This window comes from Alkalithermobacter thermoalcaliphilus JW-YL-7 = DSM 7308, assembly GCA_001584565.1.
Lineage (GTDB): Bacteria > Bacillota > Clostridia > Peptostreptococcales > Peptostreptococcaceae > Alkalithermobacter > Alkalithermobacter thermoalcaliphilus.
The window spans coordinates 1-57,671 of record LSFY01000003.1 but is presented as its reverse complement, the minus strand read 5'-3'; the positions used below and the strand labels follow the sequence as shown (position 1 = coordinate 57,671).

Sequence of the window (57,671 nt, the reverse complement as noted above, 5' to 3'; positions counted from 1 at the left end):
GCATAAGGGGCATGATGATTTGACGTCATCCCCACCTTCCTCCGAGTTATCCTCGGCAGTCCCTTTAGAGTGCCCAACTTAATGCTGGCAACTAAAAGTAAGGGTTGCGCTCGTTGCGGGACTTAACCCAACATCTCACGACACGAGCTGACGACAACCATGCACCACCTGTCACCTCAGTCCCCGAAGGGAAGGCTCCGATTAAGGAGCTGCCTAAGGGATGTCAAGCCTAGGTAAGGTTCTTCGCGTTGCTTCGAATTAAACCACATGCTCCGCTGCTTGTGCGGGTCCCCGTCAATTCCTTTGAGTTTCACTCTTGCGAGCGTACTCCCCAGGCGGAGTGCTTAATGCGTTAACTACGGCACCGAGAGGGGTAACTCCCGACACCTAGCACTCATCGTTTACAGCGTGGACTACCAGGGTATCTAATCCTGTTTGCTCCCCACGCTTTCGTGCCTCAGCGTCAGTTGCAGTCCAGAGAGCCGCCTTCGCAACTGGTGTTCCTCCCAATATCTACGCATTTCACCGCTACACTGGGAATTCCACTCTCCTCTCCTGCACTCAAGCCCAACAGTTTCAAAGGCTTACTACGGTTGAGCCGTAGCCTTTCACCTCTGACTTGAAGGGCCGCCTACGCACCCTTTACGCCCAGTAATTCCGGATAACGCTAGCCCCCTACGTATTACCGCGGCTGCTGGCACGTAGTTAGCCGGGGCTTCCTCCTTGAGTACCGTCAGAATTCTTCCTCAAGGACAGAACTTTACGACCCGAAGGCCTTCATCGTTCACGCGGCGTTGCTGCATCAGGCTTTCGCCCATTGTGCAATATTCCCCACTGCTGCCTCCCGTAGGAGTCTGGACCGTGTCTCAGTTCCAGTGTGGCCGATCACCCTCTCAGGTCGGCTACCCATCGTCGCCTTGGTAGGCCGTTACCCCACCAACTAGCTAATGGGACGCGGGCCCATCCTGTACCGCAAAAGCTTTGATCAAAAGAAGATGCCTTCCTTTGATATCATCTTGTATTAGCACACCTTTCGGTGTGTTATCCAAGTGTACAGGGCAGGTTACCCACGCGTTACTCACCCGTCCGCCGCTGAGGCAATACTTAACATTCAATACTCATCATGTGTTATGCTTTATTTTGCGTAAAGCTCGCTATCGCGTGCTTGACGCGGCTAGCTGATAATCTTTTCAGATAAATACTCAATGTTAAGCATTGCCTCCGCTCGACTTGCATGTGTTAGGCACGCCGCCAGCGTTCATCCTGAGCCAGGATCAAACTCTCAAATATAACTTTTATATTTAGTAACTGGCTTAATTACCTGCTGTTTAATTTTCAAAGTTCATTTAAGACTATGTTGTCTATTGTATATCATTTATCTGTTTCTGTCAACAAGTTTTTTCTCATCTCATCGACAAGTAATAATATATCATGTTAATCAATCTATGTCAACAACTTTTTTAAAAAAATTATTTTGCAATTTTTTGGTATGTATATTGCTCTTGATAGCTTGGTCTTGTAACTTTTTTCTTAACTTTAGTTTTATTCATATCTGCGATTGCGCTCATGTATAGGTACATCATAACTTGTCCTATAAGAGCAAGTATAGAAATAAAACATATCCAATTTAATATCATTCCAATTATCCCCCTATGTGCCTTAATGTAGCTACAAACTTAATTATAGATTTATTTGACAAAAAGTCAACTATCTTTAGTCTATATTAATCTAATTCTTTTTTGTATTCTACTTTGTACCTATTTTTCCTCTTTTTTGTATCAAAAAAGACCTAGAGATATCTCTAGGTCTTTTTGTTATTCTTCAACTATAGGTTTCATAGTAGGGAAAAGTATTACATCTCTTATAGATGGTGAGTCTGTTAAAAGCATCATAACTCTATCAACACCTATTCCAAGTCCACCCGTAGGAGGAAGACCTACTTCTAGTGCATTTAGGAAATCTTCATCAAGCATTTGAGCTTCTTCATCTCCTAGCTCTCTTTGTCTTAATTGCTCCATAAATCTTTCTCTTTGATCTATTGGATCGTTAAGCTCTGAGAAAGCATTAGCTATTTCCCAAGTATTTACAAACGCTTCAAATCTATTAGTTATAGTAGGGTCATCTGGGTTACGCTTAGCTAAAGGTGATACTTCTACTGGATGATGTGTTATAAATGTTGGTTGAACAAGGTGCTTTTCAGCATATTCTTCAAATAAAGCATTTATAACATGTCCTCTTTTCATACCTGGAGTTATTTCTATATTTTTTTGTTTTGCTACTTCTAGTGCTTCTTCATCAGTTTTTATGGTATCAAAATCTACTCCTGCATATTTTTTAACTGCTTCTTGCATGCTCATTCTATTCCAAGGTGGAGTAAGATCTATTTCTTTTCCTTGATAATTTATTTTCGTTGTTCCTAAAGCTTTTTGTGCCATATAAGCTACTATATTTTCTGTAATTTTCATCATCTCTTCGTAATCTGCATAAGCTTGATAAAGTTCTATAGCTGTATACTCTGGATTATGCTTTATAGACATACCTTCGTTTCTAAACATTCTTCCCATTTCATAAACTTTATCAAAACCACCTACTATTAGTCTTTTAAGGTATAGTTCATTAGCTATTCTTAGATACATATCTATATCTAAAGTATTATGATGAGTTATAAATGGTCTTGCAGAAGCACCACCTGCTATTGTATTTAATATAGGAGTATCTACTTCTATAAAACCTCTTTCATCTAAGTATTCTCTAATCGCTTTTATTGCTTTATTTCTTATTAAAAATGTATTTTTAACTTGAGGATTTACTATAAGATCAACATATCTTTGTCTGTATCTTAAATCTGGATCTTTTAAACCATGCCATTTTTCTGGTAGGATTTGAAGAGATTTACAAAGTAAAGTAACTTGATTTGCCTTTACTGATATTTCTCCTTTTTGAGTTTTAAATACCTCTCCTTTTATTCCTACTATATCTCCTATGTCATATGTAACAAATAATTCATATTCTTGTTCATCTAATCTATCTTTTCTTACATATGACTGGATTCTTCCTTCTTGGTCTTGAATATCTATAAATCCAGCCTTACCTTGAATTCTTTTACTCATTATACGACCAGCTATAGAAACTTGTTGTCCTTGTAGCTGATCAAAATTTTCTTTTATATCTGTGCTATAATGAGATACATCGTATTTTTCTATTTTGAACGGGTCTTTTCCCATCTGTTGTAACTTAGATAATTTCTCTCTTCTTATCTTTAGCATTTCATTTAAATTTTGTTCTTCTTTTATCATTTTCTCCCTCCAGTTTGTCTTTTTATATCTAGTATTTCAAATTTTATAGTTCCATCTGGAACTTGCACTTCAACTATTTCACCTACTTTTCTATTAAGAAGAGCTTTTCCTACAGGTGATTCATTTGAAATTTTGAATTCATAAGGATCTGCCTCTGCAGCACCAACCATTGTATATTCTACCTCTTCATCATAATCTAAATCTTTAACTTTTACTGTTGATCCTATAGTAACTACACTTGAGTCTATGTTTTCTTCATCTATTATTACAGCATTTCTAAGCATATTCTCAAGTTTTAATATTCTTTCTTCAAGCTGTGCTTGTTCATTTTTAGCTTCATCGTACTCAGAGTTTTCTGATATATCTCCAAAAGATATAGCAACCTTTATTCTTTCTGCAACTTCTTTTCTTCTAACACTCTTTAAAAATTCAAGTTCATTTTCTATTTTTTTATATCCTTCTTCAGTCAATAATACCTGCTTTTTATTTTCCATTCCCATCACTCCTCAATATAAAAAACTTTTTATAATTTTATTCGCTATATTATAAGTTACTATTTATCATCTGTCAAGGATTGGTTTAGATATGAGTAAAGTTTTTCTAACACTTTATCGTATTCTGTTATCCTATTTATTTCATCTCTAAGCTTAGCTGATCCTTTAAGTCCTTTTAAGTACCAACCTATATGTTTTCTCATTTCTCTTATTCCTACATATTCTCCTTTTTCTTTTATATCCATTTGAAGATGCTTTATAGCTGTTTGAATCACTTCTTCTGCTGAAGGCTTTTTCAGTAGCTCATTAGTTTTTAAATAGTGTGAAACTCTTTTAAATATCCACGGATTACCTTGTGCTCCTCTTCCTATCATAACTGCATCACAATTTGTTTGATTTATCATATCTAGTGCATCTTCTGCTTCAAATATATCTCCATTTCCTATAACAGGTATACTAACTGATTGTTTTACCTTTCTTATTATATCCCAGTCAGCTTTTCCTGAATAAAACTGCTCTCTAGTTCTACCATGTACAGCTATAGCACTTACTCCACAACTTTCTGCTATCTTTGCAATTTCAACAGCATTTACACTGTTTTCATCCCAACCTTTTCTTATTTTTACAGTTACAGGTTTTTGTGAGTTTTTAACAACTTCTTTTAATATTTTTTCTACTAAATCAGGTCTTTTCATAAGTGCTGATCCGTCTCCATTTTTAACTACTTTAGGAGCTGGACAACCCATATTTATATCTAATATTTCATTGTCATATTCATTTAATATATACGCAGCCTTTGCCATAAATTCCACTTCTGATCCAAATATTTGTATAGCTATAGGATGCTCTCTTTTGTCTATTTTAATCATAGATTTTGTTTTTTCATCTCCATAACAAAGAGCCTTTGCATTTATCATTTCTGTATATAAAAGTCCACATCCCATTTCTTTACACAAAAGTCTAAATGAAAGATCTGTAACTCCCGCCATAGGGGCTAAAAACACATTATTTTCTATTAAAACATTTCCTATTTTCATATTTTCACCTTCTTTCAAGAAAAAAGCCAGGCATCTGCCTTGGCTTTATTCTCTGTTCATTTCATATATAAGTCTTAATCCTTCTAATGTCAAGTACTTGTCTACATGATCTATTGTTTTGCTTTCTGTATATATAAGGCTAGCAAGTCCTCCTGTTGCTATAACTTTGACATTACTGCTTTTTAGCTCTTTTTTCATAAGTTCAACTATATTATCTACAAGACCTGCATACCCATATATTATTCCAGCTTGCATAGCTGAAACTGTGTTTTTGCATATTACCATATCTGGTTTTACAAGTTCTACTCTAGGAAGCTTAGATGCTTTCTGAAACAGTGCTTCACTTGAAATTTTTATACCCGGAGCTATTGTTCCTCCAAGGTATTCTCCTTTTTTAGATATTGCGCAAAATGTTGTGGCAGTTCCAAAATCTACAACTATTATAGGGCCTTTATATTTATCATATGCAGCAACAGCATTTACTATTCTATCTGCTCCTACTTGTTTTGGATTATCATATTTTATATTTATACCTGTCTTTATTCCAGGGCCTACTACAATAGGTTCTTTTTTGCAGTATTTTAATGAAAAGTTTTCTAAAGAATGCATTACATTAGGAACTACTGAAGATATTATTACATCTTCCACTAGATTTAAGTCTAATCCTTCATATATAAATAACTGTTTTATAAGCATCCCATATTCATCAGATGTTTTATCTTTGTCTGTACTTATTCTCCAGTCTTTTATAAGTTTTTTGTCTTTATACACACCTACTACAATATTTGTATTTCCAACATCAAATACTAATAACATTCTTTAACCTTCTTTCTTATCTTTTGGTCAATTTAAGTCCTTTCACTACACCTGTAACAATTAATGCTGAAACTATCATCTCAGGTATTCCGTTGGTTACTCCTATTCCAAATATAACTTTTCCAGCACTTGATGGGTCTAATCCTAGCTTTTCCACAAATTTTGTTCCATATAGTATATATATCATTGAAAGTACTCCAACCGTATTAGTAAGAGTACCTAATATTGCCGATATAGCAACAGATAATGTTTCATTTTTTATGATTTTTTTTGCTGTAGTATAAACATAATAAGCTACAAGTCCTATAAGTATTCTTGGAACTATAGAAACTAAAGGATTCCAAAATACAAACGATACAGGAGTAGGTGTTGTTATACTTCTTATTAAACTAAATATTCCAAATATTAAACCTACCAACATTCCTGCTATAGGACCTTCTAATATACCCCCTATTATTACCGGTATGTGCATTATAGTTGCATTAACAGTCCCAACCGGTATAAATCCTAGTGGAGTCATTCCTAATACTACAGATATTGCTCCCAACATTCCTATGATTGTAATTTTTCTTACTTGTAAATTTTCCTTAAACATAAATACACCTCCGCTCCAGCTCCTTGTCAGGATGCCGGTCCTTTGTTTTTATATTTTTTAAGAATTTGTCAGGCTCATTTTGATGCCTGCCACAACGATTTTATTTTAACAGTAATATTAGTAACTTTCAACTAAATTTTATCGAGTTATACATTTTTGAATATATCCTTATAGGAAGGTATTCCTTTTACACTTTCACTATTTTTAACAGCATTTATTATACTCTTTTGAACAGCTTCTGCTGCCATTGTTCCTAACAAACTAATATCACACTCTATTTTTCCAGTAGCTATTGTAAATATTGTATCTCCATCATACATTGTGTGTATAGGAAGTATAGCTTTTGCATATCCATTATGTGCCATTTGTGATACTTTTGTAGCCTCAGCTTTGTTTATTTTTGCATTAGTTGCAACAATTCCTATTGTTGTATTGTTTATGCTAAACCCATTTAGTTTTTCTTTTTTCTTCATCTGTTCATAGGTATTTATAAAATTTTTTTTATCAAAATCTAAAGCTCCTGCTATTATTTTTCCATCTTCATATATATCTCCAAATGGATTTGCTGCAACTAAGGCTGCTACTACAAGACCATTTTCTAACTTTATAGAATAGCTTCCTATTCCTGTTTTAGTAGCGTATTCAGTTCCATTTATTTTCCCACAAGTAGCTCCACAACCTGCTCCATAATTACCTTGATTTAAAATTTGATCAGATGCTTGTTTGCACGCTTTATATCCCATATCAAAATCTGGTCTTATTTTATAATTTCCTACATGAAGGTCAAACAAAACAGCACTTGCTACAATAGGAACTTTAGTTACTCCAACATCAAATCCTATATTGTTTTCTTCTAAATATTTCATAACACCACTAGATGCATCAAGTCCAAATGCAGATCCTCCTGATAAAACTACTGCATGAACTTTATCTACTAGATTTATAGGATTTAAAAGATCTGTCTCTCTAGTACCAGGAGCAGACCCCCTTATATCAACACCACAAACAGCTCCTTTTTCACAAATTACTACTGTACATCCTGTTAATGCCTCTTTATCTTCAACTTGTCCTACTTTTATACCTTCTACATCTAAAATATTTCCTTTATACATATTCACTTTCTCCCCTTATAGAAACTTCTCCTGATATTAATTCTTTAATAGATCCATCTTCATACTGAACTATTAAATTGCCCTCTTTGTTTATATCTATACATTTTGCTCTTTTTCTGTCATTGAATTGAATAACATATATATCTTTTCCAATAAGTGCTGAATACTCTTTGCACATATTTGCTATAATCTGTTTATTTTTTGTATTTATATAATCTAAATAAAGATTTTCAAACTCATCAAGTACAAGAGTTATTATATCTAGTCTATTTAAATTGTATCCTTCCTTTAGTATAGATGTTGCAATATTTTTTATATCTTCACTAAAATCTAAAGTTTTAACATTTATTCCTATTCCTAATACTATATAGTCTATTCTATCTATTTCTATACTCATCTCAGTTAATATACCACAAACCTTTTTATTATTTATGAGTATATCGTTAGGCCATTTTATTTTTGCATCTACATTAAGCTTATTTAGCGCCTTTACAACACTAAGTCCCGCTATTTGAGTTATTATAGGAGCATCATTTGGAAGAATATCAGGCTTTAATATTATGCTCATATATATTCCATCTTTCTTAGATGAGTGCCAAAACCTACCCATCCTTCCTTTTCCTTTTGTTTGTTCTTCTGATATAACAATTGTACCCTCACTACTTTTTTTGGCTATCTTTTTTGCGTAGTCATTTGTTGAGTCTATAGTTTCAAAATATATAATTTCTTTTCCTATGATATTAGTTTTGAGTTTACTTTTTATTATTTCACTTTCCATCACATCTGGGTAGTCTATTAGTTTATATCCTTTTTTAGTTACTGATTCTATAGCATACCCTTCATCTTTTATTGCCTTAATATGTTTCCAAACTGCACTTCTTGATATATTTAGTTTTTCAGATATATATTCTCCTGATATGAATTCTCCTTTATTTTCTAAAAGGATTTTAAGCGTTTTTTCTTTCATCAAGACACCTCTTTTCAAGATTGTAAAACTACAAAAAAGACGGCACAGCCGTCTTTTTTATCCAAACAGAGCTAATAATACCCCTGCAGCTACTGCTGAACCTATTACTCCTGCTACGTTAGGTCCCATGGCATGCATTAGTAAGAAATTTGAAGGATTAGCTTCTTGTCCTACTTTATTTACAACTCTAGCTGCCATAGGTACTGCAGAAACTCCCGCAGCTCCCATTAAAGGATTCATAGGTTCTTTTAAGAATTTGTTTAGTATTTTTGCAATTATTACTCCCGATCCTGTTCCCACTCCAAATGCAACCATACCAAGTACTATTATCTGAAGAGTTTCTGGTACTAAGAAATATTCTGCTTTAGCAGTTGCTCCAACCGATACCCCTAAGAATATAGTTACTATGTTTATAAGCTCATTTGTAGCTGTCTTAGATAATCTATCTGTTACCCCGCATTCTTTAAATAAGTTTCCAAGCATTAGCATTCCTACAAGCGTTGCTGCTGAAGGTAAAAGTAATGATACAAGAATTGTAACCAATATAGGAAATACTATCTTTTCCTTTTTAGAAACTGTTCTAAGTTGTCTCATTACTATTTGTCTTTCTTTTTCTGTTGTAAGAGCTTTCATTATAGGAGGCTGAATTATAGGAACAAGTGCCATATAAGAATATGCTGCTACAGCTATAGGCCCAAGAAGCTCTGGCTTTAATTTAGTTGTTAAGAATATAGCTGTAGGTCCATCAGCTCCACCTATTATTCCTATAGATGATGCAGCTTGAGCATCAAATCCTAAAAGTATAGCTCCTAGGAATGTGAAAAATATACCAAATTGTGCAGCTGCACCAAGTAATAAGCTCTTTGGATTTGCTATAAGTGGACCAAAGTCAGTCATAGCTCCTACCCCTAAGAATATAAGAGGCGGGAATATTCCTAGCTTATTTCCTTGATATAAATAGTGTATAAGCCCTCCTGGAATATTTGTTATATGTCTTACATTAAATAGACCTTCTTGTGCATTAATGGCTGCTTCTTGTGTTTGTATAGCTTGAAATTGAATAGCAGTTTCTGGATATTCCATAACTCCTGACAAAGGTAAATTTGTAAGGAGCATCCCAAATGCTATAGGAACTAAAAGTAACGGTTCAAATCCTTTACCTATTGCTAAATAAAGAAGTATACACGAAACTATTATCATAACTATTTGCTGCCAAGTTATAACAGCAAATCCTGTTCCTTGTAAAAATTCAACTACAATTTGTCCCATGGGTGCATCACCTTTCCTTTATTTTGTTTAGTTTAAAGATACTAATACGTCCCCTGCATTTACAGATGCACCTTTTGTAACATTTACAGAAGCTACTACTCCATCTTGAGGAGCCATTATTTCATTTTCCATTTTCATTGCTTCAAGTATTACTAAAACTTGCCCTTTAGTAACTTTATCTCCTTGTTTTACCCTAACATCATTTATAGTTCCTGGCATTGGAGCTGTTACTGTAGCTGCTCCTTGAGGTACTGCTTTAGGTGCTTGCTCAACTTTTTTAGGAGCTGAAGGTGCTTTAGTTAAAGTTGGCTCTTTATATTCAGCCTTTTGAGTAGATACTGATCCGTCCTTTATTTCTTCAACCTCAACATTATAAGTAACTCCATTTACTGTAACATTAAACTTTCTAATCATACTTATATCCTCCCAAATCAATATATTTTTTTCATTTGCTCTACTCTTCCAGCTTTTGACCACGCTGGATCTATTGAATTAGTTCTTATTATATTTCTAACTACTATATTGCTTGTAGATGTATTTAGTGATGCTGCAATTGCACTAGTTATTACAGCTATTAACTCTTCTTCGTTTGTATCTTCTTCTTCATAAACTTCTTCTTTTAAAGACACACTTTCAACTTCTTGCTTTGACTTTTGTCTTTCAATTAATACTCTGTTCATAAGGCTAACACAAAACATTATAAGTATTAATACTACAAATACTATAACCATCGCAAGGAAAGTTGCTGTTAATCCTCCTACTAATCTTTCCACTGCAGTCAAAGAAGATATATCTGTACTCATTTTGTCTATCAAAATCGATAAATCCATTTATTTTCACCGCCTTAAGCTTATAAAGGTATATTCCCATGTTTTCTGGCTGGTTTACTATCTCTCTTAGATTGAAGCATATCAATTGCATCACAAAGTCTCATTCTTGTATGAGCAGGCTCTATAACATCATCAACAAATCCTCTTTCTGCAGCCTTATAAGGAGTTGCAAATTCTTTTTTGTATTCTTCTATTTTCTTATCTCTCATCTCTTGAGGATTTTCTGCTTCTTTTATTTCATTTCTAAATATTATGTTAGCAGCTCCTTCTGGACCCATTACTGCAATCTCCGCAGTAGGCCATGCATATACCATATCTGCTCCTAAATCTTTAGAACACATAGCTAGATAAGCTCCACCATAAGCTTTTCTAGTTATTACAGTTATCTTAGGAACTGTAGCCTCGCTGTAAGCATAAAGCATTTTAGCTCCATGTCTTATTATTCCGCCGTATTCTTGAGAAGTTCCTGGTAAGAATCCTGGAACGTCTACAAAGTTTACTATTGGTATATTAAATGCATCACAAGTTCTTATAAATCTAGAAGCCTTATCAGATGCATTTATATCTAAACATCCAGCCATAAACATAGGTTGGTTAGCTATTATTCCTACAGATTGTCCATTTATTCTAGCAAAACCAGTTATAATATTTTTAGCAAAGTGAGGATGAACTTCAAAGAAATCTGAATCATCTACTACATATTCTATTACTTTTTTCATATCGTAAGGTTTATTTGATCCTTCAGGAATTATTTCATTTAGGTCATCTATTATCTTATTTATATCTTGACTTTCATACATAGGAGGTTTTTCCATATTGTTAGATGGTAAAAAGCTTAAAAGTCTTCTTATATCTTTTATACATTCTTCATCATTAGCTGATATAAATTGAGCAACTCCTGATACGCTGTTATGAGTCATTGCTCCACCAAGCTCTTCAGCTGAAACTTCTTCTCCTGTTACAGTCTTTATAACTTGTGGTCCAGTTATAAACATTTGGCTAGTTTTATCTACCATAAATATAAAGTCTGTAAGTGCTGGAGAATAAACTGCTCCACCTGCACAAGGACCCATTATAGCTGAAATTTGAGGTATAACTCCTGATGCTAAAGTGTTTTTATAAAATATTCTTCCATATCCTGATAAAGCATCTACAGCTTCTTGAATTCTTGCTCCTCCAGAATCATTAAGTCCAACTATTGGAGCACCCATTGTTAAAGCTAAATCCATAACTTTTTCTATTTTTTTAGCGTGCATTTCTCCTAAAGATCCACCTACAACAGTAAAATCTTGAGCAAACGCATAAACTAATCTTCCGTCTACTTTACCATATCCAGTAACTACACCTTCAGCTGGAGCTTCTACTTTTTCCATTCCAAAATTTGTACATCTGTGCTTTACGAATGCATCTATTTCAACAAAAGTGTTTTCATCAAATAAAAGGTTTAGTCTTTCTCTTGCTGTAAGTTTTCCAGCACTATGCTGCTTTTCTATTCTTTTTTGACCTCCACCAAGCTCTATAGTTTTTCTTTTTTCTCTTAGCTGTTCTAATTTTTCTAAAGACATTTTGCTACCTCCTATTTTCTTTCGCTCAGTTCTAGAAGAATACCATTTGTGCTCTTTGGATGACAAAATGCTATTTTTGCATTTCCAGCTCCGTATCTTGGTTGTTCATCTATCATTTTTATTCCTTTTTCTTTCATTTCTTCTATAGCTTCTTGTATGTTATCAACTCTTAAAGCTATATGTTGTATTCCTTCTCCTTTTTTTTCTATGAATTTTGCTATTGGCCCATCTTCTGATGTAGATTCTAAAAGTTCTATTTCAGTATCTCCAACTGGTAAAAATGCTACCTTTACCTTTTGCTCTTCGACTACTTCTATCCCTTCACATTTTATTCCTAGAACCTTTTCATAAAATTTTAAGGCTTCATCTAAATTTTTAACAGCAATTCCGATATGATCTACTTTTTTTATATTCATTTTCTACATCTCCTTTACAATTTTTTGTATTATTTGTTCACTTATAGTATATGGGTCAATTTCTTTTGTCATAGTCTTTTTGATAAGATCTTCTATATGATCAGTTTCCTGTATATATCTAATTTTTCTTTGTATTTGTCTATAAACAATTTCATTTATTTCTATTTTGTTTCTTTCAAGCCTTTTGTTGTATAAATTTTTACTTTCTTCAAGATATTTTCTGTGTTTTTTTATGTTTTCTAAAAGCTCATCTATACCTTTATTTTCAGAAGCTACAGCCATACTAACAGGTGGCCTAAAATCCCAATCCTTTTTAAAATCTAAAGCCATTTGTATTTCAAGATAAGTTTTCTTTGCTCCATCTTTATCCGATTTATTAATAACAAATACGTCTGCAATTTCCATAACTCCAGCCTTTATTGCTTGTATATCATCTCCAAGGCCTGGAACCATAGTCATTACTGTTGTATCAGCACTTTTTACTATATCTACTTCTGACTGACCAACCCCAACAGTTTCAACTATTATATAGTCACAACCAAAAGCATCAAGTACTTTAATTGCACCTTGAGTAGCTTTTGATAGTCCACCTAAGTGTCCTCTTGTTCCCATAGATCTTATAAATACATTTTTATCAAGCATTATATCAGACATTCTTATTCTGTCCCCAAGTATTGCTCCTTTTGTAAAAGGACTAGTTGGATCTATTGCTATTATTCCAACTTTTTTATCTTCTTTCCTTAGTGCTTTAACAAGCTGGTTTGTAAGTGTTGATTTTCCTGCTCCAGGTGGTCCTGTTATTCCTATAATGTAAGCGTTTTGTGTATATTTATAAATATCTTTTAGTAAACTTAAGTATCCTTCTTCTTCGTTTTCTATTAAAGATATGGCTCTTGCACAGGCTCTTTTGTTTCCTTCAAGTAAGCTTTTTATAATTTCCATGCTTATCCCGCCTTAAATTCCCTTGCCCAAAAGGGCAAGGTATTATTTTCTTTTTACATTAGCCTTTATAAACTCTATAGTAGTTGATGTTGGAGTTCCTGGTGTAAATATTTCCGCTATACCTTTTTCTTTTAAGAAAGGTATATCATCATCTGGAATAACCCCTCCACCTATTACTAACATATCGTCTAAAACTCCTTCTTCTCTTAAAAGGTCAACAACCTTTGGAAGTAAAGTATTATGTGCTCCTGATAGTATACTCATTGCTACAACATCTACATCTTCTTGTACTGCTGCTGCTACTATTTGCTCTGGAGTTTGTCTAAGTCCTGTATAAATTACCTCCATTCCAGCATCTCTTAATGCTCTTGCAATTACTTTAGCTCCTCTATCATGCCCATCAAGTCCTGGCTTTGCAACTAATACTCTTATAGGTCTATCCATTTTATTTCCTCCTCAAATTAGATAGGTTTTTTATAATTGAACTGATTGTTTATACTCTCCGAATACTTCTCTCATAACTCCACAAATTTCTCCAAGTGTAGCGTATGATTTTACAGCGTCTAATATATATGGCATTAAGTTCTCATCTGAAGAACATGCTTTTTTCAGTCTTTCAAGATTTTGTTTTACAAGATCGTTATCTCTTTCTTGTCTTAACTTAGCAAGTTTTTGTTTTTGAAGCTCTCCAACTGCTGGGTCAACTTTTAATAATCCTTTTGGAGGTTGCTCTTCTATTTGGAATTTATTTACTCCAACTATTATTCTCTTATTTTCTTCTATCTCTTTTTGATATTTATAAGCTGAATCCATTATTTCTTGTTGAATATATCCCATATCTATAGCTTTTGCAGCTCCGCCCATTTCATCAATTTTTCTTATATATTCCATAGCTTTTTCTTCTATTTCTTTAGTCTTAGCTTCTATATAGTACGATCCTGCTAGTGGATCTACAGTATCTGCTACTCCACTTTCGTAAGCTACTATTTGCTGTGTTCTAAGAGCTATTCTAACTGATTCTTCTGTAGGAAGAGCTAATGCTTCGTCTTTTGAGTTAGTATGAAGTGATTGAGTTCCTCCAAGTACAGCTGCAAGTGTTTGTATAGCAACACGAACTATATTGTTGTCAGGTTGTTGAGCTGTTAGTGTAGATCCTCCAGTTTGAGTATGGAATTTAAGTGCCATAGATTTAGGATCTTTAGCATTAAATCTTTCTTTCATTATTCTAGCCCAAAGTCTTCTTGCAGCTCTAAATTTAGCTACTTCTTCTAAAAGATCATTGTGTGCATTAAAGAAGAATGATAATCTAGGAGCAAATACATCAACATCTAATCCTGCTTTTATAGCAGCTTCAACATAAGCTATACCATCAGCTAATGTAAATCCTACTTCTTGAGCTGCTGTTGATCCTGCCTCTCTTATGTGATATCCTGAAATACTTATAGTGTTCCATTGAGGAACTTTTTTTGAACAATATTCAAATATATCTGTTATAAGTCTCATTGAAGGCTCTGTTGGGAATATGTAAGTTCCACGAGCTATATACTCTTTTAATATGTCATTTTGTATAGTACCTCTTAATTTATCTGGAGTTACTCCTTGCTTTTCAGCAACTGCTATATACATAGCTAAAAGTACTGCTGCTGGAGCATTTATAGTCATAGATGTTGAAACTTTGTCTAAAGGAATTCCATCAAATAAAATTTCCATATCGGCAAGAGAGTCTATAGCAACTCCAACTTTTCCTACTTCTCCTTCTGATAGCGGATGATCTGAGTCATATCCTATTTGAGTTGGAAGGTCAAAAGCAACTGAAAGTCCCATAGAACCTTGCTCTATTAGATATTTATAACGTTTATTAGATTCTTCAGCTGTTGCAAATCCAGCATACATTCTCATAGTCCAAAGTCTTCCCCTATACATATTTGGTTGAACACCTCTTGTATAAGGGTAACTTCCTGGCATTCCTAGATCAGTCATATAGTCAAAGTCTTCAATGTCTACTGGTGTATAAACAGTCTTTACAACTTCACCAGAACCACTTTCAAATACTTCTTTTCTTTCTGGTCTTTTCTCTAATGTCTTTTGAAGTTTCTCGCTGTACTTGTCTAAACTTTCTTTGACTTGGCTTAGCTTTTCCTTTTCAAACATGAAAATTTTCCTCCTAACAAAGTATTATGTTAATTTTGTTTTATGAAATTTTAATTTCAAAAGCAATGTTTGTTGAAATTTAAGTTGCATATAATTTTTCTACATTCATAGCCTAAATCCTTCTTTTTTAAAGCTTATAATTTTATATATGTATTAATGTATTGCAACTTACGACATTATTATATCATTTATTCCAGATTTTTTCTAGAAAACGTTTTTCTTTTATCAAAAAGAAAAAAAGGCTGAAAAATTTCAGCCTTTTAATTGTTGTCTTCACTTGAATTATTCTCTTCATCTAAAGGCAACTGTCCATTAAATGCCTTTTCAAATTGATCTGTATCTAAAGTTTCATATTTTAAAAGCGCTTTTGCTACTAGGTGAAGTTTATCTATATTTTCTTTTAAAAGTTTCGTAGCCATTTCATAAGCTTCATCTACTATTCTTCTTATTTCTTTATCTATTTCTGAAGCTACTTCTTCTGAGTAGTTTCTCTTTGTTGTTAAATCTCTTCCTAAGAAAACTTCATCAGATGAATCTCCAAAAGTCATAGGTCCAAGTTTTTCACTCATACCATACTTTGTAACCATAGCTCTTGCTATTTGAGATACTCTTTCAAGGTCATTTTGAGCTCCTGTAGATATATCTTCAAGCACAAGTTCTTCTGCTATTCTTCCTCCTAAAAGAATTATTAAATTTTCTTTCATTTGAGTTTTTGTAGCATAGTACTTATCTTCCTTAGGAAGTTGCATAGTAAATCCGCCAGCTCTTCCTCTTGGAATTATTGTTACTTGGTGAACAGGATCTGCAGTAGGTAATAGCTTAGCTGCTACTGCATGGCCCGCCTCATGGTATGCAGTTAATTTTCTTTCTTTTTCACTTATAACTCTAGACTTTTTAGCAGGTCCTGCTATAACTTTAGTTATAGCTTCTTCAATAGTTTCCATTTGAATTTTTGTTTGTCTTTTTCTTGCTGTAAGTATAGCTGCTTCGTTCATAAGGTTTTCTATATCTGCAGGTGTAAATCCTGGCGTTCTTCTTGCTAATACTTTTAAATCTACATCATCTGCTAAAGGCTTAGTTTTTGAATGAACTCTAAGAATTTGCTCTCTTCCCTTTACATCTGGAGGTCCTACTGTAATTTCTCTATCAAATCTTCCCGGACGTAAAAGAGCTGGGTCTAATATATCTGGTCTGTTAGTTGCAGCCATTATTATAATCCCTTCATTTATTCCAAATCCATCCATTTCTACAAGTAATTGGTTTAAGGTTTGTTCTCTTTCGTCATGTCCTCCACCAAGTCCTGCTCCTCTTTTTCTACCAACAGCATCTATTTCGTCTATGAATATTATACAAGGCGCATTCTTTTTTGCCTGTTCAAATAAATCTCTTACCCTAGATGCTCCAACTCCTACAAACATTTCAACAAAGTCTGAACCACTTATGCTAAAAAACGGAACTCCTGCCTCTCCAGCTACAGCTTTTGAAAGATATGTCTTTCCTGTTCCTGGAGGTCCTACCATAAGTATTCCCTTTGGTATCCTAGCTCCAAGTTCTATATATTTCTTAGGATTTTTAAGAAAATCTACAACTTCTTGAAGTTCCTCTTTTTCTTCATTTAATCCTGCAACATCATCAAATGTAACTTTATGCTTTTCATCTGGTTTATGCATTTTTGCTCTAGACTTACCAAAATTCATAACTCTACTTCCTCCACCCTGTGACTGTTGCATAAACACAAACCAAAATACTATAAATATAAGTATCATAAATATAGATGGAAGAATTTCAAAGAACCAAGGTGTTTTTGGTTCTGGCTGTCCACTTAAAACTAATTTTCCTTGAGAAACTTGCTGTAGTAAAATATCTGAAAGATTATCTTTACTTACAGGGTAAGGAAGATAAGATCTAAACCTTTGACCTGTACTTTTAATTTTTCCTTCTATTATCTCATTAGTAAAGCTAATCTCACTTACATCTTCTTTTTCTATTTTTTGATAAACTTGCGAAAAGTCCAGCTGTATAACCTCTTGAGCAGGCTTCCCATAAAATTGAACTATAGATACTATTATTATAAATATAAGTAAGTAAAAACTTGCTCCCCTAAAAAATTTCTTCAAAAAGAGTCCTCCTCTCCTAGCTGAATATATTTTCTTATTGTAACATAATTGTTGTTAAAGTACAACACAGATAAGTTACACATTTTCAATACTTACCCTTAGTACTTTCTTTGTCGTTTTATCGATCTTATAATCCTCACTCATCCTATATCCAACAAGCCAAATGATCCCTTTTTCATCACATAAAATAGGAATTTTTCCTCTTTCATCTTTTGGAATTTTTAAGTCAATGAATAAATCTTTTAGCTTCTTACTCCCCCCTAACCCAAGTAATTTTATTTTGTCTCCATCTTTTCTATTTCTAATTTCAAGTTGCCCTGAAATCTTGTCAAAATCAAAATACTTTGTGTATTTATCTTCTTTGTTTAATTCAACTTCATGTTTGTCTAGCATTTTAGTTTCAACTATCATATTTAACTCTTTTATTTTTATAAACCCACTTTTAGGTACTTTATATGAATAGTTTATCTGTTCATGTTTTATTTCTTTATCTGTAAATATAATTTCTTCATCTTTTTTATAGACTATAAGTCCTTTTGGTAGGTTTATCTTTAAGTCCGTTTTTTGGTTTTGAATAAGCTCTAGTACATCTTCTATATGTTTTTGCTCTATTCCTTTTATATTTCCTATTACAAAATTTATGCACTTTCTTATAATTCTATTTTTAATAGCTTTATGAACACCGTTAAAAGTGTTTACATTAATTTTTATTGTTTGACTATCTTCCTTTTTGCATATATCATTAAATACTTTTTCAGATTCTTTATCTAAAAAGTCGCTGTCATCTTTTAATAGGGTTACCATTCTTGATATTGATTCATTTAAGTTTGGATTAAAGTTTTCCTCTATATAAGGAATTAATCTTAATCTAATTTTATTTCTTGTGTATACATCTTCTAAATTTGACTGATCTATCCTAGGATTTAAATTGTTTTCGCTGCAGTATTTTTCTATTTCATCTCTTTTTATATCAAGTAAGGGTCTTATTATAACATCATCTCTTTTGTGCTGTATACCCTTTAGTCCATCTAATCCTGTTCCCCTTATAACTCTCATTAGTATAGTTTCTATTTGATCATTTAAGTTGTGTGCTACTGCTATTTTATTTGCACCAACCTTTTGTTTTATTTCAAAGAACATATTATATCTTAAAATTCTTGCACCTTCTTCTATCGAATAACCATTCTCTTTGCAATATTTTGGAACATCTATCGCTCTTATAAAGCAATGTATGTTCATATCATCACATAATTTTGCACAATAAATTGCATCTTTTTGAGCTTCTATACCTCTTATTTTATGATTTAAATGAGCTGCATATATCTTTAGATCGTATTCTCTTTTTAACTCATTTAATATATGTAAAAGACAAACAGAATCAGGACCTCCTGAAAGTCCTACTACTACGCTGTCTTTATAATCTAATAGATTATATCTTTCTATAGTTTTTCTTATTTTATCTATTATCATACTAGTTCCCTCTTGTAACTTAAATTTTAATTCTATTTAAAATTCGATTTAACAACCTTCTTTCCTTCTAAAATATAAAAATATATTTAATGTGCTATATTTATAATACCATTTTTTAATATAAAATAACAAAGGCTTTCTTTAAAAGATTTAAAAAGAAGCCTTTGTTGAAACACATTACGGAAATTATAACTTTCTCACAATTTATTAAAGTATATAATTTCCTATGTGTTATAACAAAGTCTTTCTTTGAAAGATTTAAAAAGGTAGTGAAATTCACTACCTAAAAAAATTGAGCTATTTTACTTCCAACTAAAACTCCTAATACTCCTACAACTCCAGGAAAAACAGGAGGTGCTGGAAGTGGTAATTTTAATTTTTGAAATATAGCGCCTAGTATAGCACCTGCTATAGTAGCTTTTATTGCTAATAAAATATCCATAATATCACCTTCTTTTATTTGCTTAATCTATCGACAATTGCTGCTCCAGCCCACACTCCAAATATACCCATAAAAGCTTCTATTGTTGGAGGTGCTGGAATTGGAAATTTAAGCATTGTAAATATTATTCCAACTATAATTCCTGTTATCATAGACATAATAACTGTTTTCATACTTTCACTTCCTAACTTACACTTATAGTCATTATATTTTTCCCCTCAAATAATCCAGATATGTTTATATCATAAATTATATCAATATTTATATTATCAAGATTTTCATCTTTTTTAACATCAACTACTTGAGTTAATGTTTCCATTTTTAAGCTTCCGTAAGAAGTTTTGTAGCTTGTTTTAAACCTTTTTCCTTTCTCGAAGATCATCTGAGAATTATTATTCCCAAATCTTTTCATTACAACAGAGTTATCTCCTATTTTAAGAGTAGTAGTAGTTCCCTCCATACCTGAAAGTTTTGTTTCTTCATACATTATATAAATAAAATTGTTTTTAAAATATACTTTTCCATTTGTTATAAGCTCTATTTCTTCTTTTTCTCCTTTTGAATCTATCTGAGTAGTCTTTATTTTTATAATTCTTTCATCTTTCATAAATTCACCCCATCTAATCAACGGTTAAAAAAATTAGATCACCAATTGGCAATCTAATTTTACGCTTGATTATTCTATCACTAATACCTGTGGATTTCAACAAGATTTATATTGTCTATAGTTTTTTTCAAGAAATTTTCGCCTATTTGTTTGAACTTATCTGGTCCATCCGAAACATAATACTCATATTTAGGAGTTTTATTTTCTTCTCTTAACAAGCCTTCCTTCATTAAAACATTTTTTAAATCCTTAGCTGTCTCTCTAGCAGGATTAACAAGTGTTACGCTATTACCCATAACTTTAGCTACTGTATTAGTTAAAAGAGGATAGTGAGTACAGCCTAAAACTAAAGCATCTATATTTTCATTTTTTAAATCCTGTAAATACCTAGTTGCAGCCATATATGCTATATCTGTATCTGCCCAGCCTTCTTCTACTATCGGTACAAATAAAGGGCATGACTTTCCTATTATACTTATTTTAGGATCTATTTTCTCTATTTCAACTTCATATGCTCTTGAGTTTATAGTACCTTCTGTTCCTATTACACCTATTTTTTTATTCTTCGTAATAGAAGCTGCAGTTTTAGCTCCAGCTTCTACAACTCCTATTATAGGGATGTCATATTTTTCCTTTGCCTTATCTAAGCTTCTTGCCGTAGCAGTATTACATGCTATAACTATAGCCTTTATATTTTTAGTAAGTAAAAAATTTATACACTGAAAAGTATATTTAGTTACAGTTTCTTTTGATCTAGGACCATAAGGAACTCTAGCTGTATCTCCAAAATAAACTATATCTTCATTAGGAAGAACATCCATAATTTCTTTTAATACAGTAAGTCCTCCTATACCTGAGTCAAATACTCCTATTGGATTATTCTTCACACTCTACACCGTTACAGAAAACTTATAAAACTCTATAAGGTTCTTATCAAACCTTATAAAAGTTTATGTTTCCTTCCTTGTTCATCGTGTCCAGTTTCGAAAAATCTACTCCTGTTTGGTTTAACACTCCGAAGGCTTAAATTCCCGACTGCTACAAGTTTTAGATGAAGGATAGAATGTATCTGCAAGTATAAATTTTATATCATTTAAGGCGCATTTATATCCCATTTGTCTTTTAAATTCGTGAAATAGCTGCTCTTGTATCGATTTTGATAATCTTTTATTCTTTAACATCCCACAAGTATTTAACTTTTCCATAACTACATATTCTGGCTTGGCTTTCACCAAAGATGCAGTTATTTGATGAATATAATTATGCCTTATGTTTTTAAGCCTTCTTCTCATTTTTAAAACAAGGAATTCTAACTTTTTTATATTGTTAGTTTTTCTGTAACGGTATTCACCTCCGTTCATTTGAATTTTGTTTAATTCATATTTTTTAGATAGCTTTTTTTGTAATCTTTTTTGTCTTTTCTCAAGTTTTTTAACTTTACTTGTTTTATTTATGTTTTTGTACTTTTGTCCTGTACTTATTGTATCTTGATAAAAGCTTGGCTTACTTTTCTTTTTTGACTTAAACTTAGGAAAGTTTGCTCTACCTTCAAAGAAGTTTTTATATGCAATACAGGCATCTTTTATAGCTTGTTTTGTTATATTATTTGAGTAATTGTTAAGCCATGAGTATTCTTTTTGTTTTTTTAACTCTGTTAATCTTTTTCTAATCTCACCATCGTTTAAAAACTTACCACCCTTTTTATAATTTTCTTGCTGTGTTGCTAACGCAAAGTTATATGTCCATCTTGCCACACCTGCACACTCGAATAGCTTTGTTCGTTGTTTATTGTTAGGTAAAAGCTTAACTTTGTAAGTCTTAATCATCTTCTAATAGCACCTTAATCATTTTCTTAGCTTTGTTTGCTCTGTTTTTCCTATCAACTTAGCAAATTCACCTATACTATAATATTTCATTTCCATCACCTCATAATAATCATAACATGATATTATAAAAATTATAAGGTTTTTATATGAATTTATAAATATTTTTTAACTATTTACACACCTCTTTACTGTTTTTTTGGTTAAATCTTTCGATTGCAAGATCTATAAGTTTATCTATTAAATCTTTATATTTTATACCCGAAGCTTCCCAAAGTTTTGGATACATACTTATTTTTGTAAAACCTGGCATTGTATTTATTTCGTTTATATATATTTCATTAGTATCCTTGTCTATGAAAAAATCTACCCTTGCAAGCCCACATCCATCTATCATTTTAAAAGCTTTTATAGCCATATCTCTTACTTTTTCCATTAAATTTTCATCTATTGAAGCTGGTATTAAAAGTTTTGAAGACTCACTTATATATTTTGCTTCATAATCATAAAATTCTTTTGCTGGTATTATTTCTCCCGCAACAGATGCATAAACTTCATCATTTCCAAGAACAGATACTTCTATTTCTCTTGCATTTATTCCTTGTTCTATTATAACCCTTCTATCATATTTTAAGGCCTCACTTATCGCTTTTTCAAGCTCGTCTTTAGTTTTAACTTTTGATATTCCAACGCTTGATCCTAAATTAGCAGGTTTTACGAACATTGGGTATTTTATTGACTTTTCAATATCTGATATAACTTTTTCTTTATCTTTTTTAAATTCAAATTCAGTTGTATATGCAAATTCAACTTGAGGTAAATTTCCTTCTTTAAATATCTTTTTGCACATAATTTTATCCATTCCAATGCTTGAAGATAAAACCGAGCACCCTACATAAGGGATATTACTTATCTCAAATAACCCTTGTATAGTTCCATCTTCTCCATAAGGTCCATGAATAACAGGGAAAAAAACATCTATTTCATAAAACTTATCTTCAACTTCAATTCCAATTTTTTTATCCTTAGTTGGTATTAAGTTTATTTTAGCATTTTTATTGCTTAGATTAACCCAATTTCCATTTTTTATATTTTCACTATCTCCTTCATAATACATCCAATCTCCCTGTTTTGTAATTCCTATAGTATATATATTATATTTTTGTTTATCTATATTGTTGTATATCGAACAAGCTGAACTTAGTGAAACTTCATGCTCTCCAGACTTTCCACCAAAAATTAATGCTACATTTTTTTTCATACAAAACACCTTCTCTCAAAATATATTAATTTATATTATATGAAAAATTCACTCTACTGATTATATTTTATTTTACAAAAAAAATAAAGAAGCTTTAAGCTTCTTTATATCGTTAATGTTCCATTTTGATTTCTTATAAGCTGAAGTATTTTTTGTTGTTTTCCTGTTAATGCATCTACATATATTAAAAAGTCTCTTCCTTCATAACTAACTTGGTATTCATAACAAAGCCTTTCACTTTTTCCTTCTGTAGGAATTATAGCAAGTTTTGTCTTTTTAACCTCAGCTCCCTCAACAATACTTTGCTGTCCCTCTTTAGGTGTAATCTTAGGCTTTGGAATATCTCTTTTGTGGTGACTTGTTAGATATCCTTGAGATTCAAAACCTATAATGTCTCCATTGTCAAGAGCTACTTTAACTTTTATTAAATCTGTATATACAGTGACATTTCCTTGTTTGTAAGCAAAATTTACAGTCATCTCACCACCTACTGATTCAAAGTATGTGGCTACCATATTCTCAAATCCTTTTTTATCTAAAAATTCCCTAGCTATTTTAAGTGCATCTTGTCTTGATATTTTAGGTTTTCCTATATCTCTTGAATCTACCATTAATATAGGTTTTCCAGCTTTTTCACTCATAGTTATGCTTACAGATCCTTTTGTAAATACATAGCCAGGTATAGAAACATTTTTTATTTTTCCTTCGTACACTAGATCCTTTATATTTTTATCCTTTAAAAACTCAAGGGCTAGCTTTTTCGCCTTGTCTTTATCAACAGTTGGCCCTTCAAGTTTAGGCTTTATCTTGTCTATATGTTCTGAGAAAGGTCCATCATATATAAGCTCTGGATATTCTTGCATTCTTTCTTCTATTCTTGCTGCTGTTGTAGCTATCATATCTTTGTTTACTTTCTTGATTGTTTTCTTTGCCTTTCTTATATCAAAAGCTTGTACTTTACCTGATGATATATTCTTTGATAGTTTTCTAAGTTCATCACCTAACTCTTTAGCATGAGTTTGAAGTTTATATAACATTTTTCTTTCTTCATCTGATAGCATTTTATCTTCTAAAGCATTTTTAGCAAGTGCAGTTGCATAATCTCCTACCTGGCTTAAGAATTTCTCTGTTTTTGTAATTGATGCATGATCAAATGGCAGCTGTGACATTTTTTCCTGTGCCCAGTAACATTGACTAGTTGTACTAGTTAAAAGCATTATATTTTGCCTTGGAGATGTACTTACATTTATCTTTGCAAGATCTGTTTCAATATTTTGTATGTGCCCTACTAAATCAAAAAACATTCTTTGATACTGATTATCTAAATGAGTTTTGTAATCAACTTTTTCTGAGTATTGAGCTATTCCCCATAAAAGTGATACTATAAAAACTCCAAGTATTATATTAAACCTTGTTTTTAAACTCAAGTTATCACCCCTTTAATAAGGTCCTTTTGCAAACCAGTGTTTACCTATTTTTAGTGTAGGTTTTAATCTCCATATCCATTCACTTGTAGACCTTGCTGGGTTCCAAAAGTAAAGAGCTCCTCCTGTTGGATCCCATCCATTCAAAGCATCTCTTGCTGCTCTAATACAAGATTCTACAGGTTCCATATTTATCTGACCATCAGCAACAGATGTAAATGCTCCTGGCTGATATATAACCGATGCTATCGAGTTTGGAAATCTAGGATCTCTGACCCTATTTAATATAACTGCTCCTACTGCAACTTGTCCTGTATACGGCTCTCCTCTTGCTTCTCCTGTTATAGCTCTTGCAAGAAGGTAAACATCATCTGATCTACTACCTCCTCTACTAGCAGGTGTAGCTACTGGCATTCCCAAAGCTTCTCTAGTCTGAGGCCCTACTATTCCATCCACTTTTAATCCATTTTTTTGCTGAAAGCTTCTAACTGCCAAGAAAGTTCTATATCCATAAATTCCATCAACAGCTCCATCATAATAGCCCCATCTTTTTAGTTTATCTTGAACAATTCTTACTTCTTCTCCTCTAGATCCCCAAAATATATTTGATTGCGCATAAGATATATAGTCATTTATAAATACAGTAACTAAAGAAAAGCATACTATAAAAATCGTACAGACTATTAAAAGAGCTTTTCGCATATTTAACCTCCTTATCGTCCCATCGTTATTTGAAAACTTGTATTTTTCAATTTCTCTATGACCTCTACTATTTTAAATTTAAGTTTTACTTCATTTGTATCTACTACAATCATGCTGTATTCTTCATCTGTAAGTACACTCTTTAAATTCTGCTCTGTTTTTTGATCTGTTATTCCACTGTTTATGTCTATAAAACAAAGTGGAGGAAACATAACGCACCACCAATTCTTTCCAATTCCATCTCCTATTATAACTTTTAAAGTTTGATAATTTCCTGCTGGTAAAACTATATTAGAATATTTTCTAGTTGGAAAGTTGCTATATCCTAATTCAACTGCTACATCATAATCTAAATCATTTCCTAAAACCTCTTGTTTTGCTATACTTTTTATATTTTCAATATTTTCTTTTATTATCTGTTTAGTTTCTTCTATACTCTTAGAATTTTCTAGCATTGGAGATAAATACTCTATTACTTTATCTCTTACCTTTAATTTAAGATCTTGATCTTCTTTTGAATCGCTGTTTGCAATTACATGAAATCTTATTAGTTTAGCTTTATAGTTTTCTTTATTTTGATATATATCTTTTAAGTATATTCCTAAAGATACAAATAAAAAAATAGGTATAATGATAATAATAAAACTTTTTTTCATAATTTATTCCCCCTTAAGTTTTGTACTATTATCATTATTTCCTATTTTTATTTAACTATACCTACTCTTCTAATTTTGCTATCAATTTCTAGGTTTACTTTCATCGCACTAAAATAATCGTTAAAATTATCTTCTATTTGCTTGTAAAATTTAGGATTATATTTTTTTAGATATATCCTAACCCCTAATACATCAGTTTCGAATTCTTTTTGCAGTTTTGTTATTACACCCATAAATCTTTCTTCTATTTTTCTTTCAATCATTTTTTCCATTTCTTGTATTGCTTTATCATCAAGTGTCAATCCTATTATTCCTATTTTGTGCTGAACTATATCTCCTTCGGTCTCTATTTTTATGTTTAAAACTAAATTATTATCCTCTACATCTACTTTAAAACTATTTTTTGTATTATAAACTTCATAGCTTGTTAAAATGCCTTCATATATTATATCTATTTCTCCTACTTCTTGTGTTTTCTTTGTTAAAGCATTAAATCTTACGGCCTCTTTGTAGGAAAGCTCCCCTATTAGTTCATTATCTCTAAGTACATATGCTCCCATTATTTCTATTCCTCTTTTGTCTTCAGAAACCCTTATATACGGCCAAATAGATGAACCACTTTCGTGTATTTGATACATTATTTTATTTAAGTTTCCATCTATTGCTCTTCCTTCTTTTATTTCAAGATCTAATATGCTTTTTAGATAAATCCCAACTAGAGGATTTTCTTTAGGCTCTAATTTTAAGATATCTGTTGCATATTTTTCAGCTCCAACAAATATCATTTTTCTAGAAAATCTACTATCCCTTTCAATTCCATCTAGTACTTCTATTAAAGTATGAGAATCTTGTAGTAGCGACTTTCCAAATACTATAACCTTTGTATGATCTAGTGTTATATTAAACGGTGCCTTAGCTGTTATTTTTTCTATTGTAAAACTTAAATTTGATCCTATTTCTTCGTAATAAAAAGAAGATTCTGTTCCAAGCTCGCTTTTTCCTGATATTAATCCTACATTTGGAACTTTAAGCGAAACCTTTATTCTATCTTTCTCACTTTGCTTTTCTTCTTCTGTTACTTTATCTACACCTATTACAAGTACAAACCCTCTTTCATCGATTTCTACTTTATCCCAGCAACCCGATAGCATAAAAGTATTCACCATTATCAATATAAATATTAAAATTTTATTCATATTTTACCCACCCTCTTTTTTATCAAAAGAGATAAATAAAGTATAATAGGAGTTATTATTATAATCGTAGTTTCTAGTACTATAACTGCTATGTGCGAAAACATATCATAAAGTTGTGCAAGGTTACTAGGGTATAAAGCAAGAAAATAAATTATTGGAGCTAATGGCATTACTAAATAACTGTGTTCTTTTGAGTTTAATAAATCAGTCATCATTATAGTAGCGCTATACATAGTAAGAACTATACTCATAAATATAAGAATAACCCACGATGCCATAACTACAGCATCTAAGTTTTGTAAAAACGCTCCTGGAATATCTATAAGTTTTACTAAAGTAAGGGTTGGCCATAGCATATGAGTTACTTCTACTTGCCCAAACAATGCTACTGATGAAATAAATATAAAAATATAAAACAATCCAACAGGAATTATAGTCTTATATTGTATTTCAAACCCCCTTGAAGGCCTTGATAAAAATACTCCTATCAAAAGCATTATCTCAAATCCTGCAAACGAAAAAACTACATTTCGAACTGATGTTGCAAGACTTAAAGGACTTGATTGAAAAAAGGGAAGTAAATTTGAAAAATCTGCATTTCTAAGTTCTGGAAGTATTACTAAAACTATTGGAATTATTGTTAGAGGAATAAATATTTGAGATAGTCTAGCTACTGGCTCTATACCTGCTCTTATAGCATATAAGCTTACAATTAACATAGTTATTATTATAACTTCTGTTGGTGTATTTCTTAGCATATACATCTTTGTAACTTCTGCTAATATTCTAAATATAACTGACCCAAAGATTATATACGTAATTATATACATGAAAGAAAGTACGTAAGCTACAGGTTTTGTCAAAAGTATTGAAGCTATTTGAATAAAGCTTTTGTTTGGGAAATAGCTTATAACTTTATAAACGCAATATCCTAAAGAAAGCATTATAGCTGTAGATATAATAAGTACTAATAGCCCATCTCCTCCAACTTCATCTACTAAAACTCTAGGTAAAGTTAGGGTTCCCGATCCTATTATACATACCATAAGAAATGTTATTGCTTGAGATGTTGTTATTTTCTCTTTTGAAGATATCATCTATCTACATCATCCTCTCCGTACTGTTCTTTTCTTTTATCTTGTGATCTAACTAAGTTTTTATTTGTAAAAGACCTTGGTCTAAATTTCATAGTAGATAGCGGGCTTCTAAATACTGCATCCTTTAAGTCTAAGGTATGCTCTCCCATTGCACTGAAAGGCTCAAAATATGGAATTCCAAAGCTTTTTAAACTTGCAAGGTGAATTGCAACAACCAAAAATCCAATTATTATTCCATAAAGACCCAAAATAGATGCTAAAATCATAAACATAAATCTTAATATCCTAAATCCTATAGCCATGTTATAACTAGGCGTTGCAAAAGATGATATAGCAGTTATTGCTACAATTATAACCATAAGGGGACTTACTATTCCTGCTTCAACTGCTGCTTGACCTATAACAAGCCCTCCTACAATACCTATTGTAGATCCTATAGGACCTGGTAGCCTTATTCCTGCTTCTCTTAAAAGTTCAAGAGTTCCTTCCATTAAAAGAGCTTCTGTAAATGCAGGAAATGGAACTCCCATTCTAGTTCCTGCCACATATAAAGTAAGAGCTGTTGGTAACATTCCTGGATGATATGAAGTTACAGCTATATATAAAGCTGGAAGAAAAAGAGATGCACTAGTTGCTATAACTCTAAGAGTTCTTATTATTGTAGATATTATCCATCTTTCATAATAGTCTTCTGGAGAATGTAAAAAAACATTTAAAGTTGCTGGAGCGATAAGTGCAAATGGCGTATTGTCTACCATTATACAAACTCTTCCCTCATATAATGCTGCTGCTACAACGTCTGGTCTTTCTGTGTTTTGAATTTGAGGAAATAAACTTAACCAGTTATCTTCTATTAACTGTTCTACATCTCCACTTTCCTTTATAGAGTCTATATCTATAGTATTTAGCCTATCTTCTACTCTTTTTAGAACTTTTTCATTTACTATATCTTCTATATACATTATTACTGTATCTGTTTTTGATCTTTTTCCTAGTGATAATGTTTTAACTTTAAGCTTTGTATCTCTTATTCTTCTTCTTACTAAAGATGTATTCATCTTTAAAGTCTCTGTAAAGCCATCTCTTGGTCCTCTTATAACTGTTTCTGTTTGAGGCTCTGATACAGATCTTGTAGGCCATCCTCTAGATGATAAAACTATTATTTCTTTTACATTGTCTATAAAAAGAACTGTCTCTCCTGATAATATATTGTCTATAGCTTCATTTATATCTTCTATTTCTTTTATTTCTGTTATTGCTAATGTTTTATTTTTTACAAACTCTTTTATATCTTCTTTTATCTTATCAGGCTGAGCTATTCTTGAACTTACTATTAAATTTTCAAGTGCACTATTTCCTACAAGAACCTTATCTGCAAGTCCGTCTATGTATACAAGAGCCATTTTTACTTCATTTTCCGATCCAACTTCAAACTCTCTTATAACTAAATCATCACAGTCTTTAAACTCAGTTTGAATGATTTCAAGCTTTGAGCTTAACTGATGTGATTGTTTTAATATTTTCAATCAAATCACCTCCTTAATCCTGAATAAACTAAATATCCAAACGATCCTATGATATACACTAACCCTAAAAATTTTGCTATTTTATATTCTTTAATAAGCCCTTTAATTTTTAAAGTTTTTGCGTCGGCAAAATATAAAAATACCCCTGAAAACAAAATAAGAAAAAAACTATACATATGTATCATCTCCATAAAACTGTTATGTATTTTTAATTTTCCCAAAACATTTTTTTTAATACAAAAAAATAAGATCTAAAAATTTAGACCTTATTTTTCTTTCTAAATCTTTCTATTATGAAGTTTTGAGCATTTTCTATATGGTGCATAGCATATTTCATTGCACTTTCTGAATCTCTATTTATTATAGCTTCTACTATATGTTTGTGTTCTTTTAGTAAATCTTTTGATGTATCAAAATCTGATATATAAGTAATTCTAAATCTATGAACTTGCTCTCTTAATGAATTATTCATTTGTATAAGTTTTTGATTGTTTGTAGATTGAAATATTAAATCGTGAAATTCTACGTCTTTTTCAATTATTTGTTGTAAATTTTGCTTTTCTAAGCTATCTTTAAATTGATAAGATATTATCTCTAATTTTTCAATATCTTCATCACTCATTCTATCTGCAGCAAGTGAAGCTGCTAACCCTTCAAGTGCTGATCTTATTTCTAAAACTTCTATAATATCTTTTAAAGATACATCGGCAACATATGCTCCTTTTCTTGGTATCATTACTACAAGTCCTTCAAGTTCTAACTTTCTTATAGTTTCTCTTACAGGAGTTCTACTTACCCCTAGCTGTTCTGCAAGTTGCACTTCCATAAGTCTTTGTCCAGGTTTTAATTTTCCTGTTAATATAGCCTCTCTTATATGTTCAAACACTATTTCTCTTAAAGGTTTATAATTTTCAAGTTTTAATTTTTCTAACTTATCGTCCAATTTCAATCCCTCCATTATAGGTAGCTACAACATATGTTTCTTTGTAGTTATTCTTTAGTATATCTTTTGCATAGTTTGCCTTTTCTTTATCTTTATATATACCAAATACAGTAGGTCCACTTCCTGTCATCATACTTCCTAATGCTCCATTTTTTAACATTTCATCTTTTATTTTTCTTATGACAGGATATTTTTTTTCTGTAACACTTTCTAAAACATTTTTCATATTGCTAGATAAACCTAATATATCCTTTTCCTTTATATAATTTAGTATCTTTTGTGTATTAGGTCTTTCATTTACAATTGACATATCTAGTTGTTTGTATACATCTTTAGTGGATACAGATATATCTGGCTTACATATCAATATGAAAATACCTTCAACAGTATCTATAGGAGTTAATTTTTCACCTATTCCTTCAGCTAGTGCAGCTCCTCCTTTTATACAAAATGGCACATCAGCTCCAAGCTTTAGCCCTAAGTCTAAAAGGTCTTGTTCATTCATATTTAAATTCCAAAGTGTATTTAATCCAACTAATACAGCAGCTGCATTTGAGCTACCTCCTGCCATGCCTGCAGCTATTGGTATATTTTTTTCAAGGTTTATCTTTATACCTTTTTCTATATTAAATTTTTTCTTTATCATATCAGCTGCCTTGTGCATTATGTTGTTTTCATCAAGAGGAACACATTTATTTTTACTATGTATTATTATTTTGTCTTCACATATTTCCTCTATGTAAATAGAGTCATATAAATCTATGGTCTGCATTATCATTTCAACAAAGTGATAGCCATCTTCTCTTTTTCCTACTACATCTATTGATAGATTTATCTTTGCTCTAGATTTTAACTTTACACCCACCATAATACCTCCTTATAATCTATTACACTATATTATACTACAAATTGAAAATTTAAAGAAAAAAAATAGGGCAAAGCCCTATATTTCACAAACTACTTTTTTCTCTATAATTAAACACTGCCCTTCTTTTAATACTGAATTAACTTCTAAATCATTTGCACTAGCTATTTCTTCTAAAGTTGCATTATATCTTTTTGCAACATCCCATAAAGTTTCTCCTTCTTTACTTACGTATATAGTAATACTTGCTCTTTTTACATTATCTAATGTTTCCTGAAGCTCACCACTTACTAAGAATCTATACTTTTTATTTTCTTGGACTTCATAACTGCAAATTCCTTTTATTTGAAGCTCTATTTCTCCTTTTAAAAGATTATAATTTATATCTTTTATATAAACTTTATTGTATGGAACCATTGTTTCTTGACAATTTTCTATATCTATTGAATATTTAAAAGGAATTTCTTCTTTTATGCTATAAATAGGTCTTAATGCTTCTTCTGGAACATAATCTATGTTTACTGATATAATTCCTTCTATTATGTTTTTGCCTTCTAAAATTATGTTTTCTGTCACTAGTAAGTCTGATGTTACATTTAGTATTTCTTTTATTTGTATATCATCTCTATCATTTTGTATTGTTTCTTTTATTAAAAATTCTTCTTTACCTGATGATACAACTTTGCTTAAAGTTACATCTTTTCCTTCTAGTTTTAATTTTCTATATGGACAATAAGCATCTTTTAATATTTCTTTTGTTACATTTTCTGATACTTTACATTTTGATCTTATTGTAGATTCAATTTCTAGCAATGATATTTTTCCATCTTCTTCTTTTAGGTTAAATTTAACTTCAGAAATATTTAATACTATATCGTCTCTCATTCCCTCACAAGCACCTGGAACTTCAACAAATTGTGTAAAGTCTATGCTCTTGTTTGAGTATTTTACTATTTTACCTTCTTTTGATAAAAATACTGGATAAAGTTCTAAAGCTCCCCCTAGTATTAACTTGTTGTCTGATATTCTTGTTTCTTTTAATATAACTTTTGGACTTAACGATATAACTTCAGATACATCTAAATTTTCTTCTAAGTGTATAGTTTCTCTTACTGTACTTTCTCCTGTTTCTATTCCTATTATATTTTCATACTCTATCTCTTCTTTATATGTTTGAATATCCTCAAGTTCACTTATTTGTCTTATTATATCTATTTTTTCTCTTTCAAATAAATGTCCTTTTACGTTTACAACTGCCCCTAATTTAAGTTTTCTCTCATTAGTTATATTGCAGTCTATATGCTCTATTTCCGTATCTAAAAGTGTTCTCATTCCTGATTTTACAAACTCTTTTTCAATCGCCTGATTAAAATCTGTTTTTCCAACTAAACTAACAACTTTTTTATCTTGTGTAAGGTAAATTATGTTGTAGTTTAAGTCTCCTCTTAGAACTATTTTTCCATCCATCACATCTTCTTTTTTTAGTGATATGTATCCTTCTGCTTTTACGATCTCAAATACATCTTCTTTTATATCAGGAACTAGTACATCCCATTCTAAGAATGTTTTATGTCTTCCTAAATCTACCTTGCTGTCTACTTTTATTGTATCTTTTATAAGCTCCATTATTATCCCCCCTAAATTATATATATTCACTCATACTATAATGTATTTTCAAATATAAAAAAAAATTCCACCAAATTAATTTGGTAGAATTTTTAAGATACATTTGTTTTTGTAGAACTTTTATAAACTTGTAATTTTACTGTTGATGTTAGTATATCTGAATAACTATATGAAACTCTTGTATGATTGTTATTTGAACCGTCAATTCTAACTACAAATACATTTGGGTAAGCATTTTCTATTACTCCATGCTTAACTACAATCTTTTTTCTTCCCTTATTAGCTTTTAAAACTATTCTTTCTCCTAGGTGCTTTTCTATACTTTTTCTTATTTTGTCTAAAGTCTGTTTTGTAGCCAAAAGATCACCTTCTTTTTTTGTGGTATGTTTACATAATACCACAAATTCTTCTATTTGTAAATACTTAAATTGTTTATTTTATATACTTTTTACGTATATGTCAACATTTTATTTGAATAATATTTCAGTATTCCTTCGCATGCCAATGTTGCCATGGTCTGTATAAAATTATCATCTTTTAGTTTTTCTTTTTCATCTTCATTAGATAAATATCCTATTTCAATATATATTCCACTAGCTATACTTTCTCTTAGTATATAAAAATTTCCTTGCTTTACCCCCCTATTTTTCACCTTTATACCTTCGCTTATACTCTCAAGTATAACTTTTGCTAGATTATATGCATCTGTATCTCCCCAGTAATAAAAAGCTTCTATTCCACTTATTGTTTCAAATTTAGATTTGTTTACATGAACACTTATTAAAAAATCATATTTTTCCTTTTTTGATTTTTCTATCCTATCATCTAATGATACATATTCATCACTATATCTACTTAAATTGACCTTCATTCCGTATTTTTGTAATTCTTCTTTTAATTTTATAGAAAAATTTAGAACAATATCTTTTTCACATATATTATCTTCTGTAAAATTTCCTTTATCCCGTCCACCGTGTCCTGGATCTATAAAAATCTTTTTTCCTATTAAAGGAAATTTAGAATTAAATTCTTCAACTGTACATATATTTATATTAGTGTAGTAGTAATTTAAAATTTGTTCAAATGTCCAGTTATTCTTTGCTTTTTCGTTTGCTCCGTACTGACAAAGCCCAAGTCCACTTCCTATTCCCTTTGAGTAAAATCTTATTTTAAGAGGTATAAATCTAAATCTTGTAGATTCTAAGTTTAAACTTTTTATAAAGTCTAAAGGCTTTACTTCTTTATTAAAAACCTTTAAGTTTTTAACTCTGTCTTCACCATCTCTTTGAATAACTTTTAATATTTTATCTATATCACAAATATTTATATTTTCTAAATCTAACTTTATGTTAAATATATTTGCTAAATCTTGTATATCTATATCTATTTGTTGATCAAACTCTTTTGTTTTTTGACATTCATTGCAAATTACTTTTCTTAGATAATCAACTTGATAATTTATAATATTTTCACTATTTTCTGTACTTCCACCACAACAAGAATGATAATATGCCATTATTGGATTATTGTTTATCATTATTACTAAATTTCTTGTTTGATCTACAGCTTCATAAGCTCTTTTATCTATGTTTTCTTTATCTATATCAAGTGATATACTCTCTTTATTTTTTATTTTTCTAAATAACAAAGTTCTCTCTATTATTGCTTGGCACTTAAGGGCTTGTTCGTGGTAGTCTAGAGGAATGTTTTTGCTGACATTATATGCAATTAAATCTCTGTAGATACTATCCATACTATTCGTATAATGATTTTGGCATTCCCATTCTGTATTTTCCTCTAGTTTCTAATCCACCTACCCCCTTAGTTCCTGTTATTGTGCTTTCAAGGATTTCTTTTAGCATTATTACTGTATTTATTCTCGCATAAGCTATTTTTTCAACCACTAAAACAGGATCTAGACAATGTATAAGAATTCTATGTGGCGAACTTGCAAAGTTTGCTCCACTTTTTAATAAGGCTTCAAAATGTGATTGACAAGCTCCTGCAAATATTACTAAATCATCTATATTTGGTTCATATTTTCTAGCTTCTTTTACAGCCTTTATAAAGTTTAGTGAGTTTCTGTAATTAGATATATCTTTAAAATCCCCTGAAAAATTTAAAATTGCATCGTGTCCTGTAACTACTAATATATCAGGTGAATGCTCCTTTAATAAGGATCTTACTACCTTATGCTGATCACTTTCTGCAACTACCATTCCTACAGCTTCTATTTGAAGTTTTTGATAAGCTTCTAGGCATATTTTTAGATATTCAGCATCTCCATCTAGGTGTAATACCCGCCCGGGATTACCAAATCCTTCATCACTTCTTTTGTATTTTCTTTGTCTGTCTGCTCTTTCTTTTAATATTCTTTCAAATAAATTTTCTATTCTTTTGCTAAAAACATAGTTTGTAGCCTCATCTTCTCTTATTTGTTCTAGATCATCTATTGGAGAATCTGCTAATAGTCTAAAATTGATTCCTTTAAGGACTGCATTCTTTTTCCCATTTTCATCTTCAAGTATATCAACTATTCTAAAAAGCACATCTTTACCGTGTGATTTTCTTACGACTAAGTCTCCCTTTTTCATATTAATCCCCCCCTTTATGTGGATTAATATATGTTATGTTACAAAATAAAATAAGGTGTTGCTTTTTTTAGCAACACCTTTTATTCAGATAAAGTTAATCTATTATCAATGTTCCAGTAAGCCCTTTAATACCTTCTTTAGCTTTTTCTAAAGACGTTATAAGTGCTTTTCTTCCTTTCTTTGATCTAGCAAACTCAACAGCAGCTTCAACTTTTGGAAGCATTGATCCTGGAGCGAAATGTCCTTGTTTTATATATTCACTAGCTTCTTTAGTAGTGATTTTATCTAACCATTTTTCATTTTCTTTTCCAAAGTTTATAGCTACTTTCTCAACAGCTGTTAATATTATTAAATAGTCTGCATCTAATATTTCTGCTATTTTTTCACTTGCAAAATCCTTATCTATTACAGCATCTACTCCAATTAAGCTATTTCCTTCTTTTATAACTGGGATTCCTCCACCACCTACTGTTATTACAACATGACCACTATCAACTAAAGTTTTTACTACTTCTTTTTCTGCTACATCTATAGGTTTTGGTGAAGGTACTACTCTTCTATATCCTCTTCCTGCATCTTCTTTCATTATGTATCCTTTTTGCTCTGTTAACGTTTTAGCCTCTCCTTCAGTATAAAACGATCCTATAGGCTTTGTAGGGTTTTCAAATGCCCTATCAGACTTATCTACTATAACCTGTGTTATTACTGTTGCAACAGGTTTATTTATATTTCTATTTAGTAATTCTTCTCTTATTGCATTTTGGAGATGATATCCTATATATCCCTGACTCATAGCTCCACACTCTGGAAATGGCATTTCAGGAGTTTTAGCTTCTGATTTTGAAGCTGTTTCCATAGCTAAGTTTATCATTCCAACTTGTGGTCCATTTCCATGAGCTATAATTACATCGTTTCCTTCTTCTATTAAATCTACTATTGGTTTTGCTGTATTTTTTACTAACTGTAACTGTTCTTTTGGTGTATTTCCAAGTGCATTTCCCCCTAAAGCTACTACAATTTTGCTTTTCATATTCCTACCTACCCCCATTTTATATATTTCCAATAGTTGCAACCATAACTGCCTTTATTGTATGCATTCTGTTTTCTGCTTCATCAAATACAACAGAATGTTTAGATCTAAACACTTCATCTGTAACTTCCATTTCTTTCAATCCAAATTTTTCATATATTTCTTTTCCTATTTTAGTTTCAGTGTCGTGGAATGAAGGTAAGCAGTGCATAAATATTACATTTTCATTTTCAGTTTTCTTTATCATATCCATATTAACTTGATATGGCTTTAATAATTTAATTCTTTCTTCAAATTGATCTTCTTCTCCCATTGATACCCAAACATCTGTATATATTACATCTGCTCCTTTAACAATATTTATATCTTCTGTTAAAGTTATACTTGCACCAGTTTCTTTAGCAACTTCTCTCATTTCAGATACTAACTTTTCTGATGGCCATAGTGATTTTGGAGCAAGTGCAACAAAATCCATTCCCATCTTAGCTGCACCTATCATTAAAGAGTTACCCATATTGTTTCTTGCATCTCCAACGTATACAAATTTAACTTTATTTAAAGGCTTATTAACATGTTCCATGATAGTTAAAAAGTCCGCAAGTATTTGAGTTGGATGATACATATCTGTAAGTCCATTCCATACTGGAACCCCTGCATGTTTAGCTAATTCTTCTACAGTTTCTTGTTTAAATCCTCTAAACTCAATTCCATCGTAATATCTTCCTAAAACTTTTGCAGTATCTTCTATGGATTCCTTTTTTCCCATTTGACTATCACTTGAGCCTAAAAACGTTACATGTGCTCCTTCATCTAATGCTGCAACTTCAAAAGCGCACCTTGTTCTAGTTGATGTTTTCTCAAATAGTAAAACTATATTTTTTCCTTCTAATAAGTTTCCTTTTATACCTGCTCTTTTTTTATTTTTAAGATCTCTTGCTAGATCTAATAAATATTTTATTTCTTGTGGCGTAAAATCTTTAAGTGTTAAAAGACTTCTTCCTCTTAAATTTACTGGCATTTAAATCCCCCCTATTTTAATTTTTCTCTTATAATTGGCATTGACATACATCTTGGTCCCCCACGACCACGAGATAATTCTGAAGATGGCATGATATGTAATTTTATTCCATGTTCTTCAAGCAATCTATTTGTTACATGATTTCTTGAATAAACTATAACTTCTCCAGGAGCTATTGCTAATGTATTTGATCCATCATTCCACTGCTCTCTCCCCGAGTGAATTTTATCTCCATTTCCACATCGTATTAATACTACATCATCTAGGTTTAAATATTTTTTGAGTATATCTTCTAGCTTCATAGTTTCTTTGTTAATTGTTATCTCTTCATCAGACTTTTTGTTTATTGAATATATAGTAAGTGGTTTTTCTATCTCTGGATGTATTGTGAATTTATTGTAATCTACCATTGTAAATACAGTATCTAAATGCATAAATGCTCTTTTTTTCGGTATGTCAAAAGCAAGTATTGTTTCAAAACTTTCATCACTTGAGAATATATTCTTTGCAAAGTTTTCTATAGCATCTGGGCTTGTTCTTTCTGAAATTCCTATAGCTATTATTTTTTCATTTAAAACTAGTATATCTCCACCTTCTATTGGCTCATCATTTTCTCTTTTATACCAAAATGGGATATTCTCATTTTTAAATTCTGGATGATACTTAAATATGTACTTTGAAAATAATGTTTCTCTATTCCTTGTAATCGTTTTCATCTTGTTTAAACATATGCCTCTTCCTATACTTGCAAAAGGATCCCTTGTAAAGTATAGGTTTGGCATAGGATCTACTATAAACGGATATTCTGTATCTATAATATCTATTAGTGATTTTTTCTGTTTTTGTTTTATTTCTTCTTTTCTTATACCTTCTATCATTTTTGCTATCATTTCTTTTGTATCATTAAATTCAAGAAGATATTCTTTTATAGCTTCTCTTTTTTGTTTGCTGTTTATATTAGCTTCATCTATAAATTCATCTATAAACATATTTTTAATTTCATTTTCTTTTATTGCCTGCGATACTAGATCATCTAAATATAAAACCTCAACTTTATTTTTTCTTAGTATATTTGCAAACTCATCGTGTTCATTTCTTGCTACTTCTAGATAAGGAATATCATCAAATAATAATCTTGACATTATTTGAGGTGTTATATTTTCTATTTCTCTGCCTGGCCTATGAAGTAAAACTTTCTTTAATTTTCCTATTTCTGAATAAACACTTATCTTCTCCCTTTCCATCTCACTCCCCCTTTTGTCCATTCTCAATACAATACTATGCTTTTTTCTAAGAAATAATGACAAGCATTAAGTATATTTTTACTTGAAAATATTATTGTAATCGTATATTATAAACTCAAATTATTTATTCTAGGGGGTATATTATGGATTTTAAAAAGAGAATTGATGAGTTAAGAGATGAGATGGTATCTTCAATTCAGGAGTTAGTAAAAATACCTAGTGTATTATCTGAAGGAGATGATAAGTATCCATTTGGAGAAAATATAGATAAAGCTCTAAGGTATACTTTATCACTTTGTGAGTCTTTGGGATTTAAAGTTTTCTATGGAGATGGATATTATGGATACGCAGAAATTGGACAAGGTGATGAAATGATAGGTATATTAGGTCATCTTGATGTAGTTCCTGAAGGTGAAATTGACAGCTGGAAATTTCCTCCGTTTGCTGCAGTTGTAAATGACGGAAAAATATATGGTAGAGGTACACAAGATGATAAAGGACCTACTATTGCTGCTATATATGCTGTTAAAGCTTTGATGGATATAGGTTTTAAATTTAATAAAAGAGTTAGATTTATATTTGGAACTGATGAAGAAAATCTTTGGAGAGATATGAAAAAGTATATTGAAAATGAGGAAATACCATCTTATGGTTTTACTCCTGATTCTACATTCCCTATGATTAATGCTGAAAAGGGACTTTTGCAAGTTATATTAAGATCTAAAAATATATCGAATGTTTCTTTTAGTGGTGGAACTGCATTTAATTCTGTTCCTGATAAAGCTGTATATTCTGGTGAAAAAATGATTGATTTAGCTAAAGAGCTTGATAGATTAGGGTTTGAGTATGAAATGAATAAAGACAGTATACTAGTTACAGGTAAGTCTTCTCATGCTGCTAAACCTGAATATGGTATTAATGCTATATGTAGGCTTTTTATAGCTTTAAAAAATATAGGTATAAGGTCTAATTGTATAGATTTTGTTGCCGATATTATAAAACAAACTTATAACGGAGAAAACATATTGCCAAACTGTGAAGATAATGCTTCTGGAAAACTAACTGTAAATGTTGGAAAAGTAACTTTAAATAAAGATATAGAAGAAATTGGCTTAGATATTAGGATTCCTGTAACTTTTGATAAAAAGGTAATAGAAGATGCTATAAAAGAAAAGGCTAAGTCTTATAATCTTGAATACATAGAACATGATTTTCTAAAGGCTATATACCTTCCTGAAGATCACGTTTTAATAAAAACTTTAAAAGATGTGTTTGAAAAAGAAACAGGTCTTGATCCAACTCCTTTATCTTCAGGTGGAGCAACTTATGCAAGAGCTATAGATAACTGTGTTGCATTTGGAGCAGTTTTTCCTGGAAAACCTAAGGTTGAACATCAAGCTAACGAGTATGTTGTTATAGATGATTTAGTTAAGGCTGCAAAGATATATGCAAGTGCAATATATGAATTAACAAAAGAATAGGAGGTATATTTATGAAAAAATTTAAAATGCCAAGTGCTTATACTATTTTATTTTCTATAATAATAGTTGTAGCACTACTTACTTGGATAGTTCCTGCTGGTCAATATGACTATGTAGACCCTACTGCTTCGAAAAAGGAACCTATCCCTGGAACATATCATTTAGTAGAGGCATCACCTCAAGGAATTTCTGATATTCTTATGGCTCCTGTTAATGGTTTTTATGATGCTAAAGATGTAGCATTATTTGTTATCATTATAGGTGGTTTCCTAGGTGTTGTTATGAAAACTGGTGCCATAGATGCAGGAATTGCAGCTATTACTGCAAAGTTAAAGGGTAGAGAAAAATGGATGATACCAGTTCTTATGATATTCTTTGGTATTGGTGGAAGTACCTTTGGTATGGCTGAAGAAACTATAGCTTTTTACCCTTTACTTTTACCTGTATTCATTGCTGCTGGGTATGATTCTTTAACAGCAGTAGGTACAATTCTTTTAGGTGCTGGAGCTGGTGTTTTAGGCTCTACAGTAAATCCTTTTGCTACTGGTATAGCTTCTGGATTTGCAGGAATATCTTTAGGACAAGGTATTGGAATTAGACTTTTAGTTTTAGTTCTTGCTGAAACTGCAGCTATTATATACGTTATGAGATATGCAGAGAAAGTAAAAAAAGATCCTTCAAAATCTTTAGTTTACGATATGATGGAAGATAATAAAAGACATTTTGTAAATCAAAATACTAGATCAGAGTTTCCTGAACTTAACTCTAAAAGAAAGCTTATACTTGCTTTATTTGCACTTACATTTGCAGTTATGATATTTGGTGTTATTCCATTTGAAGATTTAGGTATAACTTTTGTTCCTACTTTATGGTGGTGGTTTGGAGAACTTACTACACTATTTTTAGTTGCAGCTATTGTAATAGGTCTTGTTTATGGAATGAATGAAGATGAGCTTATATCTTCATTTGTAGGTGGTGCTAGAGATTTACTTGGAGTTGCCCTTATAATAGGATTATCTCGTGGTATTACTATAATAATGAATGCTGGTAAAATAACTGATACTATACTTAGTATAGGTGAGCAAGCTCTTACAGGCGTTGGTTCATTTGCATTTATAATTCTAACTTATTTATTCTATATACCACTTGCATTTTTAATTCCATCTACATCAGGACTTGCAACTTTATCAATGCCTATAATGGCTCCTCTTGGAGACTTTGCTGGAGTTAGTAGAGATTTAGTTATAACTGCTTATCAGTCTGCATCTGGTACAGTAAACTTACTTACTCCAACAAGTGCTGTAGTTATGGGTGCACTTGCTATAGCTAGAGTTCCTTACGATAAGTGGTTAAAATTTGTATTTAAATTCTTACTTGTAGTTATAGCAATAGTTATAACTGCTTTAAGTTTAGGTATATTACTTGGATAAAAAGCTGACATAAATTATGTCAGCTTTCTTTTTGTACAACTATTTTTACATTTTGTTTTCTAGGTTTTTGAACTAAATATACACCAAATAGTATAACTATTGTAGATAAAACAACACTAAATGATAACGGCTCGCCTAAAACAATAGCTCCCAAAAATACTGCAACAATAGGATTTACATAAGCATAAGTTCCCGCTTTAGACGCTGGCCACTTTTCAAGAACATATATATAAGATCCATAACCTGCCATAGAACCTATAAATATTAAATAAAGCATTGCCCAGATAGCACTTTTATTAAAGCTAACTTTAGATAATTCTCCTAAAAGTATTCCTACTATACAAAGACCTATACCTCCTGATAACATTTGTATTCCTATATGAGTTACTATAGATCCAGAAGGTTTAAATGTTTTAGAATAAACCGATCCTATACCCCAAGATAAAGAAGCTATTAAAAGTAATATTCCACCTTTTATATCTATAGATCCTGCCCCTTTTCCTGATAAAACTAAGAATATAACTCCAGCAAATCCGACTATAAGTCCTATCCATGTTAGATAGTCGATATCTCTTCTTTTATTAAATAAAAAGTCTACTATGGCAATAAATAATGGTACAGTTGCAACTAATATAGATACAGCTCCTGAATGAACCCACTGACTTGCAAAAACAACAAGCCCATTTCCTCCTAATAAAAGAAAAAGTCCTACTATACATATCTTTTTTATATCTGATAATGTATTTGGAAATTCAAGTTTTCTTATCTTTGCAAAAACTATTACTATAAATCCTGCTATTAAAAATCTTATTCCCGCAAAAAGCTGAGGTGGGAAACTCTGAACCCCTATTCTTATAGCAAGATATGTTGAACCCCAAATAATACAAACTAATATATAAGCTATTACTACTTTTAGTTCTTTTTTTTCTAGTTTCATGAAACACCTCCCTTAGCTATTATACTACACAGATACTCCTTGAACAAAATCTTTCTTTTAAAGATTGAAAAAAGGTGAGCTTATAAACTCACCTTTATATATTTTCTATAAATTTTTTCTTAGTAGGTACCTTGTTCTTTTCCTTTATCGAAAAAATCATAAACATAAACCCTATAATAGCATACCCTAGGACATATTGATAATCACTTACTATAGATAACTTAGGAGCGTGCATAAACCCAACTAATGATAATAAACTTCCTACTATTGATACATAAGCTGCTTTATCAAATTCATAATCAATTATATAAACTAATATAGCACCCCATATAAGACCTGTAAACATTGCCCCTTGTCCTAAAGGAACAATTGCTGTAGATAAATTATTTACAATCTCTCCTGCTGAACCATTGAATCTAGTCATAATATAATTTGCAAAGTAAGGGAACATAGCTATAACTACTGCTGGGTAATGCTTTTTATCAACTGATGAAAATGCTTGAGATACCATTGAAATTCCAACAAATACTAATATAGGTGCTATAACAGGAACCGGAATAATTTTTGACATTGCTGCTATGATACCAAATGTTGATGCAATCAAGAATACTATTCCATTTATTATACAATATCCTCTTCCTGCATTCATCCACTTAGACCCTATAGAAGCTATATAAACAGTTGTAGGGAATACTCCTCCGAATAAGCTTCCTATCATAGTTCCAAGTCCATCTGCAAATTGAGCTTCCTGAACATTATAGCTATCTCCTGCAGCTGACATAGCCTCAACATTATTCATAGTCTCAATAAAATTATATATTGATATCGGAATAAGTATTGCAAACAATCCTATCATAGGTCCCATTAGATATGATATTCCTGATAAAAATCCAAAAGTTGGTATTGGAATATAAAATCCAACAGTTGAAAATCCTTCTGCTATTTGGCTAGGATCGGCACTTTTTATAATATAAGCTAAAGTAGTTCCTATTATTATTGCAAATAAAGATGTAGGTATTTTAAAAGGCATTGACTTTTTTCCTATAAGTCCTATTAATATAAAAGTTAAAACAACCATACCAACTACTGGCATTTCGTATGTTTTAAAGAATAACTCTCCTCCTATAAATGCAAAAGCTACTCCTGCTAAAGCTCCTAACATAGATGCCCTTGGCAAGTGATCCCTAATCCACTTTCCAACAATACTTCCTATAGCTTCTACAACTCCTCCTAAAAAACAAGCAGCCATCCCTATTTTCCATGCAGTTTCTGGATTACCTGTTATATCTAATGCAGGTCTTAAAACTCCAAATAAATATATAAACATAACTGGTGTACTTATACCATAAGAAAGCGCAGTAACATCTGATCTATTTTCCTTTTGAGAAAGCTTCTTTGCCATATGAGCGTAATAAAGATTACCAAAAAGAACAGATATAGCTGCTCCAGGAATAACTCTTTTATAAACAATCCATTCAGGATATCCCATTCCAATCATAGCAACTGCAATTAATACAAAGTTAGCAAGATTATTTTGAAATAGTGCAAAGAAACCATCAATATCTTCTTTTTTAAATAGTGGATAATTAACTTTATTCATCTACAGTTCCTCCCTTTATAGTCTTTAGTCTATCTAAATATAATCTGTCCTTTACTCATAGAGTCTACAATTACTAGTGATTCTATATTAATACCAGCTTCTCTTAATATCTTTCCCCCCTCTTGAAATCCTTTTTCTATTACTATTCCAACTCCTACAAGATTAGCTTTAGCTTGATCAACAATTTGTTTTAGCCCTAGGATAGCCTGTCCGTTAGCTAGAAAATCATCTATTATAAGTACATTCTCCCCACTATTTAGATATCGTTTTGATATCCTAATTTTATATAATTTATCTTTCGTATACGAAAAAACCTCACCTTCATAGGTTTCCATATCTAAATTTTTTGACTGACTTTTTCTTGCAAATACTACAGGTACATTAAAATACTGTGCAGCTATTGCTGCAATTGCAATGCCAGAAACTTCTGCTGTAATGATTTTGTCTATTTTGTATCCTCTAAATCTTTTTTTAAATTCTTTTCCTATTTCATTTAGAATATAAATATCTAATTGGTGATTTAAAAAGCTATCTACCTTTAATATGTCATTCCCTATTATCCTTCCTTGCTCTAGTATTTTATCTTTCAACAGCTCCATTTTTTCCTCCTTATTGTGTATAAATTAAAAACAAAACCCTGTGGTATATACCACAGGGTTTAACAAATACAAAAACATATAGGTACAAAAAGTAAACTAGCAAATTTAAGCTAGATAAATACAATTGTACTATATTAGTTAAACACCCGTAGTCAGGCCATTTACGGTAGCCTGGTAGAAACTCTTGGACCATATTACCAAAATTATACGAGTTACTTATACAATTTTCTACAAAACATATTTAAAACTTAGTGATAATTGTAACTCAACTTTTAATAAAAAGCAATAGTTTTATTTTATAAAAGTCCAAATAGATTAACTATTTGTGTCAATGTAAAGCATACTACAATTCCTATTAAAGTTGGCATTATTGCTGAGACTGCTGTCCATTTGAAACTTCCACTTTCCTTTCTTATAGTCCAAAGTGTTGTTCCACAAGGAAAATGTAGTAGTGAAAATAACATAACATTTAAAGCTGTAAGATAGGTCCACCCGTTTGCTATAAATAACTCTTTCATAGCATCTAAGCTATCAAGCTCAAGCATTGCTCCTTCTGACATGTAGCTCATTATCAATATAGGAATTACTATTTCATTAGCAGGTAATCCTAATATAAAAGCCATTATGATAAACCCATCAAGCCCTATAGCTTTAGCAAATGGATCTAAAAACGTTGCTGCATGAGATAATATACTAATTCCTCCAATATGAGTGTTTGCAAGTATCCATATGATAAGTCCTGCTGGAGCTGCTACTAACACTGCTCTTGCCAACACAAATATAGTTCTATCTATAAGTGATGTGTATAGTATTTTTCCTACTTGAGGTCTTCTGTACGGAGGAAGCTCTAGTGTGAATGATGAAGGTATTCCCTTTAGCATAGTTTTTGAAAGTATCCAAGAACTTATAAGAGTGACAGCTATACCTATTAAAATTAAAAATGATACAAATAGTGCAGATAATATTGTCTCGTATTTGCTTGATGCTACTATAAAAATACTAGATAATGCTATGAGAAGCGGAAATCTACCGTTACAAGGTACAAAGCTATTTGTTATCATAGCAATAAGTCTTTCTCTAGGTGAATCTATTATTCTACACGCCATAACCCCTGCTGCATTGCATCCAAACCCCATACACATTGTCAATGACTGTTTTCCATGAGCTCCACACTTTTTAAATAACTTATCAAGATTAAAAGCAACACGTGGTAGATATCCTAAATCTTCTAGTAATGTAAAACATGGAAAGAATATAGCCATAGGTGGAAGCATTACGGCTACAACCCAAGCTAGTGTTCTATAAATTCCTAACACTAAAACTTCATATATCCAATTAGGAGCATTTATACTTATAAATAAATTTGTAAGTTTTTCCTCTATATTAAACAGAAAATTTGCAAGCATTTCAGATGGATAATTAGAACCTACTATTGTTATCCAAAATACTACTCCTAAAAGAATAAACATAATAGGAAATCCCGTTAGTTTTGATGTTAATAAGTCATCTATTTTACTATCTAGGTTAATGTTATTTACTTTGTTATTTTTTACTGCTTTTTGAGCAATCTTCTCTGCCTCTATATATATACTTCTTACCATCTCATCTCTAAAGCTATTTTCACTTTCACTTTCTATTTCTTCTATAAGATCTCTTAACTCATCTAACTTTTCCACAATATCACCTCTTAACTTTAAGTTTTATACAGGTAATTATTTATTGAATTTATAATTGTTTTATCTCCTTCTAGTATTCTAAGTGCCACCCATCTTGAATCTAACTTTTTATCTAAGATATTATCTAATAACAGTGTTAAATTTTTAACTTCATTTTCTATATCTTGTGAATAGATTATTTTTCTTGGATTATATTTTTTTATACCTAAGGAAATTTCATAAACTTTATCTATCAATTTATCTATTCCTTCACCAGTTCTTGCAGTAGTAGCTACTACTGGAATTCCTAGCTCTTTTTCTAAACATTCAATATCAACTTCTATTCCTTTTCTCTTTGCCTCATCCATTAAATTAACACATAAAATTACTTTATCTGTAAGTTCCATTACTTGTAGTGCTAAATTTAAATTTCTTTCAAGACATGTTGCATCAGATACAACTATAGTGGCATCAGGCTTTGCAAAACATATAAAATCTCGAGCTACTTCTTCTTCAACTGAAGAAGCTAAAAGAGAGTATGTTCCTGGCAAATCAACTAAAGTAAATTTTCTATTTTTATATGTGTAGCTACCTCTAGCATTGCAAATAGTTTTCCCAGGCCAGTTTCCTGTATGTTGATTAAGACCTGTTAAATAGTTAAATACTGTACTTTTCCCTACATTTGGGTTACCAGCTAATGCTATTATAAGTTCATTTTCATCTTCTACCTTAACATTGAATTTTTCTCTAAGAAGTGATATACCACTTGATCTATGTGTTAACCCCATTGTATCCCTCCTTTACTTACTATCTATCTTAATAAGTATTTGATCAGCTTCTTCTTTTCTTAAAGCTATTAATGCTCCTTTTATATAATAGGCTGTTGGATCTCCTAGAGGACTTTTTCTTACTGCTTTTATTGTTGCACCTTTAACTATACCTAAATCCAACATTCTTCTTCTACTACTTCCTGATAACAACAAGTTTAAAACTTCTCCACTTTCACCTATAGGAAGCTGCGAAAGATATATTATTTTTTTCATAATTACCTCCTACTATTAGCCTTGGCTAACTTACAATCTCCTTTTGTTAGTTTATGATATGAATCATCGCACTTTTTGTTACAAAAAAAATATGCTCCTTAGAGCATATCAATCGTCTTTTAAATTTGAATATAATTTGTATTTTTTAAACTTATCTAATATATCTTCATTTTCTTTCAAAAATAATACTAACTTTTCTATTGCCTCTACACTCGATACACTTAAATAGTGTTCTATTGCTTCTGCTTCTTTTTCTATATCACAATCAGACTGTATAATTTTAAAAAACTCTCTTAATATTTTGTTTCTTTCTATTAAAAACTTTCCCTTTTTTATACCTTTTTCTAAAATGTCTATTTTTTCGTATGCCTTATATTTTATATATCCTAAGGAATCTAGTTTTTTTAATCCTTTTACAACAGATGGCATTGACACATTAAGACAGTCTGCTATATCTTTTATCCTTATATCTTGCCTATTTAAAGATAGTCTATATAATTCTTCTAAATAATCTTCTAAACTAGGAGATAACATTTAGTATTCACTCCCTACTTTTCACCTTTTATTAATCTTCCTATAACATTTAGATTTTCTATATCTTTAATATCTTTTAAACAATTATCTTTTACTGCAGCAACTAACACAGTAGCTGGCCCTGCACTTTTATATAAATCTATATTACTGTTTTCATATATTTGTAGATTTAAACCATTATTTATTGCTAGTTGCTCACACTCATACATTATCCCTTTTGAACCAACAGGAACTATTTCTAATATTCCTTGTGTATTTAATAGTTTATCTAATGTTTTATAACTTGCAATTTGTATATCATTATCTAAATCTATTTCATTTCCTACTTTTGGAATTCCTATGCTAACTAATATACAACTACAATCTATATTATTTACTTTAATTTTATCTTCTTTAGCTATACCTATTACTGTTACCCCTAATCCAGTTGAAGTAGTTATAAAATTTTCTTCCGTACTTCCTGTGAGTACGACATCATCTAAATCTAAAAGTTTCAATTCTTCCTTTATTCCTTTTATTATTTGTTTTCCTGTAGGATTCATTTCATTGCATATAGCATTTGTAATACATACTATATTAGCTCCACTACAAAGGACTTCAAGCAATGCTACTCTAGCAGTAAATCTTCCTACATAGAATGGATCTACTTTAAAAACATCACCACTTTTTAACCCAATAGACCCACAGCTATCACAAGATATAACCATTTTATTTTGATTGTCTATAGAAACTAATGTTAAATCTCTAATCTTCTCTACCTTCATATTTTATACCTGCCTTTAAATGTGATGTATTGTTTAGTGTATGTATAACGGCAAAATCATCTTGAATTTCTAGCATACTTATAGAACAATTGTCTATCTTGAAATTCCAGTGATAATTGTAGGTTTTAGATATCAAATGAGATATTATAGATCTTATAACTCCTGAATGAGTGCATATAAGAACTGTTTTTCCATCGCTTTTTTTTATAATTTGATCTATACAATTAGCTACTCTTTCGTGAAATTGTTTAAAACTTTCTCCATTTGGATATGTATACTCAAAACCTAAACTTATCATCTTATCAAACTCTGATTTATATTTTTCCTTTATTTGATCAAATGTTTTTCCTTCAAGGTCTCCAAAATTTATCTCATTTAAATTTCTATCCACTATTACATCAAGATTTTTTTCCTTTGCTATATGGTTTACTGTGTATCTAGTTCTTGAAGATGAGCTAGAGTATATTAGGTCTATTTTTTCTTTTTTTAAAATATCTGTAGTTCTTTTTATCTGATCTAACCCATAAATACTAACCTTACTATCTATATGACCAGATAGTTTCATACTACTATTGTCATCAGTTTGAGCATGTCTTAATAATATAATCTTTACCATAAAATCTCCTTAATTTTATATATTCAAAGCTAGATATAAAAATATTAAATATAAAAGTTGAGATATTTCGCAGCAACATCCGAGTATATCTCCTGTTATTCCATCTATTTTACTAGTTATGTATCTAGTAAATAGCCTTACAAATATCCATAGAATAAATATAAATAATATATTAAATATCAATTCATATGTGTCTAAAATTAAAAAAGCAATTATTAATATAGACTGAATTATTGACATAAGTAATTGATAATTAGTTGTTTTTCCTATAAAGATATTCCCCATTCCTTTTTCTCTTGGAGTAGTATTTTTGTAGCAAGCAAATACAATAGATAATCTTCCAACTACGGGTACAATAACTATAGGATACAGTATGTTTTTTTGTATTATACTATAAACAAAAGCTAGCTTTAACAGTATCAAAAACAATATAGCTAAAAGAGCATTAGTTCCAAGTCTTGAATCCTTCATTATTTGTAAAATTTTCTCTTTATCTGTATAACTATATATCCCATCAAAAGTATCTCCTAATCCGTCTAAATGAAGACCACCTGTTAAAATTACTTCACTTAATAAAAATATTACTGATGATATATATATATTAAATATATTTAAAGATATATATGTTATAAGTAAATATATACTACCTAAAATTAATCCTACTAGTGGAAAATATATTATACTTTTTTCGAATTCTTCATCAAAACCTATATCTATTTTTATAGGTATTCTAGTTAAAAACTGTAGTATTCCTATAAATCTTTTCATACTATCAACCCTTTATTTTTACAGGTATTCCACTTACAAGTAAATATACTGTATCACTTTCTTTAGCTATTAATTGATTTATTCTTCCTAGGATATCTGTATAAATTCTAGATAATCTATTATCTGCAACTATACTCATCCCTACTTCATTTGTAACTATTACAAAATATAAATCTGAATTTTTTATTTCTCTAATAAGAAGCTTAACTTGATCTTGTATGTACTTTTCTATTTCATCTATCTTGTCTATTGTGCATGTTTCATAATTCACATTAAATTTAAACATAAGATTATTAACTAGTAAACCTATGCAGTCTAAAATAACAGTTTGGTTGTTTTTAGATATATCTTTTATACTTTTGTATACATCTTCATATATTTCGTAAGTAGTCCACTCTTTTGGTCTACTTTCTTTATGCTTTTTTATCCTATCTGTCATACCTTCATCAAATGGTATAGCTGTTGCAATATAAGCAACATTATTGTTTTGGATTTTACATAAATATTCTGCATAAGAGCTTTTTCCGGACCTAGCACCACCTGTAACCAACGTAATTTTACCCATATATTCACTCCTTTGTTTATTAGAATTTACGTACAAAAAAAGTCTACATCTTTATTTTAAAATAAAGATGTAGACTTTTAAACATAAAAAAATATGTGGCTACGTCCTACTCTCCCAGGAGGCTTCCCTCCAAGTACCATCGGCGCAAAGGAGCTTAACTTCTGTGTTCGGAATGGGAACAGGTGTATCCTCCTTGCTATAGTAACCACATAATATATTAGCACTTTCAAAACTGCATAGCATTTTTGGTCAAGTCCTCGACCTATTAGTACTCATAAGCTAAACACATTACTGCGCTTACACCTTGAGCCTATCAACCAAGTAGTCTTCTTGGGGTCTTACCTTAGAAAGTGGGAAATCTTATCTTGAGGGTGGCTTCGCGCTTAGATGCTTTCAGCGCTTATCCAGTCCATACATAGCTACCCAGCTGTGCCACTGGCGTGACAACTGGTGCACCAGAGGTATGTCCATCCCGGTCCTCTCGTACTAAGGACAGCTCCTCTCAAATTTCCTACGCCTGCGACGGATAGGGACCGAACTGTCTCACGACGTTCTGAACCCAGCTCGCGTACCACTTTAATGGGCGAACAGCCCAACCCTTGGGACCTACTACAGCCCCAGGATGTGATGAGCCGACATCGAGGTGCCAAACCTCCCCGTCGATGTGGACTCTTGGGGGAGATCAGCCTGTTATCCCCAGGGTAGCTTTTATCCGTTGAGCGATGGCCCTTCCACTCGGTACCACCGGATCACTAAGCCCGACTTTCGTCCTTGCTCGACCTGTATGTCTTGCAATCAAGCTCCCTTTTGCCTTTACACTCTATGCACGATTTCCGACCGTGCTGAGGGAACCTTTGGGCGCCTCCGTTACTTTTTAGGAGGCGACCGCCCCAGTCAAACTGCCCACCTGACAGTGTCCCAAGACCGGATTCACGGCCTGTGGTTAGAATCCCAATACTACAAGGGTGGTATCCCAAGGATGGCTCCACCGAAACTGGCGTCCCGGCTTCTTGGCCTCCCACCTATCCTGTACATGTAGTATCAAGATCCAATGTCAAGCTACAGTAAAGCTCCATGGGGTCTTTCCGTCCTGTCGCAGGTATCCAGCATCTTCACTGGAATTACAATTTCACCGAGTCCCTTGTTGAGACAGTGCCCAAATCGTTACGCCTTTCGTGCGGGTCGGAACTTACCCGACAAGGAATTTCGCTACCTTAGGACCGTTATAGTTACGGCCGCCGTTTACTGGGGCTTAAGTTCAGTGCTTCGCAAAAGCTAACACATCCCCTTAACCTTCCAGCACCGGGCAGGCGTCAGCCCCTATACATCATCTTTCGATTTAGCAGAGACCTGTGTTTTTGGTAAACAGTCGCTTGGGCCTATTCTCTGCGGCCTCCTCGGGCATACACCCTAACGAGGCACCCCTTCTCCCGAAGTTACGGGGTCATTTTGCCGAGTTCCTTAACAAGGGTTCTCTCGCTGGCCTTAGGATTCTCTCCTCACCTACCTGTGTCGGTTTGCGGTACGGGCACCTCTTACCTCGGTAGAGACTTTTCTTGGCAGCATGAAATCAGCTACTTCGCTACTTAAATTCGCTCCCCATCACACCTTAGGATATGTTAAGACGGATTTGCCTATCTTAACTCCCTTGATGCTTGGACCTACGCGACCAGCGGTAGGATAGCCTATCCTTCTGCGTCATCCCATCCCTCAAACGGTAATTGGTGGTACAGGAATCTCAACCTGTTGTCCATCGCCTACGCCAATTGGCCTCGGCTTAGGTCCCGACTAACCCTGAGCGGACGAACCTTCCTCAGGAAACCTTAGGTTTTCGGCCCGTGGGATTCTCACCCACGTCTCGCTACTCATGCCAACATTCTCTCTTCTCTAAAGTCCACTAATCCTTACGGTTTAGCTTCAGCCCTTAGAGAATGCTCCCCTACCCATCCTTACGGATGCCGTAGCTTCGGTGATGAGTTTTAGCCCCGGTAATTTTCGGCGCAGGATCACTCGACCAGTGAGCTATTACGCACTCTTTAAATGAATGGCTGCTTCTAAGCCAACATCCTGGTTGTCTGTGCAATCCCACATCCTTTTCCACTTAACTCATACTTAGGGACCTTAGCTGACGGTCTGGGCTGTTTCCCTCTTGACTATGAATCTTATCACCCATAGTCTGACTCCCGAGCAAAAGAATAAGGCATTCGGAGTTTGATAGTCTTCGGTAACCCAAAGGGCCCCTAGGACAGTCAGTGCTCTACCTCCTTTTCTCTAAGCTCGAGGCTAGCCCTAAAGCTATTTCGGGGAGAACCAGCTATCTCCAAGCTCGATTGGAATTTCACCGCTACCCACAGCTCATCCCCGCACTTTTCAACGTGCGTGGGTTCGGACCTCCACGAAATTTTACTTTCGCTTCATCCTGTCCATGGGTAGATCGCCTGGTTTCGGGTCTACGGCAAGTAACTAAAACGCCCATTTAAGACTCGCTTTCGCTGCGGCTCCAGACCTTAAGTCCTTAACCTTGCTACTTACCGTAACTCGTTGGCCCGTTCTACAAAAAGTACGCGGTCACACTAAAAATGTGCTTCCACAGCTTGTAGGCACAGGGTTTCAGGTTCTATTTCACTCCCCTCCCGGGGTTCTTTTCACCTTTCCCTCACGGTACTATGCGCTATCGGTCACCAAGTAGTATTTAGCCTTGGGGGGTGGTCCCCCCTGCTTCCCACAGGGTTTCACGTGTCCCGTGGTACTCTGGAGTATGCTCAAAAGGTTTCGTGTTTAATCTACAGGACTGTTACCTTCTGTGGTGGGCCTTTCCAGACCTCTTCGACTACACTACTAACTTTCTAAAGAGCATATCCGCAACCCCTACAAAGCGAAGCTTTATAGGTTTGGGCTAATCCCCTTTCGCTCGCCGCTACTTAGGGAATCGAATTTTCTTTCTCTTCCTCAGGGTACTTAGATGTTTCAGTTCCCCTGGTTCCCCTCCTTAGACTATGTATTCATCTAAGGATACCTAGACATTACTCTAGGTGGGTTTCCCCATTCGGAAATCTCCGGATCAAAGGTTGCTTGCACCTCCCCGAAGCTTATCGCAGCTTACCACGTCCTTCATCGGCTCTTGGTGCCAAGGCATCCGCCCTGCGCCCTTAATAACTTGACCAGCTTTAATGCTATGCAATTTTCAAAGTGCTAAAGCACATCGCCAACGAAATCAAAGATTTCCGTTGCTCAAAGTGCTAGTGCACACTAACAAAGTGCTAAACTCTCAAAATCAAACAGCAGGTAAAACTCCTTAGAAAGGAGGTGATCCAGCCGCACCTTCCGATACGGCTACCTTGTTACGACTTCACCCCAGTCATCGATTTCACCTTCGGCAGCCCCCTCCTTGCGGTTAGGTAGCTGACTTCGGGTGCCCCCGACTCCCATGGTGTGACGGGCGGTGTGTACAAGACCCGGGAACGTATTCACCGCGGCATTCTGATCCGCGATTACTAGCAACTCCAGCTTCATGCAGGCGAGTTTCAGCCTGCAATCCGAACTGAGACCAGCTTTAAGGGATTAGCTCAGCCTCACGACCTTGCAGCCCTCTGTACTGGCCATTGTAGCACGTGTGTAGCCCTAGGCATAAGGGGCATGATGATTTGACGTCATCCCCACCTTCCTCCGAGTTATCCTCGGCAGTCCCTTTAGAGTGCCCAACTTAATGCTGGCAACTAAAAGTAAGGGTTGCGCTCGTTGCGGGACTTAACCCAACATCTCACGACACGAGCTGACGACAACCATGCACCACCTGTCACCTCAGTCCCCGAAGGGAAGGCTCCGATTAAGGAGCTGTCTAAGGGATGTCAAGCCTAGGTAAGGTTCTTCGCGTTGCTTCGAATTAAACCACATGCTCCGCTGCTTGTGCGGGTCCCCGTCAATTCCTTTGAGTTTCACTCTTGCGAGCGTACTCCCCAGGCGGAGTGCTTAATGCGTTAACTACGGCACCGAGAGGGGTAACTCCCGACACCTAGCACTCATCGTTTACGGCGTGGACTACCAGGGTATCTAATCCTGTTTGCTCCCCACGCTTTCGTGCCTCAGCGTCAGTTGCAGTCCAGAGAGCCGCCTTCGCAACTGGTGTTCCTCCCAATATCTACACATTTCACCGCTACACTGGGAATTCCACTCTCCTCTCCTGCACTCAAGCCCAACAGTTTCAAAGGCTTACTACGGTTGAGCCGTAGCCTTTCACCTCTGACTTGAAGGGCCGCCTACGCACCCTTTACGCCCAGTAATTCCGGATAACGCTAGCCCCCTACGTATTACCGCGGCTGCTGGCACGTAGTTAGCCGGGGCTTCCTCCTTGAGTACCGTCAGAATTCTTCCTCAAGGACAGAACTTTACGACCCGAAGGCCTTCATCGTTCACGCGGCGTTGCTGCATCAGGCTTTCGCCCATTGTGCAATATTCCCCACTGCTGCCTCCCGTAGGAGTCTGGACCGTGTCTCAGTTCCAGTGTGGCCGATCACCCTCTCAGGTCGGCTACCCATCGTCGCCTTGGTAGGCCGTTACCCCACCAACTAGCTAATGGGACGCGGGCCCATCCTGTACCGCAAAAGCTTTGATCAAAAGAAGATGCCTTCCTTTGATATCATCTTGTATTAGCACACCTTTCGGTGTGTTATCCAAGTGTACAGGGCAGGTTACCCACGCGTTACTCACCCGTCCGCCGCTGAGATGGTGTTTAACACTCAATACTTATTATGTGTTATTCATAATTTGCGAAAAGCTCGCTATCGCATGCTTGACGCGGCTAGCTGATAGCATTTTAAATAAATACTCAGTGTTAAACACTATCTCCGCTCGACTTGCATGTGTTAGGCACGCCGCCAGCGTTCATCCTGAGCCAGGATCAAACTCTCAAATATAACTTTTATATTTAGTAACTGGCTTAATTACCTGCTGTTTAATTTTCAAAGTTCATTTACTTGTCCTTGCGACAAGTAATAATATATCACCTTTTAAATTGTGAGTCAACACTTTTTTGATATTTTTTTAAATCTTAAAATATTATCTTTTCAATACGCTAATATCTATAAAACAAGCTCATATAATTCTAATAGAAAAATACATAAATTGTAAATGTTTATAATCGCATAAAATTATTTTTGTTTTCAAGCCTAGTGATATAATTTTTATAATAAATTTAATATAACTGTAAAGGAATGATATTTTTATGTATGATATAGCTATACTAGTTTTACTTTTTATAGTATTTGTATTGTATTTTAAAAATAAACGTTTGTCCTACTATGCTGATAAAAATTAAATCAAACTAAACAAATAATATATAAAATAAATAAATTAGTATATAATGCTGATTCTATAGATGAAATGTATGAATTCATTTTAAAGCACTTGATTGATCTAATAGACGATGCATCTAAGGGTCTATACTTATATATAATCCAAAAGAAAATTACATGGAATTTAAAGCATGTATAGGATTTGATTTTGAAAAACTCAAAAATGTAAAACTTAAAGTAGAAGAACTATTTTTATATAAAGAAAATAAATTAAAAGAAGCTAGTATAATAAGAAATCCAGAAAAATACGATAGGCTTAATATATCTTCAGAAAAATATACCTCATTAAAAAAAATAAGAGCCTTAGATATTAAATCTACTATATCAGTACCTTTATATATAGATTCTACTTTTTTTGGAATTGTTAATATAGATTCTTGTGTTTCATATTCATCTTTTTCTGATGAAGATTTAAAATTAACTGTATATATAAAAAACGAACTCGAAATGGCCATGAAAAATATAATTTATTTAACAAACTTAAAGAATATGCTAATTTTGATTCACTCACAGGTGTAATGAACAAAAGATTCTTTTGTGAAAATTTTAAGTGTATAGATAAAAAAATAGTCTATACCCTAGTATATATCGATTTAAATAACTTTAAATATATCAATGATACTTATGGACATTTTAAAGGTGATGAAGTTTTAAAAAAGTTTTGCTATGTAGTAAATAAAATATAAGAAATTCTGATCTATTTGCAAGAGTAGGCGGAGATGAGTTTGTCTTACTCTTTAAAAATATGAATAAAGAAAATGCAAAGGCTAAAATAAATTCTATTAAACTACAATTAGAAAATATAGTGGATTTTAGTTTTGGATTGAAGGAATTTAAGTATGATAACGAAATCTCTTTAGATGAGCTTTTAAAAGAAGTAGATATTAAAATGTATACTCAAAAAAGAAGACTTCTATTGGGGGGTAGAAGTCTTTTAGGGGGAGATTGATTAAATATTTAGTTGTATTTATATAATACCCCTTTTTAAAAGTTTATACATTTATTTTTATTTTCCGCAACATTTTTATATTTTTTTCCACTTCCACATATACATGGTTCATTTCTTCCTATTTTATCTTCTTCACTATGTTTTTGAAGATTTGTATTCTTTTTCTATTTCTTTTCTCTTTTCTTTTGGTATATACCTTCCCATTCATCTAAGTTATAAAGCCAAGTAGCTTCTACTTTTACCATATT

Annotated in this window: 57 protein-coding genes, 4 rRNA genes and 1 riboswitch (1 of these 62 running past the window's edge); of the genes, 5 read left to right on the top strand and 56 right to left on the bottom strand. The window is 32.4% G+C overall.

Annotated elements, in window-relative coordinates; genetic code table 11:
- The 41 genes from JWYL7_RS10035 to arcA form a co-directional block, all read right to left on the bottom strand.
- Nucleotides 1-1,290, bottom strand: a 16S ribosomal RNA gene (locus JWYL7_RS10035) (it extends 326 nt beyond the left edge of the window).
- Nucleotides 1,291-1,469: 179 nt separating this feature from the next.
- Nucleotides 1,470-1,637: a hypothetical protein gene (locus JWYL7_RS10620; RefSeq protein ID WP_161937513.1), complete on the bottom strand. Its 168-nt coding sequence runs from the start codon at nt 1,635-1,637 to the stop codon at nt 1,470-1,472.
- 177 nt (nt 1,638-1,814) lie between these two features.
- On the bottom strand, nt 1,815-3,296 hold the full coding sequence (lysS, locus tag JWYL7_RS10030) for a lysine--tRNA ligase (protein WP_066072653.1): 1,482 nt from the start codon (nt 3,294-3,296) through the stop codon (nt 1,815-1,817).
- Nucleotides 3,293-3,790: a transcription elongation factor GreA gene (gene greA / locus JWYL7_RS10025; protein WP_149683770.1), complete on the bottom strand. Its 498-nt coding sequence runs from the start codon at nt 3,788-3,790 to the stop codon at nt 3,293-3,295. The genes lysS and greA overlap by 4 nt, the downstream gene beginning before the upstream one ends.
- A gap of 59 nt (nt 3,791-3,849) precedes the next feature.
- On the bottom strand, nt 3,850-4,827 hold the full coding sequence (gene dusB / locus JWYL7_RS10020) for a tRNA dihydrouridine synthase DusB (protein ID WP_066072644.1): 978 nt from the start codon (nt 4,825-4,827) through the stop codon (nt 3,850-3,852).
- Between the two features lie 45 nt (nt 4,828-4,872).
- Nucleotides 4,873-5,643, bottom strand: coding sequence for a type III pantothenate kinase (locus JWYL7_RS10015; protein WP_066072641.1), 771 nt, complete (start codon nt 5,641-5,643; stop codon nt 4,873-4,875).
- A gap of 16 nt (nt 5,644-5,659) precedes the next feature.
- A complete protein-coding gene (locus JWYL7_RS10010) occupies nt 5,660-6,238 on the bottom strand; it encodes an ECF transporter S component (RefSeq protein ID WP_066072638.1) in 579 nt (192 codons plus the stop codon).
- A 146-nt stretch (nt 6,239-6,384) separates the two neighbouring features.
- Nucleotides 6,385-7,350 (bottom strand): P1 family peptidase, encoded by a 966-nt coding sequence (locus JWYL7_RS10005; RefSeq protein ID WP_066072636.1) that lies wholly within the window; start codon nt 7,348-7,350, stop codon nt 6,385-6,387.
- A complete protein-coding gene (locus tag JWYL7_RS10000; protein ID WP_066072631.1) occupies nt 7,343-8,317 on the bottom strand; it encodes a biotin--[acetyl-CoA-carboxylase] ligase in 975 nt (324 codons plus the stop codon). The genes JWYL7_RS10005 and JWYL7_RS10000 overlap by 8 nt, the downstream gene beginning before the upstream one ends.
- Before the next feature lie 57 nt (nt 8,318-8,374).
- Nucleotides 8,375-9,586, bottom strand: coding sequence for a sodium ion-translocating decarboxylase subunit beta (locus JWYL7_RS09995; protein ID WP_066072628.1), 1,212 nt, complete (start codon nt 9,584-9,586; stop codon nt 8,375-8,377).
- Nucleotides 9,587-9,613: 27 nt separating this feature from the next.
- The gene (locus tag JWYL7_RS09990; RefSeq protein ID WP_331721927.1) at nt 9,614-10,000 is read right to left on the bottom strand and encodes a biotin/lipoyl-containing protein; all 387 of its coding nucleotides are present in this window, start codon (nt 9,998-10,000) and stop codon (nt 9,614-9,616) included.
- A 17-nt stretch (nt 10,001-10,017) separates the two neighbouring features.
- A complete protein-coding gene (locus tag JWYL7_RS09985) occupies nt 10,018-10,416 on the bottom strand; it encodes an OadG family protein (protein ID WP_066072626.1) in 399 nt (132 codons plus the stop codon).
- Nucleotides 10,417-10,436: 20 nt separating this feature from the next.
- The gene (gene mmdA / locus JWYL7_RS09980; protein ID WP_066072623.1) at nt 10,437-11,981 is read right to left on the bottom strand and encodes a methylmalonyl-CoA decarboxylase subunit alpha; all 1,545 of its coding nucleotides are present in this window, start codon (nt 11,979-11,981) and stop codon (nt 10,437-10,439) included.
- 11 nt (nt 11,982-11,992) lie between these two features.
- Nucleotides 11,993-12,397 (bottom strand): methylmalonyl-CoA epimerase, encoded by a 405-nt coding sequence (mce, locus tag JWYL7_RS09975; protein ID WP_066072620.1) that lies wholly within the window; start codon nt 12,395-12,397, stop codon nt 11,993-11,995.
- A 3-nt stretch (nt 12,398-12,400) separates the two neighbouring features.
- Nucleotides 12,401-13,339, bottom strand: a complete 939-nt coding sequence (gene meaB, locus JWYL7_RS09970; RefSeq protein ID WP_066072618.1) for a methylmalonyl Co-A mutase-associated GTPase MeaB — start codon at nt 13,337-13,339, stop codon at nt 12,401-12,403.
- A gap of 42 nt (nt 13,340-13,381) precedes the next feature.
- Complete coding sequence (locus tag JWYL7_RS09965) at nt 13,382-13,783, bottom strand: cobalamin B12-binding domain-containing protein (protein WP_066072615.1); 402 nt, start codon at nt 13,781-13,783, stop codon at nt 13,382-13,384.
- Between the two features lie 30 nt (nt 13,784-13,813).
- The gene (locus JWYL7_RS09960; protein ID WP_066072612.1) at nt 13,814-15,490 is read right to left on the bottom strand and encodes an acyl-CoA mutase large subunit family protein; all 1,677 of its coding nucleotides are present in this window, start codon (nt 15,488-15,490) and stop codon (nt 13,814-13,816) included.
- A 260-nt stretch (nt 15,491-15,750) separates the two neighbouring features.
- Nucleotides 15,751-17,607 (bottom strand): ATP-dependent zinc metalloprotease FtsH, encoded by a 1,857-nt coding sequence (ftsH, locus tag JWYL7_RS09955; protein ID WP_066072609.1) that lies wholly within the window; start codon nt 17,605-17,607, stop codon nt 15,751-15,753.
- Between the two features lie 75 nt (nt 17,608-17,682).
- Nucleotides 17,683-19,077 carry a tRNA lysidine(34) synthetase TilS gene (gene tilS / locus JWYL7_RS09950; protein ID WP_066072606.1) on the bottom strand — a complete coding sequence of 465 codons (1,395 nt, stop codon included), beginning with the start codon at nt 19,075-19,077 and terminating at the stop codon, nt 17,683-17,685.
- A gap of 283 nt (nt 19,078-19,360) precedes the next feature.
- Nucleotides 19,361-19,519, bottom strand: coding sequence for a XapX domain-containing protein (locus tag JWYL7_RS09945; RefSeq protein ID WP_066072603.1), 159 nt, complete (start codon nt 19,517-19,519; stop codon nt 19,361-19,363).
- Between the two features lie 14 nt (nt 19,520-19,533).
- Nucleotides 19,534-19,692, bottom strand: coding sequence for a XapX domain-containing protein (locus JWYL7_RS09940; RefSeq protein ID WP_066072600.1), 159 nt, complete (start codon nt 19,690-19,692; stop codon nt 19,534-19,536).
- A gap of 11 nt (nt 19,693-19,703) precedes the next feature.
- Nucleotides 19,704-20,126 carry a YwiB family protein gene (locus JWYL7_RS09935; protein ID WP_066072597.1) on the bottom strand — a complete coding sequence of 141 codons (423 nt, stop codon included), beginning with the start codon at nt 20,124-20,126 and terminating at the stop codon, nt 19,704-19,706.
- An 80-nt stretch (nt 20,127-20,206) separates the two neighbouring features.
- Entirely contained in the window at nt 20,207-21,013 is an 807-nt protein-coding gene (gene murI / locus JWYL7_RS09930; RefSeq protein WP_066072594.1) for a glutamate racemase, read from the bottom strand.
- Between the two features lie 120 nt (nt 21,014-21,133).
- Nucleotides 21,134-21,952 carry an RNA-guided endonuclease InsQ/TnpB family protein gene (locus JWYL7_RS09925; protein ID WP_066072591.1) on the bottom strand — a complete coding sequence of 273 codons (819 nt, stop codon included), beginning with the start codon at nt 21,950-21,952 and terminating at the stop codon, nt 21,134-21,136.
- Nucleotides 21,953-22,121: 169 nt separating this feature from the next.
- On the bottom strand, nt 22,122-23,210 hold the full coding sequence (locus JWYL7_RS09920) for a D-alanine--D-alanine ligase (RefSeq protein ID WP_066072588.1): 1,089 nt from the start codon (nt 23,208-23,210) through the stop codon (nt 22,122-22,124).
- Between the two features lie 104 nt (nt 23,211-23,314).
- Nucleotides 23,315-24,637, bottom strand: coding sequence for a germination protein YpeB (ypeB, locus tag JWYL7_RS09915; RefSeq protein ID WP_066072584.1), 1,323 nt, complete (start codon nt 24,635-24,637; stop codon nt 23,315-23,317).
- 12 nt (nt 24,638-24,649) lie between these two features.
- The gene (sleB, locus tag JWYL7_RS09910; protein ID WP_066072581.1) at nt 24,650-25,336 is read right to left on the bottom strand and encodes a spore cortex-lytic enzyme; all 687 of its coding nucleotides are present in this window, start codon (nt 25,334-25,336) and stop codon (nt 24,650-24,652) included.
- 11 nt (nt 25,337-25,347) lie between these two features.
- Nucleotides 25,348-25,992, bottom strand: coding sequence for a stage II sporulation protein R (gene spoIIR, locus JWYL7_RS09905; RefSeq protein WP_066072578.1), 645 nt, complete (start codon nt 25,990-25,992; stop codon nt 25,348-25,350).
- A 47-nt stretch (nt 25,993-26,039) separates the two neighbouring features.
- Nucleotides 26,040-27,188: a Ger(x)C family spore germination protein gene (locus JWYL7_RS09900; protein ID WP_066072575.1), complete on the bottom strand. Its 1,149-nt coding sequence runs from the start codon at nt 27,186-27,188 to the stop codon at nt 26,040-26,042.
- Nucleotides 27,185-28,285 (bottom strand): GerAB/ArcD/ProY family transporter, encoded by a 1,101-nt coding sequence (locus JWYL7_RS09895; RefSeq protein ID WP_066072571.1) that lies wholly within the window; start codon nt 28,283-28,285, stop codon nt 27,185-27,187. The genes JWYL7_RS09900 and JWYL7_RS09895 overlap by 4 nt, the downstream gene beginning before the upstream one ends.
- On the bottom strand, nt 28,282-29,811 hold the full coding sequence (locus JWYL7_RS09890; RefSeq protein WP_072280263.1) for a spore germination protein: 1,530 nt from the start codon (nt 29,809-29,811) through the stop codon (nt 28,282-28,284). The genes JWYL7_RS09895 and JWYL7_RS09890 overlap by 4 nt, the downstream gene beginning before the upstream one ends.
- A 5-nt stretch (nt 29,812-29,816) precedes the next feature.
- Nucleotides 29,817-29,987, bottom strand: coding sequence for a CLC_0170 family protein (locus JWYL7_RS10955; RefSeq protein ID WP_416386125.1), 171 nt, complete (start codon nt 29,985-29,987; stop codon nt 29,817-29,819).
- A gap of 83 nt (nt 29,988-30,070) precedes the next feature.
- A complete protein-coding gene (locus JWYL7_RS09885; protein ID WP_066072568.1) occupies nt 30,071-30,769 on the bottom strand; it encodes a GntR family transcriptional regulator in 699 nt (232 codons plus the stop codon).
- Entirely contained in the window at nt 30,744-31,622 is an 879-nt protein-coding gene (gene ispE / locus JWYL7_RS09880) for a 4-(cytidine 5'-diphospho)-2-C-methyl-D-erythritol kinase (RefSeq protein WP_066072565.1), read from the bottom strand. Before ispE ends, JWYL7_RS09885 begins: the two co-directional genes overlap by 26 nt.
- A gap of 75 nt (nt 31,623-31,697) precedes the next feature.
- Entirely contained in the window at nt 31,698-33,245 is a 1,548-nt protein-coding gene (locus JWYL7_RS09875; RefSeq protein ID WP_066072563.1) for a DUF3794 and LysM peptidoglycan-binding domain-containing protein, read from the bottom strand.
- 92 nt (nt 33,246-33,337) lie between these two features.
- Nucleotides 33,338-33,646, bottom strand: coding sequence for a Veg family protein (locus JWYL7_RS09870; protein WP_331722147.1), 309 nt, complete (start codon nt 33,644-33,646; stop codon nt 33,338-33,340).
- A 47-nt stretch (nt 33,647-33,693) separates the two neighbouring features.
- A complete protein-coding gene (locus tag JWYL7_RS09865; protein ID WP_066072557.1) occupies nt 33,694-34,998 on the bottom strand; it encodes an N-acetylmuramoyl-L-alanine amidase in 1,305 nt (434 codons plus the stop codon).
- 1 nt (nt 34,999) lies between these two features.
- The gene (yabG, locus tag JWYL7_RS09860) at nt 35,000-35,839 is read right to left on the bottom strand and encodes a sporulation peptidase YabG (RefSeq protein ID WP_066072554.1); all 840 of its coding nucleotides are present in this window, start codon (nt 35,837-35,839) and stop codon (nt 35,000-35,002) included.
- Nucleotides 35,840-35,933: 94 nt separating this feature from the next.
- On the bottom strand, nt 35,934-36,869 hold the full coding sequence (gene arcC / locus JWYL7_RS09855) for a carbamate kinase (RefSeq protein WP_066072656.1): 936 nt from the start codon (nt 36,867-36,869) through the stop codon (nt 35,934-35,936).
- Nucleotides 36,870-36,888: 19 nt separating this feature from the next.
- On the bottom strand, nt 36,889-37,887 hold the full coding sequence (gene argF, locus JWYL7_RS09850) for an ornithine carbamoyltransferase (protein WP_066072551.1): 999 nt from the start codon (nt 37,885-37,887) through the stop codon (nt 36,889-36,891).
- Nucleotides 37,888-37,898: 11 nt separating this feature from the next.
- The gene (gene arcA, locus JWYL7_RS09845; protein ID WP_066072548.1) at nt 37,899-39,131 is read right to left on the bottom strand and encodes an arginine deiminase; all 1,233 of its coding nucleotides are present in this window, start codon (nt 39,129-39,131) and stop codon (nt 37,899-37,901) included.
- Nucleotides 39,132-39,274: 143 nt separating this feature from the next.
- Here arcA and pepV point away from each other — a divergent pair, with 143 nt between their 5' ends.
- Both pepV and JWYL7_RS09835 read left to right on the top strand, forming a co-directional pair.
- Entirely contained in the window at nt 39,275-40,612 is a 1,338-nt protein-coding gene (gene pepV / locus JWYL7_RS09840) for a dipeptidase PepV (RefSeq protein WP_066072545.1), read from the top strand.
- 11 nt (nt 40,613-40,623) lie between these two features.
- Nucleotides 40,624-42,042 (top strand): YfcC family protein, encoded by a 1,419-nt coding sequence (locus tag JWYL7_RS09835; RefSeq protein ID WP_066072542.1) that lies wholly within the window; start codon nt 40,624-40,626, stop codon nt 42,040-42,042.
- 19 nt (nt 42,043-42,061) lie between these two features.
- Here JWYL7_RS09835 and JWYL7_RS09830 read toward each other — a convergent pair whose 3' ends face one another.
- From JWYL7_RS09830 to JWYL7_RS09765, 14 genes are all read right to left on the bottom strand, one after another.
- Complete coding sequence (locus JWYL7_RS09830) at nt 42,062-42,979, bottom strand: EamA family transporter (protein ID WP_066072540.1); 918 nt, start codon at nt 42,977-42,979, stop codon at nt 42,062-42,064.
- A 94-nt stretch (nt 42,980-43,073) separates the two neighbouring features.
- Nucleotides 43,074-44,579, bottom strand: coding sequence for a solute carrier family 23 protein (locus JWYL7_RS09825; RefSeq protein WP_066072537.1), 1,506 nt, complete (start codon nt 44,577-44,579; stop codon nt 43,074-43,076).
- A 29-nt stretch (nt 44,580-44,608) separates the two neighbouring features.
- Nucleotides 44,609-45,178: a xanthine phosphoribosyltransferase gene (locus JWYL7_RS09820; protein ID WP_066072534.1), complete on the bottom strand. Its 570-nt coding sequence runs from the start codon at nt 45,176-45,178 to the stop codon at nt 44,609-44,611.
- A gap of 129 nt (nt 45,179-45,307) precedes the next feature.
- Nucleotides 45,308-45,409: riboswitch (purine riboswitch) on the bottom strand.
- A gap of 65 nt (nt 45,410-45,474) precedes the next feature.
- Nucleotides 45,475-46,854 (bottom strand): nucleoside recognition domain-containing protein, encoded by a 1,380-nt coding sequence (locus tag JWYL7_RS10440; RefSeq protein WP_331721919.1) that lies wholly within the window; start codon nt 46,852-46,854, stop codon nt 45,475-45,477.
- A gap of 17 nt (nt 46,855-46,871) precedes the next feature.
- The gene (locus tag JWYL7_RS10435; protein ID WP_066072528.1) at nt 46,872-47,621 is read right to left on the bottom strand and encodes a FeoB small GTPase domain-containing protein; all 750 of its coding nucleotides are present in this window, start codon (nt 47,619-47,621) and stop codon (nt 46,872-46,874) included.
- Between the two features lie 12 nt (nt 47,622-47,633).
- Nucleotides 47,634-47,876, bottom strand: a complete 243-nt coding sequence (locus JWYL7_RS09805) for a FeoA family protein (RefSeq protein WP_331721918.1) — start codon at nt 47,874-47,876, stop codon at nt 47,634-47,636.
- A gap of 108 nt (nt 47,877-47,984) precedes the next feature.
- Complete coding sequence (locus tag JWYL7_RS09800) at nt 47,985-48,410, bottom strand: metal-dependent transcriptional regulator (RefSeq protein ID WP_066072521.1); 426 nt, start codon at nt 48,408-48,410, stop codon at nt 47,985-47,987.
- A 14-nt stretch (nt 48,411-48,424) separates the two neighbouring features.
- A complete protein-coding gene (locus JWYL7_RS09795) occupies nt 48,425-49,174 on the bottom strand; it encodes an AIR synthase related protein (protein ID WP_066072518.1) in 750 nt (249 codons plus the stop codon).
- Entirely contained in the window at nt 49,155-49,790 is a 636-nt protein-coding gene (locus JWYL7_RS09790) for a histidine phosphatase family protein (protein WP_066072516.1), read from the bottom strand. The genes JWYL7_RS09795 and JWYL7_RS09790 overlap by 20 nt, the downstream gene beginning before the upstream one ends.
- Nucleotides 49,791-49,805: 15 nt before the next feature.
- A complete protein-coding gene (cobS, locus tag JWYL7_RS09785) occupies nt 49,806-50,558 on the bottom strand; it encodes an adenosylcobinamide-GDP ribazoletransferase (RefSeq protein ID WP_066072513.1) in 753 nt (250 codons plus the stop codon).
- A 4-nt stretch (nt 50,559-50,562) separates the two neighbouring features.
- Nucleotides 50,563-51,123, bottom strand: a complete 561-nt coding sequence (gene cobU, locus JWYL7_RS09780; RefSeq protein ID WP_066072509.1) for a bifunctional adenosylcobinamide kinase/adenosylcobinamide-phosphate guanylyltransferase — start codon at nt 51,121-51,123, stop codon at nt 50,563-50,565.
- A 93-nt stretch (nt 51,124-51,216) separates the two neighbouring features.
- Nucleotides 51,217-51,333: ribosomal RNA gene (gene rrf / locus JWYL7_RS09775) — 5S ribosomal RNA — on the bottom strand.
- A 35-nt stretch (nt 51,334-51,368) separates the two neighbouring features.
- Nucleotides 51,369-54,286, bottom strand: a 23S ribosomal RNA gene (locus JWYL7_RS09770).
- 136 nt (nt 54,287-54,422) lie between these two features.
- Nucleotides 54,423-56,036 (bottom strand): 16S ribosomal RNA (locus JWYL7_RS09765).
- Together the 16S, 23S and 5S rRNA genes form the textbook arrangement of a ribosomal RNA operon.
- 555 nt (nt 56,037-56,591) lie before the next feature.
- Here JWYL7_RS09765 and JWYL7_RS09760 point away from each other — a divergent pair.
- From JWYL7_RS09760 to JWYL7_RS09755, 3 genes are read left to right on the top strand one after another with little or no spacing between them, the layout of a single operon-like run.
- The gene (locus JWYL7_RS09760; protein ID WP_066072505.1) at nt 56,592-56,993 is read left to right on the top strand and encodes a GAF domain-containing protein; all 402 of its coding nucleotides are present in this window, start codon (nt 56,592-56,594) and stop codon (nt 56,991-56,993) included.
- Nucleotides 56,993-57,160 (top strand): diguanylate cyclase, encoded by a 168-nt coding sequence (locus tag JWYL7_RS10235; RefSeq protein WP_083528417.1) that lies wholly within the window; start codon nt 56,993-56,995, stop codon nt 57,158-57,160. Before JWYL7_RS09760 ends, JWYL7_RS10235 begins: the two co-directional genes overlap by 1 nt.
- Nucleotides 57,157-57,423, top strand: a complete 267-nt coding sequence (locus tag JWYL7_RS09755) for a GGDEF domain-containing protein (RefSeq protein WP_083528415.1) — start codon at nt 57,157-57,159, stop codon at nt 57,421-57,423. The genes JWYL7_RS10235 and JWYL7_RS09755 overlap by 4 nt, the downstream gene beginning before the upstream one ends.
- Nucleotides 57,424-57,458: 35 nt before the next feature.
- Here the strand turns inward: JWYL7_RS09755 and JWYL7_RS10950 are convergent, their stop codons facing one another.
- Complete coding sequence (locus JWYL7_RS10950) at nt 57,459-57,545, bottom strand: SEC-C metal-binding domain-containing protein (RefSeq protein ID WP_072280264.1); 87 nt, start codon at nt 57,543-57,545, stop codon at nt 57,459-57,461.
- Between the last annotated feature and the right edge of the window lie 126 nt (nt 57,546-57,671).

What these genes read in the sequence shown, in the direction of transcription:
- JWYL7_RS10620 (WP_161937513.1), bottom strand. Translation starts at nt 1,637, where the DNA reads ATGATATTAAATTGGATATGTTTTATTTCTATACTTGCTCTTATAGGA.
- lysS (WP_066072653.1), bottom strand. Translation starts at nt 3,296, where the DNA reads ATGATAAAAGAAGAACAAAATTTAAATGAAATGCTAAAGATAAGAAGA.
- greA (WP_149683770.1), bottom strand. Translation starts at nt 3,790, where the DNA reads ATGGAAAATAAAAAGCAGGTATTATTGACTGAAGAAGGATATAAAAAA.
- dusB (WP_066072644.1), bottom strand. Translation starts at nt 4,827, where the DNA reads ATGAAAATAGGAAATGTTTTAATAGAAAATAATGTGTTTTTAGCCCCT.
- JWYL7_RS10015 (WP_066072641.1), bottom strand. Translation starts at nt 5,643, where the DNA reads ATGTTATTAGTATTTGATGTTGGAAATACAAATATTGTAGTAGGTGTG.
- JWYL7_RS10010 (WP_066072638.1), bottom strand. Translation starts at nt 6,238, where the DNA reads ATGTTTAAGGAAAATTTACAAGTAAGAAAAATTACAATCATAGGAATG.
- JWYL7_RS10005 (WP_066072636.1), bottom strand. Translation starts at nt 7,350, where the DNA reads ATGTATAAAGGAAATATTTTAGATGTAGAAGGTATAAAAGTAGGACAA.
- JWYL7_RS10000 (WP_066072631.1), bottom strand. Translation starts at nt 8,317, where the DNA reads ATGAAAGAAAAAACGCTTAAAATCCTTTTAGAAAATAAAGGAGAATTC.
- JWYL7_RS09995 (WP_066072628.1), bottom strand. Translation starts at nt 9,586, where the DNA reads ATGGGACAAATTGTAGTTGAATTTTTACAAGGAACAGGATTTGCTGTT.
- JWYL7_RS09990 (WP_331721927.1), bottom strand. Translation starts at nt 10,000, where the DNA reads ATGATTAGAAAGTTTAATGTTACAGTAAATGGAGTTACTTATAATGTT.
- JWYL7_RS09985 (WP_066072626.1), bottom strand. Translation starts at nt 10,416, where the DNA reads ATGGATTTATCGATTTTGATAGACAAAATGAGTACAGATATATCTTCT.
- mmdA (WP_066072623.1), bottom strand. Translation starts at nt 11,981, where the DNA reads ATGTCTTTAGAAAAATTAGAACAGCTAAGAGAAAAAAGAAAAACTATA.
- mce (WP_066072620.1), bottom strand. Translation starts at nt 12,397, where the DNA reads ATGAATATAAAAAAAGTAGATCATATCGGAATTGCTGTTAAAAATTTA.
- meaB (WP_066072618.1), bottom strand. Translation starts at nt 13,339, where the DNA reads ATGGAAATTATAAAAAGCTTACTTGAAGGAAACAAAAGAGCCTGTGCA.
- JWYL7_RS09965 (WP_066072615.1), bottom strand. Translation starts at nt 13,783, where the DNA reads ATGGATAGACCTATAAGAGTATTAGTTGCAAAGCCAGGACTTGATGGG.
- JWYL7_RS09960 (WP_066072612.1), bottom strand. Translation starts at nt 15,490, where the DNA reads ATGTTTGAAAAGGAAAAGCTAAGCCAAGTCAAAGAAAGTTTAGACAAG.
- tilS (WP_066072606.1), bottom strand. Translation starts at nt 19,077, where the DNA reads ATGATAATAGATAAAATAAGAAAAACTATAGAAAGATATAATCTATTA.
- JWYL7_RS09945 (WP_066072603.1), bottom strand. Translation starts at nt 19,519, where the DNA reads ATGGATATTTTATTAGCAATAAAAGCTACTATAGCAGGTGCTATACTA.
- JWYL7_RS09940 (WP_066072600.1), bottom strand. Translation starts at nt 19,692, where the DNA reads ATGAAAACAGTTATTATGTCTATGATAACAGGAATTATAGTTGGAATA.
- JWYL7_RS09935 (WP_066072597.1), bottom strand. Translation starts at nt 20,126, where the DNA reads ATGAAAGATGAAAGAATTATAAAAATAAAGACTACTCAGATAGATTCA.
- JWYL7_RS09925 (WP_066072591.1), bottom strand. Translation starts at nt 21,952, where the DNA reads ATGATTAAGACTTACAAAGTTAAGCTTTTACCTAACAATAAACAACGA.
- JWYL7_RS09920 (WP_066072588.1), bottom strand. Translation starts at nt 23,210, where the DNA reads ATGAAAAAAAATGTAGCATTAATTTTTGGTGGAAAGTCTGGAGAGCAT.
- sleB (WP_066072581.1), bottom strand. Translation starts at nt 25,336, where the DNA reads ATGCGAAAAGCTCTTTTAATAGTCTGTACGATTTTTATAGTATGCTTT.
- spoIIR (WP_066072578.1), bottom strand. Translation starts at nt 25,992, where the DNA reads ATGAAAAAAAGTTTTATTATTATCATTATACCTATTTTTTTATTTGTA.
- JWYL7_RS09900 (WP_066072575.1), bottom strand. Translation starts at nt 27,188, where the DNA reads ATGAATAAAATTTTAATATTTATATTGATAATGGTGAATACTTTTATG.
- JWYL7_RS09895 (WP_066072571.1), bottom strand. Translation starts at nt 28,285, where the DNA reads ATGATATCTTCAAAAGAGAAAATAACAACATCTCAAGCAATAACATTT.
- JWYL7_RS10955 (WP_416386125.1), bottom strand. Translation starts at nt 29,987, where the DNA reads ATGTATAGTTTTTTTCTTATTTTGTTTTCAGGGGTATTTTTATATTTT.
- JWYL7_RS09885 (WP_066072568.1), bottom strand. Translation starts at nt 30,769, where the DNA reads ATGGAGGGATTGAAATTGGACGATAAGTTAGAAAAATTAAAACTTGAA.
- ispE (WP_066072565.1), bottom strand. Translation starts at nt 31,622, where the DNA reads ATGGTGGGTGTAAAGTTAAAATCTAGAGCAAAGATAAATCTATCAATA.
- JWYL7_RS09875 (WP_066072563.1), bottom strand. Translation starts at nt 33,245, where the DNA reads ATGGAGCTTATAAAAGATACAATAAAAGTAGACAGCAAGGTAGATTTA.
- JWYL7_RS09865 (WP_066072557.1), bottom strand. Translation starts at nt 34,998, where the DNA reads ATGGATAGTATCTACAGAGATTTAATTGCATATAATGTCAGCAAAAAC.
- yabG (WP_066072554.1), bottom strand. Translation starts at nt 35,839, where the DNA reads ATGAAAAAGGGAGACTTAGTCGTAAGAAAATCACACGGTAAAGATGTG.
- arcC (WP_066072656.1), bottom strand. Translation starts at nt 36,869, where the DNA reads ATGAAAAGCAAAATTGTAGTAGCTTTAGGGGGAAATGCACTTGGAAAT.
- argF (WP_066072551.1), bottom strand. Translation starts at nt 37,887, where the DNA reads ATGCCAGTAAATTTAAGAGGAAGAAGTCTTTTAACACTTAAAGATTTT.
- arcA (WP_066072548.1), bottom strand. Translation starts at nt 39,131, where the DNA reads ATGGAAAGGGAGAAGATAAGTGTTTATTCAGAAATAGGAAAATTAAAG.
- pepV (WP_066072545.1), top strand. Translation starts at nt 39,275, where the DNA reads ATGGATTTTAAAAAGAGAATTGATGAGTTAAGAGATGAGATGGTATCT.
- JWYL7_RS09835 (WP_066072542.1), top strand. Translation starts at nt 40,624, where the DNA reads ATGAAAAAATTTAAAATGCCAAGTGCTTATACTATTTTATTTTCTATA.
- JWYL7_RS09830 (WP_066072540.1), bottom strand. Translation starts at nt 42,979, where the DNA reads ATGAAACTAGAAAAAAAAGAACTAAAAGTAGTAATAGCTTATATATTA.
- JWYL7_RS09825 (WP_066072537.1), bottom strand. Translation starts at nt 44,579, where the DNA reads ATGAATAAAGTTAATTATCCACTATTTAAAAAAGAAGATATTGATGGT.
- JWYL7_RS09820 (WP_066072534.1), bottom strand. Translation starts at nt 45,178, where the DNA reads ATGGAGCTGTTGAAAGATAAAATACTAGAGCAAGGAAGGATAATAGGG.
- JWYL7_RS10435 (WP_066072528.1), bottom strand. Translation starts at nt 47,621, where the DNA reads ATGGGGTTAACACATAGATCAAGTGGTATATCACTTCTTAGAGAAAAA.
- JWYL7_RS09805 (WP_331721918.1), bottom strand. Translation starts at nt 47,876, where the DNA reads ATGAAAAAAATAATATATCTTTCGCAGCTTCCTATAGGTGAAAGTGGA.
- JWYL7_RS09800 (WP_066072521.1), bottom strand. Translation starts at nt 48,410, where the DNA reads ATGTTATCTCCTAGTTTAGAAGATTATTTAGAAGAATTATATAGACTA.
- JWYL7_RS09795 (WP_066072518.1), bottom strand. Translation starts at nt 49,174, where the DNA reads ATGAAGGTAGAGAAGATTAGAGATTTAACATTAGTTTCTATAGACAAT.
- JWYL7_RS09790 (WP_066072516.1), bottom strand. Translation starts at nt 49,790, where the DNA reads ATGGTAAAGATTATATTATTAAGACATGCTCAAACTGATGACAATAGT.
- cobS (WP_066072513.1), bottom strand. Translation starts at nt 50,558, where the DNA reads ATGAAAAGATTTATAGGAATACTACAGTTTTTAACTAGAATACCTATA.
- cobU (WP_066072509.1), bottom strand. Translation starts at nt 51,123, where the DNA reads ATGGGTAAAATTACGTTGGTTACAGGTGGTGCTAGGTCCGGAAAAAGC.
- JWYL7_RS09760 (WP_066072505.1), top strand. Translation starts at nt 56,592, where the DNA reads ATGGAATTTAAAGCATGTATAGGATTTGATTTTGAAAAACTCAAAAAT.
- JWYL7_RS10235 (WP_083528417.1), top strand. Translation starts at nt 56,993, where the DNA reads ATGAACAAAAGATTCTTTTGTGAAAATTTTAAGTGTATAGATAAAAAA.